Raw genomic sequence first — 57,671 nt, forward strand, 5'->3', positions numbered from 1 at the left:
TATATCAATAGCAACTACGTTCCCTTGAGCATTTCTGCGTAACATGCCTAAAGTAGACCCTTTTTCAGAAACTGTAAGTGTATTTACGACATCGATACTCTCTAATTGAAACAACTTATCGTAATACTCAATCTCATAGGTTTTACATAACTCAAAAAACTCGTTAAGTAATGGTTGCAAACGACCATCTATACTCACACTTTGAGCAGACATAGAAAAAAATGAACTTACTAAAATTCCCAACAACAATAACTTCTTCATACCTCATACAATTAAGAGAATACTATTCTTGTACATTCTTAACTGTAAGACACAATAAATAGCATTATATTATTATAGATTAAAGAGTACCTTTAATCCATTTGATGGGTCGTTTGTAAGAAGTCACAGTTTGACTTCACTAGTAAATAGATTAGACGTATATCACTGCTAATCATTACTCTTGCAATATAACTCAAATTTTAAGTCAATATTGTATCACTCCTAGTTACTTAGTGAAGCTACTGAATTCTATAATCATGTATATGTTGAAAGCACGTTTTAAAACTCGCTTACTATTTTCAAATAGTCTTCACGATTTTTTACAAAATCCAGATCAGAAATATCAATGATCTTCACATTGAGTTGGTGTTGGGATTTTATAAAATCAAGATATCCTTGGTTTATTTTTTCAAGATACTCGGCTTTTATTTCTTTTTCATAACTACGCCCTCGTTTCTTGATATTCTTTAAAAGTCGTTCTGTGTTTTGGTATAGATATACATATAAATCTGGCTGTGGCATATCACGATACATCATCTCGTGTAAGCGCTTATATAACACATATTCTTCTTCTTGTAGGGTAACCTGCGAAAAGATGAGTGATTTATAACGATCATAGTCTGCGATCATAAAATCTTTAAAGAGATCATATTGTCCTATATCGTCTAGTAATTGCTGGTAACGGTCTGCCAGAAAAGACATTTCTAGTGGGAATGCATACCGATCTGGTTCTTTATAAAATTTAGGCAAAAATGGATTGTCTTTAAAGCGCTCTAAAATAGGTTTTGCATTAAATTCCTGCGAGATCATCTCTACAAGACTTGTTTTTCCTGCGCCTATATTTCCTTCTATAACAATATAATTATGAGATCCAAGAGACATACTATCCTTTGGATTTTTGAGCCATTTAGGTTGTTTTGCAACAATACTTTGATCTGGACATACTTCTAGTAATTCTGAGTACGCTTTCGCGAAAGCGGGATCAATAAGCTCTCCAGCGATATCGGCCAGCGGTTGTAGCACAAATCTACGTTCACACATACGCGGATGTGGAATTGTCAATTCAGGACTCTCTACAATAACATCATCGTACAATAAGATATCAATATCAATTGGGCGAGATTGATACCCTCCTTCTTCTCGCACACGTCCCATAGCCATTTCTATAGCCAGTGTACTCTTTAGCAATTTCTTTGGAGTCAGGTTGGTTTGCATCCGAATCACACAATTATGAAAATCGGGTCCTTCAAAACCTAATGCTGGGCTTTGATACACAGGCGAAATTTTAATCACGGTTCCGACCTGAGCAAATAGTAATTGTATTGCTTTATTCAGGCTCTCATACGTGTTTCCCTGATTACTTCCTAATGATAAATAAATGGTATGCAAGATGGCTAGTGCGTTAAAACATTTATGAACAAATTAAGTAAAAGAATATCATAATGCTTTAATTTTGGAGTCGAAGTTATTAAGAAATATAAATCACTCTATGTCAAAACGCTCATTAAAGGACTTACAGCTTGCATATAGAATTTATTTTATACTTGGCGCTCTTTTTATTTGTGCTCTTGTTGTTTCCAATCTCATTTTTCAAAAATTCTTTACTTGGAACCCCTTCGGGTGGTTTAATTTTGAAATCTCTGTAGGAATACTTCCCTATCCTATTACGTTTCTTATCACCGACCTTGTCAGTGAGATTTATGGAAGAAAGAAAGCAAATCAAATGGTTACTGCTGGGATTTTTGCTTCCTTATTTTCATTACTTATTGTATATGTAGCGCAAGCCGTACCAGCCACAGATTGGTCTCCTGTAAACAACGAATTATTTACAAAAGTATTTGGAGCAACTGCTCTTGCTGTACTTGCAAGTATGATTGCTTACTTACTCGCACAATATGTAGATATATACATTTACCATTTCTGGAAAAAATTGACCAAAGGAAAACATTTATGGCTTCGTAATAATTTCTCAACATTTATTTCTCAGTTTGTAGATACTCTTTCGGTATTGTTATTGTTATGTTCTTTTGGAATTTTGTCTTGGGACATTTTTGGAGGATTACTATTTGCTGGCGTACTCTTTAAAGTAGTGATCGCTGCCTTAGACACTCCCTTATTGTATCTAGGTGTATATCTATTTAGAAAAAGATTTGACCTTGCCGAAGGCGAAGAGCTCCGACTTGACGTATAATAGTAAAATGACCTCATGAAACGTATTTTAAAAATTATAGGAATCTTCCTTTTAGTCGTTGTTATACTTCTGGTTGCTTCCCCCTTTCTCTTTAAAGGAAAGTTAGAAGACTTATTAAAGAAATCGATTAATGACAATGTCAATGCGCAAGTCACTTGGGAGTCGCTAGACATTAGTCTTCTTAAAAGTTTTCCAGATGCAACCGTAACACTTAACAGTTTTAGTATCATAAATAATGCTCCTTTCCAAGGAGATACTCTTGCTTATGGAAAAGAACTTCGTATTGATATGGGAGTTACCCAGCTCTTTAAAGATGTAGGTGATGACCCAATACAAATAGATGCATTGCGACTAGACGATCCTATTATTAATATCAAGGTAGACTCTTTAGGCAATGCAAATTATGACATTGCAAAAAACACAGGTGATGATAATGCCGCTGTCGCGAAAGAAGATACAGACTCAAAACCATTTACTTTTGATTTACAACATTATGAACTCAATAATGCGACCATAAATTACCTAGACGAAAGTTCAAAGACGTTCTTGCGATTATCTGAAATGGACCATGAAGGAAATGGTGATTTTAGTACAAATCAAAGCACCTTAAAAACCAAGACCAATGCCTTGGTTTCTTTTGATCTAGGTGACACCAATTATTTAGATAAAAACAGCATAGATTTACAAGCCGACATTCAATTAGATTTAGAAAATCAGAAATATACTTTTCTAGAAAATAAAGCTATCATCAATGCACTTCCATTAGAGTTTGATGGATATATACAGCTAGAAGACGATGGCACAGCAATGGATCTTTCTTTTGAAACGCCTTCTTCAGATTTTAAAAACTTTTTGGCAGTCATTCCTAAAGCATATGCAGGGAGTTTAGATGGGGTTCAAACCGGAGGCGATTTTCGCGTAAGCGGAAAAATACAAGGAAAGTCTACAGAAACTACGATTCCAAAACTCGATATTGCCATTGTATCTAATAATGCTTCGTTTAAATATCCTGACTTACCAAAGCAGATGAATAACATTAATATCGATGCAAAGATCAAAAATGATTCTGGATTTGTAAACGACACATATGTAAGCATTGATGCGCTTAACTTTAAGATAGACGATGACTTGTTCTCAGCTAACGGGAAACTACGCAATCTCACAACAAATATTCTTGTAAACCTTGCGATTAAAGGAACACTTGATCTTGCTAATATTGGGAAGGTATATCCTGTGGATCTAGGAGCTCCATTAGAAGGAAAACTAATTGCCGACATGACGACTTCTTTTGATATGGATGCTGTAGACAAACAACAGTATGAACGCATTAAAAGTAATGGGCAAGCACAATTATCAGATTTTAGATATGAAGGAGAAGAACTTCCTAAGCCTATTACGATACAAGAGGCATCACTTACGTTTAATCCTAGTACGATACAGCTTACAAATTTTGAAGGAAAGAGTGGAGATACCGATCTTAAAGCACGAGGAACGATAGAAAATTTAATTCCTTTTGTAATGTCTAAAGAAGATTTAAAAGGACGATTTAATGTCGAGTCTCAAGTGTTTAATATGAATGACTTTGCGATTACAGAACCTGTGGCAACAACGCCTGGCGAGAAGTCGTCTAGTGAGTCTACAACTACCGAAGATATGGGGATACAAATTCCTGATTTCCTAGATGCGTCTCTTACCTTTAATGCTCGTAAAGTTATCTATGACGATTTGGAGCTTTCTGATGTACAGGGAACTGTTGCTATTAACGATGAAATGGCAATATTAAACAATGTAAACTCTTCTATTTTTGGGGGGAAAGCGGGGGTAACTGGGAATGTATCTACAAAAACAGGCATTCCTATTTTTGATATGGTACTTGATCTGAGTGAGATAAATATCGATCAATCTTTTCAGAATATTCAACTTCTTAAGCAACTAGCTCCTATTGCAAAAGCATTACAAGGAGCGCTAAATACGAAGATCAATCTTAAAGGACAACTAGACGAAAATTTTGCACCTATATTAAGTACAATAGACGGAAATGCATTTGCAGAGATTCTTACGGCAGATGTACAAACATCCAATACGCCTTTACTTGCTGAGCTTGACAACCAGTTAGGTTTTATAGATCTAGACAAGATCAATCTAGATGATTTAAAAGCGTCGCTTACATTTAAAGATGGAAAGGTTATTATAAACCCTTTTTCCATCAAAGCAGATGATATTGACATAGGTGTGAGTGGTGGTCATAGTTTTGATAATGCCATAGGATATGACCTCAACGTAGATATTCCTGCAAAATATCTAGGAAGTGATGTAGGCAAGTTACTAGCAACACTCACCGATGAGGAAAAAGAAAGCCTCTCGGCTCATGTGCCTGTTACCCTTTCGGGAAATTTTACAAAACCTATCATAAAGCTAAATCTTAAAAATGCGATTACAGATCTTACGAGTCAAATCATTGAGATTCAAAAAAACCGCCTTATAGAAGAAGGAACAGAACAACTCACAGATATCATAGGTGATATATTTGGGGGTAATGATAAAGACAAACCAAAAGGAGACGCTACAGATTCAACAACTACCGATACGCCAAAACCAAAGGTAGATGAAGTTGTAAAAGACATTACCGAAGATATCTTCGGTGGATTATTTGGCGGGAAGAAGAAAAAGAAAGCAAAGAAGGATAGTATTGGGAATTAGTTTTTTTTAGAAGAGAGAAATATAGAATACGCTATTTTGAGGTTTCAGATCAATTCCAATTTAACTTGTAAAGTCAATATACTATCCAATAATCTAATTAGATGAAAACTAAACTTTGGACAATACAAGATGAAAAAGGGTGGGGAAAATTGCAAACTAAAGGAATCTTACTACCAAAAGAAGAATTTATACCGACAGGTTTTAAGGAAGGATATGACTGGATGCGGACTCAAATGAACAAGCGAATTGGAGATCCAAATAACACCACTCAATATCCAGTATGGACTTGGTATCAGTCCTCAGATGCGACTAAGAAAAAACCAGATTTAAGAGGGTCTGGTCACTTACCTAGAGGAGATGTTGGCTACAGAATAGAAATCGAAAAAGATCAAAAAGATATTTTATTATCTGATTTTGTGTTATGGCATACACCTTTATCTTATAGAAATTATATTGCCGATTCTGAAGAGGAAGCTATTGATTTTGAAGAAAAATTGGGTACTATCGAGTTTGAAAAATTGCCTCCTTCAACAAGAAATAAAATTGAGAAAAGTTGGGAAAAAGTTTTTGATATGAGTTTTGATTTGGAATACTACACGCTTCCATTTGAGGAAAAGGCAATTCAAGCTACGTTCTGGGAGTTAAAAACGGATGATATTATAAAAGTAGACAGATTTATAGCAAGATAATGTTACAGATATACGCTTTCGCGAAAGCGGAAAAAACTTTAATCCCGTATTTCGTTAAGTTCTCTATTTTTACTAGCGGCATATTGGAAACCGCTTTTCCACCATTTTGTCATGTTCTTTTTATTGAAGACCAACGAGTTTGTCGTAAGCACAATCGGTGTATAATATAGGTTTATAATCACATTTTTATGGCTCGCAGCAAACTTCCCTATGGTAATGTTTTGTTTTTCTACGCGATCAATCATAAAGGAATGCAAATTGGTGATGAGTGAAAATACATTTTTTGAAGGTAGGCTATTGTAATGCGTCACTTCTGTTTCTAGAATAATCACGTCTATTTCTGTGGCGCCGCGGTCTACGGCTTCTTTTATAGGCACCATGCTCCCAAAGCCTCCATCTGCATACTCACATCCTTCTTTTTGTACAAGACTCATAAAAGGGACGTAGTTACAGGAAATCCATATCCAGTCACAAAAGTCTTCATAACTCACATCATTGATAGATTTATATTCTGTCTCATGTAGTGAGAGATTGGATACTGTGACGACAATATCTTTATGACTTTCTTTAAGGGTTTCAAATTCTTCTGGAGTTAAGAGTTCTCCTATAAGGTTTCTTAGGCTTTGGCTTTCGCCAAAGGTTTTTCTGCCTTTTAAAAAGCTACGAAGTACACTCCAGTGATTAATTCCTATTTGCTCTTGTCCCCACTTATCTTTCTTAATATTGAAAGGGCAATTACTAAAGATAGAAGCTTGCGTAACCGAGGTATAGGCTTCTTTTATTTTTTGAATCTTTCCTAAAGCTAGGTGCGAAATCAATAGGCTCCCTGTAGATGTACCGATGAATAAATCATAGGTATATCCCATTTCTTCCATAAGGTACTGCGCCACGCCTCCGCCAAAAGCGCCTTTACTACCTCCTCCAGAAATTACCAAAGCCCTCATATATTATTTTTAGAAAATCTTAGACGGTCGAAGATAGGACTCCTTTCGTAGTTTACGAAATCTTATACCTTAATAGTTTAGTTGATTTTATGCTATCAATTTATCAGGTATAGGAACATTATTTTTTTTAGAATAAAAAACAATTTCATCCTTATAAGTAGTCCCATAATCTTCTAATAAACCATCTAGTAATTCTTCTAAAGTACCCTTAAATAAATCTGCGGGGTAGACCTTAAGATATTCAAAAAGCACATTAAAAGCCTTGTCATATTCTTCTGTATCAGCATAACTAATATAGAGAGATATACATATCAATTCATTACTTGGGCTTAAGGCTTTTGTCTTTTCTAAAAAGGGGATCGCCTTTACGCGTTGTTTTGTTTTAGCTAAAACCAATCCTAAAAGTCCTAACACTTTCCCGTTTTCTGAGTTTTTTTCATACAAATCCCATAAAATAGATAGTGCCTCTTCATCACGATCGCTTTTTTGTAGTTCTATGGCGGTTTTCAATTTGGTGATTTCCTCCGGATTTAGCTTTTTCATAATGTCAACATCAAACAATTATAGAATAAAAGGTATATGATTCAACTCAATTTATAGAGACATGTTTAAGAAACTTTTAATTGATATCCTGAAGTTAGATTCCCTGTGATAATTACGGTTTGACCTGGTAGCATTTTGGAAAGTGCACTCAATTTATTTTTTACTTCATACAACTCTCCATTGAGAGGACAGTATTGACTATAACCATCAACGACAGCTACAGACATAGGCCATTCAAATTTATAGTTTGCCGTAGCAGAAGGAATAACTGCTATTGGAGGTACGTATTCATTAGATCCAAATTTAGGGTGAATATATATCATAGATCTGCTATTATTTTCTATGCTTATATCTGCTCCACTTTGATTTTCTCCTTCAAGTTTCATATCTACTTTATTGGTAGTTTCATTCCAATCTGCTTTATAGGCTGTTGGTGTTCTTTTCATATTATCCCACCAGACAGAATCGGTTTGTTTACCGCCATATGGGTCTTTACCAGATACTCCTTGTGGATAGTAGTTTGTGACCAATTCCATTTTATCAGGGAATGGTTCTATATGAGGATGATCTTGAGAAGGGCCGACTACTTTCCACGCATAGGTTTCTAATTGAGTCATACGTGATATAAAAGCGACAAGGATGTTTTCTCCTGTTTGATTTACAATCGTAAAGGCATTTTCTGTAGACATATTTTTGTTTTAGTAGTTGCTACGCAATGTAATAAAACCAAACGGTCTATAGTCTATGATTTTTCTTTGGGGGGTTGTTTTAATATTCAACATCATCTTGAAGGAATTGTTCGGTAGAAGAGATATACTGATGCCCTGCCATATATTGCACCTCACATATGTTGTGAAGCTTTAACCAATGTGTCTATTCACAACATTCATTTTGTCATAGCGTACCATTTCAAAAAAAGGCTTACAAGTTTTCTGTTGTCTTTAAGTAGATGGTAATTATTTCTGTAATATCGTCTTCAGTGAGATCGCCAGCGTTGATTTTTTCTAACAATGCCTCATCTTCAGTGAGATGATAATTAGCTGCTTTTTTAATACCCTTAAGATCTTTTGTTACCGCAAATTGTCTTGCTTTCTTTTGATTTCTTTTTCTAATGTAATGTGAGGTTACTGGAAAGTCTTTACCATACCTAAATCGATATAATAATTCAATTTCACCTTCCTTTTTATTTACTTTGTATACCCCATGAACGATATAAAATGTGGCATAATTATTCTTTGCTTCGACTAATAATAACTGCGTTCCTAAAGAAGAGTTTCCCTTTATCGTCATTACCACTGGTATATTTTCGTATCTATATGCTTTTCCTGTATTTGATGTAACCTGGACGTAGTCAATCTTTTTGCGTTTTACTTTTAAAGTCTCACCTTTTAATGACGTTTTATATACTACTTTTTTTTGCGAAGTATTGTTTGGCACTTGGATGTGGCCTTTGTGAATTGTACCATCTTCCATTTTAATTTCGCCTTCCCAAAACGGATTTGTGTTGATATTAAATTGAGCTTGAAGCGGTAATGTACACGATAATAGTATACTAAATAATATAAGTAGTTTGACTAATTTCATAAAGATTAATTTAATAGATAACGAATATTTAAATGAGCAATTTTTGATGTATTGACATCTTGTTTTTCGATAGAGCACTTTTGAAGTTTAAACACAAAAACACAGGTAATTCTTCAAATTAAATGTATGTAATTAATTGACAGTATGCAAATTATCTACTCTACCTAGGCTCTAGACATTACCTTGTCCCAATCCCTATATAAAAATGTCCTTCCTCTAATAAGTAATCTATTGGTGTTTTCCATTTTCTGGTTTTAATTCCATAATTATATATTTTAATAAATTCTCCTACTCTATTTTAGGCTTTTTGGATGCTGTCTTTCATCTGCTTATAAAATGATGTTTTTTATTGCTTATTATTTGATATAACGACAGTTGCATCGTTGAAATATAAAATGAATTTTCAATGAACGCAGTAGAATATGTCGTGAATGAAGAAAAGTGAGGAAGGAGTGTTTTTCCCTTTTTATTAAATCCAAATCATGCATTATGGTTGTAGGAATGCACTTATTTGAATTATTCTAATGGTTTATAGGTAATGAGATTTGCGTAAGGGATTGAGCAATTTGTTGAAGCTCCTCCCAATGAAATTGGGAGAGCGACTCGCGAAAGCCCGACCTGAGCTTTTGTGAAGGATACGCCCATATTTTAAATAGAATCTAAAAGATTGTGGCGTTTTTGATATTTAGATTAATCCTATGTAACTATTAAAAGAAAAATACGCCTCCATCTCCAGTTTCTCCTTTATTACCTAGAGTATTAAATTTCCAACTAAAGCTTAATAAAAAATACTGTTCAAGAACGGTACTTTGCACATCTTGTATAAAGTTTGCATTTGCTGTACGACGTGCATTTGTATTCTGATTAAGAACATCATATACTTTTAAAGTAACTGTAGCTTTATCTTTTAAGAAGCTATAGGCTACAGTAGTATTCCAAAACCAAGCACTTTGCTGAAATCCTGGGGCAACATTAGGGTTGTAACTATATCTAACCTCGTTACGCCACTCTACATGTTTAGGAACAAAAAGTGCTGTACTTAAACTCAAATTATGTCTTAAAAAATCTTGATCTTCAAAAGTATCTATCCCAAAGGTTGTATTTGAAAAATTCAAACTATAACGTGGTCTTATTTCAAAGAGATCTTTCCATGTAAATGTTGCATTTACATTAGGACCAATAGAAGTTGTTCTACTGGCATATTGCACATCGTTATTAAAATTGATATTTCGATTTGCATTTACATTTACACCTAATCCATATTTTAATGTACGTAATGAGTCTAGCTTTGAAGATTTATTATACCCTCCTCCTGCATATAATTGATAATTACCATCTACATTTTCATAGGTAGTTGAGCGTACTAAATTCTCATCGACAACGGTTTTGGTTATAATAGCATCGTTTACAATATTTCCATTTAGATTCACATAATACCCGCCTCCTTTTTGAAAATCATAATTATTAAATCCTCCATAAAAACTATGATTATTTGAAGGGGCAAGATCTGGATTTCCTTGACGTATATTTAAAGGATCAGAAACATCTACAAAAGGATTTAACTGAGTCACCTCTGGAGGTCTATTACTCAGGTTATATCCAAAATAAGAAGACATCTTTGGCGAAAAAGTATAGTTTACATATGAAGACAATTCTACTGCTTCAAAATCTTGTTCAATATTAAATTCTGGTCTTAAAAAATCTTCGTTTTCTAATGTTCTAAATACATATCCTGCTCCAAAATTCAAATTCAATTTATCGGTCTTATAGGATAGACCTATCTCTGGTGTAGTACGTATATTTCGTCCTTCAAAATCTGTACTTAACAATAGATTAAAATTGTCAAATTGTTGTGAACTTTCATCAAAATCAAATGTATTTCGTTTTCGGGTTCTATTATCGTTACGATACCCAAATTCAAGATCTAAAAATAGCTTCTTAGCAATTAAAGGTTGCCTATAGGTAACTCCAAGATTATAGCCATTTACTCCGGACTCTCCGTCTGTAAACTGATTTCTATTAATTATAGAAGGGTCATCTCCAAAAATTTCTGTTTCGGATCTCACAAAATCTTCAGATTCTTGTCTATTAATTTCATTTTGTAATCTAAACTTTAAAAAAGCTCCCTTACTTCCAAAACGCTTTGTTAAACTCAAGCTATTCTCAAAATTACCACCTGTAGTTTTTGAGCGATTATTCGTGCTAGATTCATTTATACGCTCTCCCTGATCATCTATAGACTCTTCTGTAGAGACAAATCTGTTTTCACTACGATTTAACTTAAAGGCGGGTTTAACATTTATTAAAAAGGTAGAATCAACTTTTATATTAAAATTGAAATTTGCGCTGTGGTTATCAGTATCACCGTCTGATCTTGTGGTGCTATTTGTAAAAAAACGCCTATCTGGAAGTATATTTTCTCGCTCGATACGTGCCTCATCAAAAGAGTTTGCTCCAGAGTAAAAGTAATCGGCAGAGACATCTACTTTTTTGCCAATGACATCGGCATAATTTGCACCAACACTACGGCTGTTTACAATTCCTTGACCACCTCCAAAATTTCGTCCGTCTATCCCAAAAGAACCATTGCTATTAAAAAAGATAGAACCTCCTCCTCCAAAGAACTTTCTGATCTCTCCAAAACTAAATCCTGGAGAGTTAAGGTTATTTCCTCCTCCAAGAATACTAATCCGTCTATCGTTATCAAATACATTAACAATACCTGCAAATTCAAATCGCTCATCGGTTCCTCCTCCTGCAGCAACTCGTCCAAAAACTCCTTTATTATTCTCTTCTGCTATAGTTAGGTTAATGGTCTTGTTCTCTTTATCTCCTTCTTCTCCTGCAAAGGCCTCATCGTCTGTCTTTGTATCTGTTACTTGAATTTTTTCTACAATCTCTTTAGTTAGATTGCGCGTTGCAATCGTAGGGTCATCTCCAAAAAATGGTTTTCCGTTAACGAGTATTTTATTTACCTCTTTCCCATTGACAGTAATCTTCCCATCTTCATCTACTTCTACTCCAGGAAGTTCTTTTAAAAGATCTTCGATATTTGCATCCTTCTTTGTCTTAAATGATTTTACATTAAATTCTAATGTATCTTTCTTAACCGTGATAGGAGCTCGGCTTTTTACGACAACTTCGTCTAGTGTAGCAACATTAAAATCTAGGAGTATATTTCCTAGATCCACCTTAGGTTCTGTTAAGTCAACAATCTTCCTATAATTCTCGTATCCTACAAAAGAGATGTTGACAGAGACTTTCTTGTTATTTGTTTTTCCTTCTAGAGAGAAAGCTCCTTTTGCATTGGTAATTGTATAGGTAACTAAAGTGGTGTCTTTTACTGTTTCTACAAAAACAGTGGCAGCTTCTAGAGGTTGCTGCGTTGTTTTATCTTTAAGTGTTCCTGTGATTTCAAAGTTTTGAGATTGAGCATAAAAACTTAAAAACAAAAATGATAGAAAGAAGACGGCACGTAATTGTGTCATATAAGCAAATGGTTAATTGATTGATGATGATGATGATGATGATGATGATTGTCTAATTACCAAAACATTTGTCAAATAGCATATAGCTTTAACATAGTTTAGCAAACAATTAACATAACTACAAAACACCCAATTTATTGAGTGTCTTGTTTGTCATTATCAAAAAAACATATAAGAATTTGTAATACAATTATGTAAGCACTCTTTTAAATACTAGTATGCTTATCGTACTATTTCTTTCTAAAGTAAATAGAAATAGGAACTCCAGAAAAGTCATATGCTTCTCTAAGTTTATTTTCTAGAAATCTACGGTAAGGCTCTTTAAGGTATTGAGGCAAATTACAGAACAATGCAAACTGTGGTTGCGGTGTAGGTAATTGCATACAGTATTTTATCTTGATGTATTTTCCTTTATAAGCTGGAGGAGGAAATGCTTCTATCAGAGGCAAAAAGAATTCATTAAGTTCACTTGTTTTCAAACGACGTGTTTTGTTTTGATACACTTGAACAGCCGTTTCTATAGCCTTAAAAATACGTTGTTTATTAAGTACTGATATAAATACGATAGGGACATCTGTAAAAGGTTCGATTTCTTGACGAATTTTCTTTTCAAAAGCTTTCATAGTCTTTGTGTCTTTCTCGACCAAATCCCATTTATTTACCAAAATAACAATCCCTTTCCTGTTGCGTTCTGCAAGCCAGAAAATATTTTGTACTTGTCCGTCAAAATCACGTGTAGCATCTACAACAACCAGACATACATCTGCATGTTCTATAGCTCTTACACTACGCATCACAGAATAAAATTCTAAATCTTCTTTTACTTTTGCCTTACGACGTATTCCAGCAGTATCTACAAGGTTAAATTCAAAACCAAAACGGTTGTACTTTGTATCTATCGAATCTCTAGTCGTTCCTGCAATATCGGTTACGATATACCGATCTTCACCTATCAGTGCATTTATAAAACTTGATTTTCCTGCATTAGGTCGCCCTACAACAGCAAAACGAGGAAGTTCATTTTCTTCTACTTCTTCTTTTTCTGGAAGTGCCTCTACGACAGCATCTAGTAAATCTCCTGTACCACTACCATTTGTAGCAGCAATAGTAAAGAAATCTCCTAATCCAAGGTTATAAAACTCAACAGCATCTTCTGCACGTTTATTATTATCTACCTTGTTTACTGTAAGAAAAATAGGTTTTTTGGATTTACGCAACAAGTTTGCAACATCTTCGTCCATTCCAGTAATACCATTTTCTACATCTACCATAAATATGATAGCGTCTGCTTCATCAATAGCTAGCTCTACTTGCTTATCGATTTCTGCCTCAAAAACATCATCACTCCCAACAACGTAACCCCCTGTATCTATGACAGTAAACTCACGCCCGTTCCAATCTGTTTTTCCGTAATGTCTATCTCTTGTAACACCGCTTACAGCATCTACAATCGCCTCTCGGCGTTGGATCAAACGATTAAAAAAAGTAGACTTACCTACATTAGGACGTCCTACAATAGCTACAATGGTACTCATGGTCTTTATTTAAGGTGCAAAGATACGTTTTAAAGTACGAGTCAAGAAGTAAAATAGGATACTAATCTAATTACAAATCAATAGATTAATTGTATGGAAGTTATCGGCTATATTTATAACTCGTTTTTGATGCCTTAATCATCTCCTGTAGAAACAGGATTTGTAAGCTTTTATTAATCCACACCACTAATAAGACATGACTTTCTTACTTTTTCTTATCGGCATTACTGCAACAATTGTCGGAGCCCTTCCTCCTGGCGCTTCTAATCTTGCTGTTATAAAAACTACTATAAATGAAGACATTAAACAAGGTTTAAAGATAAGTTATGGGGCTGGCTTTGGTGAAGTTATTCTTGCTTTCTTAGCATTGAGTTTTGGACTCCTTATAAAAGAGTATTTTGTAATGCATACTTGGATACAAATTGTCCTCATTATAGTATTATTTATTGTAGGTGTTTATTTGGTCCAAACTAAACCTAAAAAAGTTAAAGACCCTTCTTCTTTTTCGTCAAAATATGTTACTGGTTTTTTACTTAGTATTGTAAACCCTCCTGTATTAATTTATTGGGTTGTTGTTTTTTCTATGCTTCATAAGAATTACAATTTTGATAGCATGTCTACACTACCTGTTTTGATTTTGTTTTTTAGTGGTGTATTCTTAGGTAAGGTTCTTACACTATATGGATATGGTCGTTTAGGGCATTTGATCCAGAACAAAAAAAGCAATTTCAAATGCTTTATAAATCGTCTTATTGGAGTTATACTTATTGTAATTTCTATTATTCAAACAATAAAACTTTCCTTATTCTAATTCGATTAAGTTCGATTTTAAAATTACTATCCAATTTTTCCTATAGGGGCCTTTCTCTGTAAGCTTTCGCGAAAGCGTACCACTAATGGCTTATGATTTTTACAGTTTTTCTTATCGGTTTTATAGTTACCATCATAGGTGCGACTCCTCCTGGAGCATCAAATCTTGCTGTTATTAAAACAACGGTACAAGAAAACATATATCAATCTCTTAAGATCAGTTATGGATCTGGTATAGGAGAAGTTTTGCTTGCGTTTACAGCTTTTTCATCAGGAATGGTTGTACAAGAGTTTTTTGCTATGCATATATGGTTGCAATTCCTAATTGCAGGAGTCTTAGGGACTGCTGGTATTTACTTTGTAAAAACAAAGCAGGTAGAAAAACGAAATTCCAGAAAATATAGTTCTAAGTATTTAACTGGTTTTGCTTTAAGCGTTATTAATCCTCCTGTATTAATTTACTGGGTGATTGTTTTTTCTGTATTACGGAGTTCTTTCAGCTTAGGGTTAGAGAGTTCTACTTTAGGTTTTATTTTATTTTTTATAGGCGTGTTTTTAGGGAAAGTAACTACGTTATATGGTTATGGAAAATTGGGAACTCGTATCCAAAAGAAGAAACCCAATACAAGTTCTTCTTCTCTAAATAGAATGATAGGTGTTGTTCTTATAAGTCTTTCTTTGATTCAGACAGCCAAGTTATTATTATTTTAAACTCTCTTTTGATTTTACATCATTATACAGGTCATTATCCTTTTAGACAAAACGTATAATTTTAAAAAAAGTATCTTAGTAGGAACTAACAATTCCCTGTACCTCTATGGAAACGAACTGCGTCCGTCAAACCATAATTAATAGTGCGTCTACTCTTTTTTACAAAAATGGATACAACAACACTCAAATAAGCGAGATACTCGAGACATCAGGTGTTTCAAAATCAACACTCTACGATCATTTCAATACCAAAGAAGAAATTTGCATTGCACATTTACAACATCGTAATGATGAGTTTTCAAAACAGGTCATGGCGTATACTTCACAAGCTCCTCAAGGAAAAGACAGGATCATGGCAGTATTCCATTATTTAGAACTTTTTTATAAAATGGAGGATTTTAATGGATGTTGGTCTATAAAAGTTTTTTCTGAAGTCCCTATGGCTAATGAATTAATAAAATCTGAAGTTATCTCCCAAAAAAATGGTTTTATAGATTACATAGAAATGCTACTTATAGAAAACATTAAAGTAGATAACCTAGAAGATCATAAAATATTGGCTCAAAAAATTTATATGCTACTTGAGGGTGCTGTTGCTCAAAGCAATCTTCATAAAAAAGAATGGCCTATCACCCTTGCAAAAGAGATGTGTTATACGCTATTTGATTAAACACGTAGCGTCTATACCCTAAACAGATTATAAGACCTCAATACGCACCACATACCCTTCCCAACTACGGACATTAAATACAGTATCGTCTTCAAAAATGAGATACTGTCCTTTAACTCCTTTTAAAACACCTTCGTATGCAGGTGTTTTATCAAGATTAAGGGTTTTTAATTTTTCAGGATATCTCGATACTGGAAAATTAATATGAGTCTCTTTGTTCTCTGTAATAAAATAAGGTAGTACTTCTTCAGGGATATATAATTTCAAGGCTTCTCTTTGCTCTACAAGATTGACGTCTTCTATTTCATTCTTAAGCATTTTACGCCAATTGGTCTTATCAGATACATGTTCTTTAAGAGCTATTTCTGTGATTCCAGCCAAATAGCGATTAGGCACTTCTACAATTTCTAAAGCTTCATGAGCCCCTTGATCAATCCATCGTGTAGGCACTTGGCTTTTGCGAGTTACTCCTACTTTTACATTACTTGAGTTTGCTAAGTATACAATATGCGGTTTTAATTGCATTTCTTTTTCATAAGCTAGATCGCGATCTTCAATATCAAGATGTGCTGTAGACAATTCTGGCTTCATAATCCAATCTGCAGCTTGTGGTACTTTATAAAAATCTTCATAACAATATCCTTGTCTATATATTTTTTTATTTTCTCCACAAGCAAGACATTGATATCCTATAAATTCTATATGTATTTTCTTCTCTATAAGTTGATTCATATTCAAAAAGTCACTCCCCATGATCAAATAATAATTTACAGGACTCGTGATCTCTGTTTGCATTTTTTTTAGGACTCCTTGGTATTGCATGATATTTATAGGGTTTTGATTTTATAAAATTTAGGAAAAAAGGCTAAATTAGCTCTTACTATCTCTATAATAGATCAGAGACGTAAATATACCAACTTTATGCCTATACCATTAGTACATTCTATTGCTTCTTGGTTTTTAAAAAAACGTATTCATCAAATGGAACTTTTTTTAAAATACCCTAATGAAGTACAGCATGAATTACTTCTTAAACTCATAGAAAAAGCAAAGGATACCGAAATAGGTAAGAAATATACATTTAGTGAAGTAAAAAGTTATGCCCAATTTGCAGAACGTGTCCCTATTTCTTCATATGAAGATGTCCAACCTCAAATAGAACGTAGCCGAAAAGGAGAAAACAACATCTTATGGCCTACACCTATAAAATGGTTTGCTCAAAGTAGTGGCACTACAAATGCGCGAAGCAAATATATTCCCGTAAGTACCGAATCTCTAGAAAATTGTCATTATGCAGCTAGTAAAGATTTACTTTGTATGTATCTTAATAATAATGAGAATTCACAATTATTTTCTGGTAAAGGATTACGATTAGGAGGAAGTAAAGAGCTTTATGAAAACAATGGTACCGTATACGGAGATCTCTCGGCTATATTAATAGACAATATGCCCTTTTGGGCAGAAATGAGTAGTACTCCAAATAGTGACGTCTCTTTATTGAGTGATTGGGAAATAAAAATGCAAGCTATTGTGGATGAAACTATCCAAACAAATGTTACTAGTCTAGCTGGTGTTCCTTCTTGGATGCTTGTATTATTAAACAACGTACTTGAAACTACAGAGAAAAAGAATTTATTTGAGATATGGCCTAACCTTGAGGTATATTTTCATGGAGGTGTGAGTTTTGAACCATATGTTGATCAATACAAACATATACTACCTCTAGATTCCTTTAAATACTATGAGATTTATAATGCCTCAGAAGGTTTTTTTGCTATTCAGGATCAAAACAGTAGTAAGGATCTTTTATTAATGTTAGATTATGGTATTTTTTATGAGTTCATTCCTATGGATGCATACGGAACACCTGAACAAAAAATTGTCCCTTTATCTGATGTAGAAATACATAAAAACTATGCTGTTGTAATTACTACAAATGCAGGGCTATGGCGTTATAAGATAGGAGACACCGTACGGTTTACTTCTATAAACCCTTACCGCATACGCGTAAGTGGAAGAACCAAACATCATATTAATGTGTTTGGGGAAGAACTTATTATAGAAAATGCAGATGTGGCTTTGGGCGTTGCTGCAAAAGAAACACATAGCGAAATTAAAGATTATACTGCTGCTCCTATTTTTATGAAAGGGAAAGAAAAAGGAGCTCACGAGTGGATTATAGAATTTAAAAACCCACCTACAAATCTAGAAGATTTCAACACAAAGCTAGATAATGCACTTCGATCTGTAAATAGTGATTATGATGCTAAGCGTTTCAATAACACTACATTAAATGCTCCTGTAGTACATGCTGCAAGACAGCACTTATTTTATGACTGGCTCAAAGAGAACAATAAATTAGGAGGGCAACACAAAATACCAAGACTTTCTAATAGGAGAGACTTTGTAGATGAACTATTAAAGCTAAATATATAGATGTTTTAGACTCAATTACCTTTTGTTTTTCAACACAATACATTTCATTTTCTACAAGTATTATTGCTTTTTTGCTTAAAATCCTCAATTATATTACGGGTTATCATGAATAATCATTGCATTTTAACGATTATAAACATCATCTTATCTAAAAACTACTAAAAAGTTTTTTCACAACTAATACACCGTTTATTTTTACATCATCAAAGACCCCAAGTCAAAATAATTAGATTAAATGAAATTATTAGTTAATACACTTATTGCCTTTATGTTTGTAATTCAATTACAGGCACAAGAGGTTGCAAACGTCAATCAAGATTTTGCGGTTTTAGATCAGGAAGTAATCACTACTTCAAATCCTGACATTGGAGATAATGGTTTTAAATTTGAAACATTTAAAACTGGCATCAATTCTAAATTTTCAGATTATGGTGTAGGATTCTTTAAAAACAAGTTCATCTCTTTTTCTGCAAGAAAAGTGGGAGCTTTAGCAAAAATAGATCCTAATACTAAAGAACCATATACAAAGCTTTATTGTTCTGATATTACATATGAATGGGATTTACAACGCCCTTTATTATTTTCTCATATATTGAATAAAGGAGAAAACTTAGGTACTATTTCTTTTTCTAAAGAAGGAGATAGAATATATTTTTCAAAAAGTTTAAAAGAAAATTCTCAAACTTTTCAAGTATATACTGCTACTATGAATCCCAATAGAGAGGGAGAGTGGATTAATATTACTGAGTTACCATTTAATGATACATCATACTCTATAGAAAATCCACACTTAAGTAAAGATGGCAAAACACTTTACTTTTCTTCTAATATGCCAGAAGCTATAGGAGGATATGATATTTTTAAAGTAGCGATCAAGAGTGATGGTTCTTATGGACCTGTAGAGCGTATAGAAGGATCTGTAAACACCGTTCTTGACGAGAAGTTTCCGCAAACATCACTAAACAACGATTATTTATACTTTTCTTCTAATGGGCATAATAGCTTGGGAGGATTTGACATCTTTAGATCTCGTAGTGCGACATTAGGATATGTTGCAACTCGTAATCTTGGAAATACAATAAACTCATCAAAAGATGAAATCGCATATATCCCAGCTACAGAGACAATAGGGTACTTTACCTCTGATAGGGAAGGCGGTGAAGGTCGTTACGACATTTATAAGATTCGTGAGTATGTTATTGATCAAAATGTATCAGGAATTGTACGTGACACAGAAACAGAAATACCATTAGCAGACGCAACAATTGTACTACTAGATGCAGATGGAGAAGAAGTAGCTACTGTAAACTCTGATGAAGATGGAACCTATAGTTTTCCTGTAGATTCATTTTTAGATTATACAATACTAGCTTATAAAGAAGGATTTGATCGTAACTCTACTTCATTTGACACCAATACAAACTTAGTTGCAACTTTTGAGGCTGATATTACATTAAATGCAAAGCCTGCTGAAATTGTAGAAACTGAAGAAAAATCATTTATAAAAATCAATAATATTTTATTTGATTTTAATAGTGACAAAATCAAGAACATCTCTACTATTACTTTAAATACCGTAGTTGCAACTCTAGAAGAGAATCCTGAAATTAAAATTGATATAAAAGCACACACAGATATACAAGGAAGTAACGGTTATAATTTAAAGTTATCAAAAAAGAGAGCTGCTTCTGCTATGACATATATATTAAGTAAGGGAATTTCAAAAGATCGTCTTACTTCAGAAGGATATGGCGAATCACAGCCTTTAATAAATTGCACAACGTGCAGTGATGCCCAACACGAAAAAAATCGTCGTGTAGAGTTTATCATTGTAAGAGAATAAAAACATAATACTTCAAACCCAAAAAAGGCCATTACACTATTTTGTAACGGCCTTTTTGTATTATAAGAAATTTTTCTTTTTAAGATACTGCTTTAAGCTTTTTAAGCGTTGACTTATTCAGTTTCCCTTCTGCATACTCTCTAGTAACAGTAAGTTCTTTTTCTGAAGAGCTAGGCATCTCAAACATCGCGTCTGTTAAAATTGCTTCACATAATGATCTTAAACCACGAGCTCCAAGCTTATATTCTATTGCTTTTTCTACAAGATAATCCAGAGCTCCATCGGTAATACTAAACTCGATCTCATCCATTATAAAAAGCTTCTTGTATTGTTTTACAATAGCATTTTTAGGCTCTGTAAGTATGGCTCTTAATGTTCCTTTATCAAGTGGATCCATATGTGTCAAAACCGGTAGACGTCCTATGATTTCTGGAATAAGTCCAAAATCTTTTAAATCTTTAGGAATAATATACTTAAGCATATTGTCTAGATCTACCGCATCTTCATTTTTACTTGCGCTAAACCCCATAGCTTGCATATTAAGACGTTTTGTGATATGACGTTCTATACCATCAAAAGCGCCTCCTGCGATAAACAATATGTGCTCTGTATTTACTTCTATAAATTTTTGATCAGGATGTTTACGTCCTCCTTTAGGTGGTACATTTACAACAGTCCCTTCAAGAAGCTTTAGTAATGCCTGTTGGACCCCTTCTCCACTTACATCTCTTGTTATAGAAGGATTATCACTCTTACGTGCTATTTTATCAATCTCATCTATAAAAACGATACCTCTCTGTGCTTTCTCAAGATTATAATCGGCAGCTTGTAGTAAACGAGTCAATATACTCTCTACATCTTCTCCTACATATCCTGCTTCGGTAAGTACAGTAGCATCTACAATAGCAAGAGGGACATTGAGCATTTTTGCAACTGTCTTTGCTATAAGTGTTTTACCCGTACCAGTTTGTCCAACCATAACGATATTACTCTTTTGAATTTCAATATCATCATCATCTTTAGGCTGTAATAAACGTTTGTAATGGTTATAAACAGCAACGGCCATTACTTTTTTTGTATACTCCTGTCCTATCACATATTCATCTAAAAAAGCTTTGATTTCTTGTGGCTTTTTAAGCATGAGGTCACCGTCCAGTTCATTGGTGTCTACTTCTTTTGACTCCTCTACAACAATTCCGTGTGCTTGCTCAATACATCGATCACAAATATGTGCATCTAATCCAGCTACTAATAAATTTGTTTCTGGTTTTTTCCTACCACAAAACGAACATTCTAAGTCTTCTTTCGCCATGTAAACTAACTATTATAATGATGTATACGCTTTCGCGAAAGCGCATATACCAAAATTAATCTCTTTTTAATATCTCATCGATCATACCGTATTCAAGCGCTTTATCTGCTTTCATCCAGTAATCACGATCACTATCTGCATATACCTTATCATACTCTTGTCCAGAATGCTTTGCAATTATTTTGTAAAGCTCTTCTTTTAAGATTAAAATCTCTCTGGCAGTAATCTCGATATCGGTTGCTTGTCCTTGAGCTCCTCCCATAGGCTGGTGTATCATCACTCTAGAATGTGGTAAACCACTACGTTTCCCTTTTGCTCCTGCACATAACAACACGGCTCCCATAGAAGCTGCCATTCCCGTACATATTGTAGCAACGTCTGGCTTTATAAACTGCATAGTATCATAAATACCTAATCCTGCATATACACTACCTCCTGGAGAGTTTATATATATCTGGATATCTTTAACAGCATCTGTGCTTTCTAAAAACAATAATTGTGCTTGTACAATATTTGCTACTTGATCGTTAATACCTGTTCCTAAAAAGATAATACGATCCATCATTAAACGTGAGAAAACATCAAAAATAGCGATGTTCATTTGACGTTCTTCTATGATATTTGGAGTAAGACCTACTGGTGTCATACTACTTACAATCTTATCATAGTATGTAGAACTTATACCTTGATCCTTTATTGCAAAATTTTTAAACTCTTTTCCGTAGTCCATATATTATTAATACGATTTTTATATTACAAAAAAACGTTTTACTCCTAAAAGTAAAACGCCTTAAAGATACTTATTTATAGACAAGTATTCTAATTGTATACTTCCTTTACAAATTCATCAAAGGTCACCTTCTTAGTCTTAAGACTTACCTTTTCCTTAAAGAAAGAAAGCATTTTTTGATTCATAAGTTGTTCAGAAAGCCTTTTTACCTCTTCTTGGTTCCCTAAAATACGAGCAGCAATCTCCTCTAGCTCCTTATCTTCAGGGTTCATTTGACCATATTGCATCATCTGTCCTTTGATCAAATCTTTTGAATATTCTTTTAATTCTTCAAAAGTAACCTGAAGGTTATTCTCTTGAATAATTTTTCCTTCTATAAGTTGGTAACGCAATCCTTTTTCAGAACGATTATATTCTTCTATCGCTTCTTCTAAAGTCATTGGGTTTTCTCCTGTAGATTGAATCCATCTTTGAAGAAAATCTGCTGGTAAATCAAACTTTGTTTCTTCTATAAGACCTTCAGTAACGGCATTCATTAACTGTTGGTCACTTTGTTGTTGGAATTGCTTTGAAGCATCTTCCTTCATTTTTTCTTTAAGTTCTGTAACTGTTTTTACAGCATCTTTACCATATAATTTATCAAAAAGATCTTGATCAAACTCAGCTAATTCTCTTGAATTTACTTCTGTAATAGTAAAAGCAACCTCTGCATTTAACTCCTTTGCTTCTTCTTCTGTTTTCTTAAATGCATTTTGGTAACTCTGTCCGTCACTAAAAAGGCTTTTTGTTTTAACAGTAATAACATCTCCTGCTTTTGCGCCTAGAAAAGCATCTGTATTTTTCTTTCCTTTAAGTTGTCCTATTTCAAAAGTAGCTGTATTGTCAAGTTCTAATTCTTCATTTACAAAGGCGCCAGTAACTTCACTATCTTTTGCTACTTCAGTTTGAGAAGTTAACTTACCATATTGTTTTTGGATAGTAGTTAATTGATTTTCAATCATTTTATCGTCTGCATAAATTTCATAGCTTACGATTGCTTTTTTAGGGCTAAGATTAATATCAAATTTAGGAGCCATCCCTAGTTCAAATTCAAAACTATAATCATCTACACTCCAATCAAAACTTTCTTGATTTTTAGGTAGAGGATTTCCTAATACGTCTAGTTTTTCTTCTGTAAGGAATTTTCCTAAAGCGTCCTGAAGCATTTTATTTACTTCATCTACACGTACAGCCATTCCATACTGTTTTTCAACAAGTCCCATTGGTACATGTCCTTTTCTAAATCCTGGAATATTTGCTGTTTTGCGATAATCCTTTAAAATAGTTTGCACTTTGTCTTGATAGTCATCCTTTGCGATATCTACCTTTACAATAGCGTTAAGATCGTCGATTTGCTCCTTTGTAATATTCATTATTCTCTTAATTTAAGGGCGCAAAAATACGTTTTTTTTTGCACCTTACAATGTTTTAAACTCTTGTCTTTTATGACTTCTTATCTTCTTTAAGAAACTGAAACAAAATACTTTGAAATACACTTAGCAAAATACTAAAGAGTATAGCAATCCAAATACCATTTACAACAAAACCGCTTACAAAGTAATCTGCTAATAAAATAAGCATTGCATTTATAACAATTAGGAACAACCCAAACGTTATAATTGTAATAGGAAATGTAAGTACAATAAGTATAGGCTTTACAATAAATCGTAATAGCGCTAGCACTACTGCAACAATTACAGATGTTGTAAATCCATCTACAGATACTCCTGGGAGTATTCTTGCTATAATAAGTACAGCAATGGTGGTCAGTATAATTTTAAAGATAGATTTCATATTACAGACAGTAACGCAAATAGGATACCAAAAAAAAATGCACCTAAATAGGTGCATTTTTCAAATACTTTATAGACAATATACTGTCATTTAGTCATTACTTATCGTTACCGTGGCAAAGTTTCCGATATCCACTCCTGGGATATTAGAACCATATTGCGCATTGATTGCATCTAGCAATACATTTGCAGTAAGAGCATATCCTCTAGGTGTTGGATGAACACCATCTAAAGAGAATCCTCCACCTGTAACAAATGTAGATGTCACTGTTCCTCCATTAAATGTCACTCCTCCATTTGCAACTTGTTGTAATGCTCCACGAGCATCTGCAAAAGCAAGTCCATTTGCACTAGCTAATGCTTGTATTGTCGTATTGTATGCAGTTTGAGCAGTAGTTACTCTAGCTTGTTCTGCAGCTGTTAACACAAACTGATCTCCTAAAGGCACAGAAACTCCATTAATCAAGGTTGGGTCATTATTTACAACCGTACCTAATATTCCTGCCGATGTTAACGTTAATATATCTGAGCTATTTGCTTGACGTAATTGACCTAATAAATTTGCTGTAGCAGCATCAAGACTTACAGGAGGTGCCTGAAGAATTGCGCTTACATCAGTAAGATCATCATCTGTCAAAGTTGGAAAGTTTACTCCTTCTGAAAACTGAATTGTACGAGAGGCAGCTTCTTCTGCTGTAATTATTCCAAAACTAACAAGAGTTGGTAATACCACATTGTTGTACAAAGCAAAGTTGTCATTTAAAAATGCTGCTGTTGGAGCATCTAATGGAATAGACTGAGTAGGAACCGTTGTAAAAAACGGGATAGATGTTACATCTGGAATATTAACAAGAACTCCATTTGTCCCATCTGCTACTAATGCATTTACCATTTGAGAGTACGCATTTTCAAAAACATTAGGATCTGTAATATCACTTGTCGAGTATGTAGATGGATCAAAATTACCTGTTTGATCTACACCAGAACCACCAGAAGTAGCATATCCTAAAATATCATTATTACCTATCCATAAAGAAAAGAATGATGGATTTTGAGCTACTGCATCTCCTATTACTGTTGCATCAGGAGAAGAAGCAAATCTTACAAAGTAAGGATTTGCACTTACTGGTGTTGACGTTAGTCCACCTATATTTCCATATCCAGAAAATAATAAGTCAAAACTTCTTGCCCCAGGAACACCTACATTATTAAAAGGTCCAGAAAGAATATTTGAAACTTCTGTTGTAGATGACTGGTTTATAATAGCAGGTCCTGGGTTTCCATTCTCATCTGTAGCTAATACAAAACGAGGATTAAATCCTGGTAATTGAGCTCCTCCTAAAAGTAAACCTCCTACATTATCATTCATAAGAGGTTGTGTAAAAGAACCTCCTCCAGCTAGCGCAAATTGCGTAGCCATAATATTAGGGTATGAATTATCTTGCCCTGTTATATATAAAGTCCCATCTGCAAAACCTGCAGTAAGAGAGTTTCCTATTGATACATAGTTAGAAAAATCTGCTTCTCCACTAGTATAAAAATTATCTTCATCAATTGGGGTGTCAAATTCTGGCTCACAAGCCACAAACCCTAATGCAAGAACTGCTATATATTTTATATATTTCTTCATCGCTGTTTTTTATTTAAAGTTTATAACTTAATCCTAGACCTGCAACAATAGCACTAGACTTATATGTTCCTTCAAAAGGAGCTGTTTGCCCGTTTGTTTCTGTAAAGAAATCGTAAGAAGCATCTACCTCATCAAATCGTAAATACAAGAACGAAGCATCAATTGATAATTTACTATTTACATAATATGTAAATCCGCCTGTAAATCCGTTAGAATCGTTACGTGGTGTTTCTGGCGCAAAGAATCCTGATTGAACTGGAGATTCATCAAAATAATATCCAGCTCTAAGGTCTATCTTTTTTGATAGAGAATATTCTGCTCCAAAACGATAGGTACTTGCGTTTTTATAATTACGTGGATTATTAGATTCTAAAGCTATAGAACCGTCTGTATTAAGAAAATCTATATCAAGAGATTCATAAGCGCTCCACTCTGCATAGTTATAATCAAATGCAAATAGCCATTTTTCGTTAGGTCTATATGACAATCCTACAGTCCACTCTGCAGGTAAAGGCAAAGAAGCTGTAAAGTCAAAGTTACCATTTGGCACTGGTGCCAATGGTGAATTAGGGACATTTGCAAAAGTAGCCTCACCATCTCCTGACTCTACCTCTACATCTATTAATGAGCGGTAATTAAATCCTAACTTCCATTTATCTTGGTTATCTAGGTTTAATAATGCTCCTGCAGACCATCCAAACTCTAGAATTCCGCTAGCGTCTAGTGTTACATTAGATCTATTACCATCTAAGTCTGTAAGGTTTCTACTTAAGTTACGGTTAAAGTTCACAGATCCTATAGCTAGGATAGGCCCTCCACCGATACTAAATCTATCTTTTACTATTTCCCAAGAAAATAATGGTTGTATATAAACAGACTCCAATTCTATATTATTAACAAGATGTGACCCTGCCCAATCTGTAGGATACTCTACACTACTTCCATAAGGAGTATATACAGCAAGCCCAAGAGCAAAGCTATCACTTAATTTGTAACTTGCATATAGGTACACAGGTGTTCCTACACCACTATCTGTTTGAGCAGATTGTCCAAATTCTGCATTTTGATATGATACATCTGCAAAAACACCAAAACCTCCAGCAGAAAGATTGATTTTATTTTCCAAATGAATTAATCCCGCAGGATTAAAAAATGCTAGTTCTGCATTGTTTACTACAGCAACTCCCGTATGACCCATCGCTAGAGACCTGTTACCTTGTAAACTCACACGGTATCCACCTGCATAAGTAACAGCACAAACTAGCATAAGTACAAACACACTTACTACTTTTTTCATAATTTAATTTAGGTTAAGAATTTTATTGTTTTCTCAAAAGAAAGCACGCAAAAATAGGATATTTTTAAGTTTTTACAATTAATTAACACACTTTATTATGCATACATAGTAAAATTTGTGATATTTCACTTACAGAAAATGCATAGTTTCCTCGTAAAAACTCCTAGGATTCTCGGCATGTAACCAGTGACCTGCATTTTGAATAGTTATTAATTTTGCTTTCGCGAAAGCGGACTGAATCAAAGCTTCATCTTCATCAAGAATATAATCTGAAGCTTCACCTCTTAAAAATAATGTGGGTTTATCAAAAAAAGAATTTTCAGGCAGTGCTTCTCCAATACTATTAATCTGAGCTATTAATGCAGGTAAGTTTACTCGAAGTCCTAAAACATCTTTTTCAACCCAGTACAAGTTTTTTAATAAGAACTGACGAATGCCTAATTCTGAAATATAATTAGAGAGAAATGCATCTGCCTCCTTTCTTCCTTGAAGCGCTTCTTTATTAATAGATAGTGATTGCAATCCTTCTAAAATAGTTTGATGATGTTGAGGATAAAATTTAGGACCTATATCTGCTATGATTAATTTTGAAACCACCTCAGGGTACAATGTAGCAAAAAGCATTGCTGTCTTACCTCCCATAGAATGCCCTATCAAAGAAATATTTGAAATTCCTTTTTCTTCACAATAGACTTTTAAATCTTCTGCCATGTATTGATAACTAAAATCATCACTATGAAAGCTACGGCCATGATTACGTTGATCTACAAGGTGTACTTCATATCCGTCTTTTGCAAATTGCTTTGCAAGTGTTTTCCAGTTATCTCCCATCCCTAGGAATCCATGTAGAATGACTAATGGTTTTCCTTCTCCTATTATATTAGCGTGTAATAACATTATTTTAATTTTTCTAGATATTGAGCAACTACGTTTTCAAAACCATAATACAATGCTTCAGAAACTAATGCATGTCCTATAGAGACTTCTAATAATCCTGGAATGCTATTTTTAAAATACTCAATATTATCAAGAGAGAGATCGTGACCTGCATTTATCCCTAGCTCTATTTCATTTGCAATAAATGCACTTTCTATATAAGGACGGATTCCTTCTTCTTTATTTGAAGCATACATCGCTGCATAACTTTCTGTATACAACTCTATGCGATCTGTTCCTGTTTTTTTTGCTCCTTCTATCATTTCTTTGATAGGATTAACAAATATAGATGTACGTATTCCTTCATTTTTAAAAGTTGTGATTACTTCTTGCAGAAAAGATTGATTTTTTATAGTGTCCCAACCAGCATCACTTGTGATTGCATCTACTGCATCTGGAACCAATGTCACTTGAGTTGGTTTTACCTCAAGTACAAGATCTATAAATTTCTGAACAGGATTCCCCTCTATATTAAACTCTGTTGCCACTATTTGCTTAAGGTCATGAGCATCTTGATACCTTATATGTCTTTCATCTGGTCTTGGATGTATTGTAATACCTTGCGCTCCAAACCTCTCAAGATCTGTAGCTACTTTTACAACATTAGGCACATCACCTCCTCGTGCATTACGGAGTGTTGCTATTTTATTTACGTTTACACTTAATTTTGTCATTATAAAAATGGTATAAAATTTGACACAAAAATACAAAGACCCTATCGCTAGCCGAGTAATTTTTCATTATTTTGCATTATGAGTATTACAGATTTTATAATTAATGACATTAATCCTATCTCTGACACAAAGTCTATAGGTGAGGTTCAAGCTATTTTTAGCCAGACTACGCATTCTCATGTTCCCATTCATAAGGATGACATATATGTAGGTTGTCTTGCCGAAAATGACACTCATTGTTATGATGCAAATTGCATCATATCTGACTACGCCCATGCATATGTGCATTTTTTTGTGCGGTATGAAACCAACTGGTTAGACGTTCTTGAGACATTTGCTCAGCACAGTACAAACATTATGCCTGTACTAGACGAAAACAATAGTTATATAGGCTACTATGAACTTGAGGATGTGATGAACTTTTTTAACAATACACCTTTTATAAGAGAGCCTGGAAGCGTTGTTATTATAGAAAAAGGAGTGTTGGATTATTCTTTTAGTGAGATAAGTCAAATTGTAGAGTCTAATGACGGAAAGATATGGGGAGGGTTCATTTCTAAAATAGAAAATGATGTTGCCCAAATTTCTATTAAAATAGGGCGTGCAAATTTTAATGATATCTTAGCAGCCTTTAGAAGATATAGTTATAATATAATTTCAAGTCACCAAGAAGATACTTTTCTTAAGGATTTAAGAGAACGATCTCAATACTTAGAAAAATATCTCAACATATAATTTCATGAAAATAGGTATTTATGGTCAGTTTTATCATAAAGAAGCGGCACTTTATGTGCAACAGCTTCTAGATATCTTAGACAAAAAAAAGATTGAGGTTATTATAGAAAAAAACTTTCTAGACCTTATTCATGAGCATGACTCTATTGACAAAAACTATAGACATTTTAGCACTTTTGAAGAGTTAGATACTAGTTATGATTTGTTTTTTAGCATAGGAGGCGATGGTACTATTCTAAAAACTGTGACTTACATAAGAGATCTTTCTATTCCTATTGTAGGTATAAATACAGGAAGATTAGGTTTTCTAGCGACTATAAAAAAACAAGAAATTCAAGATTCTATAGAAAAGATTCTTGCTGGCAAATACACCTTATCAGAACGAAGCTTACTACAAGTCTTGATAGATGACAAGGAGGTTTTTAAAGATATTAATTTTGCTCTTAATGAGATTGTTGTTAGCCGTAAGAATACAACGTCTATGATTTCTATAGCAACACAGCTCAACGGTGAATCTCTTACAAATTACTGGGCTGACGGCCTTATTGTTTCTACTCCTACAGGTTCTACTGGCTATTCACTAAGTTGCGGAGGTCCCGTAATTACGCCACACACATCTAGTTTGATTCTTACACCAATAGCGCCACACAACTTAAATGCAAGACCACTTGTTATTCCCGATGACACTGTAATTACTTTAAAAGTATCTGGTAGAGAGAAACAACATTTAATATCATTAGATTCAAGAATAGCAACATTAGACAATGAGACAACCATTACTTTAAAAAAAGCTCCATTTACGATAAGTCTAATTAATTTAGAAGGAGAAAGTTTTTTAAAAACCTTACGAGAAAAGCTACTTTGGGGAGAAGATAAACGTAACTAGGCAATAATTTAAGAGAAAGATTGTTAACTCTGTGTGTGATAAAGACATATTTTTTTTATGCTTATTTTAAATAAATAAGCACATCTCAAAAAATCATTATTATATAGTATGGTCTTGACCCGCACATTATTGTTATATTTGCAAACTTTTACAGCTATATGAGGTATTTGACGATTGTAGTAATCGCCATTTTTTTAGGCTTTAGTTCTCAAGCACAAACTTACGAAGTAGGTTTGTATGCTGGAGGATCAAATTTTATAGGAGATGTTGGATCAACAAGTTACATTGCTCCAAACTCGCCTGTTGTAGGTGGTATTTTTAAATGGAATCGCAGTAAGCGACATTCTTTTAGATTTAGTGCACTTTTTACAGAATTAGAAAGTGCAGACTCGCAAAGTCATGAATCTGGAAGGCAAGATCGCAGGTATTCTTTTAAAAATAGTGTAAAAGAAGTTTCATTAGGTCTAGAATACACATTCTGGGATTTTGATATGTTTAATGATAGAAATCCTTCTACGCCCTATTTATATACAGGGTTTACATATTTTAATCACGATGAGTTAGCTCTAGATGGCAACAATGTTCAAAAAACAGGTACTTCTTGGGATGTTGCAATCCCAATGGTTCTAGGTTACAAAGTCGTTATAGGCTCTAAATTCATTCTCGCGTTTGAAATAGGAGCTAGATATACACTTACAGACAATCTAGATGGAAGTGCCCCTGAAGAGGATGCCAATGGAACATTAAGTTTTGGAAATTTAAATAATGATGATTGGTATATGTTTACAGGATTCACCTTAACCTATACCTTCGGGCGTAAACCATGTTTTTGCGCATTCTAATAATGAGATGAGCGTTTTAGATCAAATCAATCACGATAAGTTGCCACGACATATTGCTATCATTATGGACGGTAATGGTCGTTGGGCAAAAAAACAAGGACTCCTTAGAGCTGCGGGACATAAACGTGGTACTAAAGCGGTAAGGGAAGTTGTTGAAGGTTGTGCCGAAATTGGGATTGAACATCTTACCCTTTATGCATTTTCTACAGAAAATTGGAATCGTCCTAAAAAAGAAGTAGACATCTTAATGAATCTTCTTGTGTCTTCTCTAAAGAATGAGATAAAGACACTTCAAAAAAATGATGTTGCCTTACACGCTATAGGAAACCTCGAAACATTGCCTACAAAAGCTCAAAAAGAGCTTAATGAGGTTATACAGCAAACTAAAGATAACAAAAGATTAAGAGTTACACTTGCTTTAAGTTACGGAGCTCGTGAAGAAATTCTTAAAACTATAAAGGAAATAAGCTTTAAAGTTAAAAATAACATAATTTCGCCAGATGAGATTGATGAGTCTTATATTAATAAGCATCTTTACACCCATGACATGCCAGATGTGGATTTACTCATAAGAACAAGCGGAGAGCAACGTGTTAGTAATTTTTTACTTTGGCAAATAGCATATGCAGAATTTTATTTTACAAATGTATTATGGCCAGATTTTAAGAAAAAGGATTTACATGACGCTATTTACAATTATCAGAAAAGAGAACGAAGATTTGGAAAGACAAGTGAACAAATTCAATAACCTAATAAATCATAGCTTGATATTGAAAAAAATTACTTTTGTACTATTATTACTTACAACAGTAGTCTCACAGGCTCAAAGGGAATTACCTATAAATCCTGAGATTAAATACGAGATAGGTGATATCAAGGTAACAGGAACGTCTACCTACAACGAAAACACTGTAATTACATTTACAGGATTACGAGTAGGGGAACGCATATATCTTCCTGGAGAAAAAATCAGTAGTGTTATTAAAAAGCTCTGGGAATTAGAGTTGTTTTCTGACATTAACCTTTTTGTAACTGACGTTAGAGGGAATGTAGTAGATCTTCAATTAGACATTAAAGAAGTTCCTGAGCTAAACGAGATAAAATTCAAAGGCATTAAGGAAAAGAAAGGTACCACTTTTGTAAAAGACAATGGTCTTAATAAAGGAGCAAAAATTACCGAGAATTTAATTACTACTACAAAAAATTACATCGATAATACTTACAAAAAGAAAGGATATTTTAATGCGAAGACATTTATCAATGTAATACCTAAAGAAGACTCTACATCAAAGAACAAAGTAAATATGCTTGTTAATGTTGACAAAGGTTCTAGAGTAAAAGTAGACGATATTATATTTGAAGGCAATGAAAAGCTTAAAGACAGTAAGCTTAAACGTGCTATGAAAAATACGAAGAAAAAGAATCGTCTTCGTGTTTACAAACGCTCTAAATACATCAAGTCTGATTATGAAGATGACAAAGTTGCCATCATAAACAAGTATAAAGAAAATGGTTACCGTGATGCGCGAATCACCTCTGATACTATTATCAACAATAGTAATAAAGGTATCACACTAAAAATTAATGTTGAAGAAGGTAAAAAGTATTACATTGGAGATATTGATTTTATTGGAAACACCGTGTATTCTGATGCACAACTTTTATCAGTACTTGGATTGAAGAAAGGTGACACATATAACGGAGTTTTATTAAAAGAGCGTATTCAAAAAGAAGGAGATCCAGATGCAGATGATCTTGCAAACTTATATCAAAATACAGGATATTTATTTTCAAATATTAATCCCGTAGAGACAGGTGTTGAAAATGATACTATTAATTTTGAAATTCGTATCTCTGAAGGAAAACTAGCTTATTTTAATAGAGTTGAAGTAAAAGGTAACGATAAGACAAAAGACAAAGTAATCTATAGAGAACTCTTAACGAAACCAGGTCAACAATATAGCAAACAAGCTGTAGTTACAACCATACGTAAATTAGGGCAACTTGGTTTCTTTGATCCACAGCAACTTACTCCAGAATTTAAGAATTTTGATCAGATAGGCGGTACTGTAGATTTAGAATATAATGTTGTTGAGCAAGGTGCTAGTCAAATCGAACTGCAAGGTGGTTTTGGTGGAGGAGGTTTTGTAGGAACATTAGGATTATCCTTTAATAATTTTTCTATACAAAACATTTTCAAAAAAGATGCTTATAAACCATTACCTATGGGTGATGGACAACGTTTTTCTTTAAGAGCCCAAGCTAGTCAGTTTTTCCAAACGTATAGTATATCTCTTACAGATCCTTGGTTTGGAGGCAAAAAACCTGTACAACTATCTGTATCATTATCACACACTATACAATTTCAATTTAACAATCAAGCAACTAGCGCAAGAGATCGAGTAAATAGAGACAGTCGTAATATTATTACAGGAGGATCTATTGGGCTTGCAAAACGCTTAACATGGCCAGATCGTGATTTTACACTATCACATGCTATAAGTTATCAAAACTTTAATTTAAAAAACTTTAACACTGGTTTATTTACATTTGGTAACGGTTCTTCTAAAAACTTAGGATACACTATAGGGCTTAGTAGAAACAACACAGCCAATAATCCTATATTTCCAGTATCTGGATCAGAATGGAGTATCACAGCAAAACTTACTCCTCCATACTCTTTGTTTAATGGCGTAGATTACAAAGCACTTGCTGCAGAAAGAGAGATTGCTATAGAAAATCAAGATGCCGACGCAATAGGAGCAATTGACCAAGAGCGATTTAAATTTTTAGAATTTTATAAAGTAAAATTTAATGGAAAGTGGTACACAAGCCTTCCTGGAAAATTTGTATTACAATCTAACCTCGAGTTTGGATGGTTAGGTGCTTATAATAATGATAGAGGAATTCCACCTTTTGAACGTTTTTTCTTAGGAGGAGATGGACTTGGAGGATTTGCACTTGACGGTCGTGAGATTATACGTTTAAGAGGATATCCTAATCAATCTGTAACACCTCTAGATAGAGGAGCAGCTACTACTGCAAACAATAATGACGGTGCAACAATCTATAATAAATTTAGTTTAGAGCTACGTTATCCAGTAACATTTAGCCAAGCAGCAACCATTTATGCACTAGCTTTTGCAGAAGGAGGATCTACCTATGACAATTTTAGAGATTATAATCCGTTTCAATTGAGTAGATCTGCTGGTGCAGGAATTCGTATATTTATGCCTGCCTTTGGATTACTAGGGCTGGATTTTGGATATGGATTTGATCCTATACCTGGGCTTATACAGCCTAACGGTTGGGAGACGCACTTTATCATTGGACAGCAGTTTTAATTTTTGGCACGATTATTTCTAACGCTATTATAACCAATATGAAAACAAAAGTTTTTTTCTTTTTTGCATCATTCTTATTAGTAAGCTTTGTTGCTAATGCACAACGAGGTATCCGTGTAGGCTATATCGACATGGACTATATCCTTGAAAATGTTCCCGAATATCAAGAAGCATCTTCTCAACTAGATGCTAAAGTCAAAAAGTGGAAAGGTGAGATAGAAAAGAAAATTGGGGAAATTGAAGAAATGAAAAAGCAATTACAAAATGAACGTGTATTGCTTACGAAGGAGCTTATAGAAGAACGTCAAGAAGAAATTACTTATGAAGAAGAGCAAATTTTTGAGTACCAACAAAAACGCTTTGGTCCTGGAGGAGATCTAGCCATACAAAAACGACAGCTTATAGAGCCTGTACAAGATCAAGTTTTTAATGCTGTCCAGGAGATTTCTACAAACAAAAAATATGATGTTGTTTTAAGAAAGTCTGAAGCAGGAGTCCTTTATGTAGCAGATCGTCTTGACTTAAGTGATCAAGTATTAAGAAGTATTACAAGATCTGCAAAACGTAAGCAGATCAATAATCGTAAAGAAGAAGATTCTTTTGAAAGAGATGAAGCAAAAACGGTAGAGCAAGATAAAGCAACTCAAGATCGTCAAAAAGCAATCGATAAAAAGAAAGCAGATCGCGAAGCATTAATAGAACAAAAGAATGCAGATCGCCAAGCGCAAAAGGATGCTCGTAACAAAGAATTTGAGGAAAGAAGACAACGTATTCTTGCAGAACGTCAAAAAAGAAAAGATTCTATAACTGCAGCAAAAGCAGCAAAAGCAAAAGCCTCAGGAAGAAAATCTGGAGCAGAAACAACAGAAGAAAGAAAAGCGAGACAACAACAACTTATAGAAGCTAGACAACAAAGAAAAGATTCTATAAATCGTGCACGTCAAGAAAAAAGAGATGCTATACTAGCAGAACGTAAAAGAAAAAAAGATTCTATTTTAGAATCACGTAAGAAAAAAACAGATAGCCTTCCAAGACCTCCAAAAAGAAGATGATCATAGAGGGGGAGGTATTTTATAACCCTATATTTTATAACACACTTAACTTAATTAGATTACAATGAAACACATGAAAAAAGTATTAGTAGCCATAGCTCTAGTAATAGGAATGACAGGTGTAATGCAAGCTCAAGACTCAAAGGTTGCTCACATTAACACTCAAGCGTTGGTAGAAGCAATGCCTAGTTATGTAGCCGCAAATGCTGAGCTTGAAAAAGCCCAAAAATCGTATCAAGCACAGTTAACAGAAATGAAGACTGAACTTCAGAAAACATCAGAAAGATACGGTCGTGAAGTAAACACTCAAACTGACGAAACAAACATTTCTCGTCAAAAAGAAGTTCAAGAGACTTTACAACAGATCAATGCATATGAGCAAGGTGCCTACCAAAAATTACGTGAGCAAGAACAAGAATTACTAAAACCTATTCTTGAAAAGGCGCGTGTAGCAATACAAAAGGTTGGTAGAGCAAAAGGATATCAATATATTCTTGATTCTACTCCAGGTGCTGGTGGAGTTATCATGGCTGATGGATATGACCTTATGCCAGATGTAAAAGCAGACTTAGGCATCTAAAAAAATTACTATAAATCCGCTTAAAGCGAAAGTTTATAAAAACTGCCTTCATTTTGAGGGCAGTTTTTTATTTTAGAGGTATGCAAAACAATCATCCCATAGGTGTATTTGATAGCGGAATAGGAGGTATTTCTATATGGAAAGAAATTATACAACTACTCCCTTTTGAATCAACAATCTATCTTGCAGACAGCAAACATGCTCCCTATGGGGCAAAATCTCAAGAAGAGATTATACAGTTATCCATAAAAAACACAGAAGCATTGCTCCAATTAGGCGCAAAAATCATTGTTGTTGCTTGTAATACAGCAACCACAAATGCTATTAAATATTTACGAGCACATTATGATGTTCCTTTTATAGGCATTGAACCCGCTATTAAACCGGCGGCTTTACAGTCTAAAAATAAAAGCATAGGTATACTAGCCACCAAAGGAACATTAAACAGCAGTTTATTTTCTAATACTTCTGAGCGATATACACAAGAGATACAAACCATAGAAGTAATAGGGACTGGCCTGGTTCCTTTAATAGAACAAGGTCATATAGATGGTGTAGAAACAAAAGAACTGCTTGTAAAATACCTTAAACCTATGATCCAAGCAGGTATTGATTACCTAGTGCTAGGATGTAGTCACTATCCATTTTTACTCCCTATACTTAAAGATATACTTCCTGACAATGTGACTATCATCGATTCTGGAGAAGCGGTTGCAAGGCAAACTAAAGCGGTATTACTACAAAATGGAGGTATTATAAAGAAAAAAGAATTGCAACCTACCCATCAATTATATTCTAATAAAAATACAGAAACGCTTGATGGTATTATTATACGCTTTCGCGAAAGCGGACAAATATCTAAAAACACAGTTATACGTACTATCTATAAAGAATTTTAGTTTCTATTTAAAATAGGCTAATAGGTTTGCTTTTTGAGAAGCAGATACCATAACTTCTTTACCACTACTGAGTACAACAGTTCCACCTTTGCCTTTTCTATATCCTGTAACTTCATTAATATTTACCAGATATGATTTATGTACCCTTGCAAATCCAAAATCTGTAAGTGCATCTTCAAAATATTTAAGTGTTTTACTCACTAATTTCTTCCCTCCTGTCGCAAGGAAAATTTGAGTATAATTATCGTCTGCCTGACAATATAAAATAGATGCAGCTTCCAAAACTTCAAAACCATCTTGTACAGGGATTGTGATTTTCCCTTGCTTTTCCGAGCTAAAGGCAGTGAGTACTTTGTCCTCTAATGCGCTTTCTTTTTCTTTAATTTGCGCCACATAATCTACTGCTTTAATAAGTTCATCTATAGACACTGGTTTAAGTAAGTAATAAGAGGCATGAGTGTTTAAGGCTTCTATAGCATATTGATTATAGGCCGTTACAAATACCGTCTCAAAACTACGATCTCCAACTTGTTCCAAAAGGTCAAAAGCATTTCCTTTGGGCATTTCTACATCTAGGAATACAAGGTCTAAAGTCTCATTACGTATTAAACTAAGAGCCTCTTCTATATTAGACGCTTCTCCTACTAGTTCAACTTTAGGGCAATACTTTTTAAGATAATTACGTAATATTTCTCTACTGGTCTCTTCGTCTTCTACGATGATTGTTTTAAGCTGTACCATCCTTGTTAATTCTTTTTTAGTGTTAGTGTTACCTTTGTTCCTTCTCCGCCTTCAAAAACATCTGTAATTGAGACATCTACACGTCCTCCATACATTTCATTAAGTATCGCAATACGTTTTTTAATATTACTCATCCCTTTTGACTTTTGTTTCTTCTGATTCTCTGTTTTCATAGCTTTACTACGCTCACGCCCTACACCATCATCAGTTACAGTAATTACGGCTGTATCTTCATCTTTTTGTCCAAAATGGATATGTAAAAGCCCTTTCTCTTCTTTATATCGCATCCCATGCCAAACAGCATTTTCTACATAGGGTTGTAATAACATAGGTGGAATTTGAAACTCATCTACAGACAATGTTTCATCTACAGTAAGTGTATAATCAAATTTATCTTTAAACCTAAAATGCTCAAGCATTGTATATTTTTTTATGAGTTCAATTTCGCTAGAAAGCGGAATAAAATCTTCTTCACTATTTTCCAACACAGATCGCATTAAACTAGAAAAATCAGATAGATATTTATTTGCTGTACGCTCATCATTTGTAGCAATAAAACTATTTACAGAATTAAGTGCATTAAAAATAAAATGAGGATTCATTTGAGACCTAAGTCCTTTGAGTGCTAATAAATTATTTGCGTATTTCTGTTGTTTTGAGCTGCGATACATGGCAAATGCTGCTATTAATAATAGTACGGCCACAACAATTAATGACCAAACTATTAATTGTTGCACATTCTCTTTGGCATCAATTAATGCTTGTTCTCGTTTTGTAGATGTATACTTCTCTTCATTAAGTTCCTTATCTTTTTCTAAACTTGTAAGTCTACTTTGCAGGTTCCCATATTCATTTCTAAGGCGTTCTGCTCTATGCAATTCTTGTTCTTTCTTTTGATAATCTTTATCAACGAGAGCCATATAACGCTCATAACTTTCGACCGCTTTATCATAGTCTTTTTCATCTCTATGTAATTCTGAAAGACTTCGGGCTGCATCTTTTTCTACAACAATATCATTTTTATTGGCAGCTTCGGTAATACTTTTTTCAAAAAAAGAAATGGCCTCATCATTTTTTTGTTGTGCTACATAGGCTCTCGCTATCTTATAATTTTGTTTTTGAGATGTTAACACATCATCATTTGATATAGAGTCTGTATTTACATTATTTAACCCTTCTAAAGCTTCTTTACGTAGTGTTATCTCTTCATCATACAATTGTGATTTATTGTAATAATCGGCTACTTTTACCTTAGAACGTGCAGCACTCTCCGAGTTTTCTTGATTTGATAATATTAATGTTTTTTCATAAAAAAGTATTGCCTTTTCCTTATCACCATTTAGATCATAGCACTCTGCAATTTTTCTATTAAGCCTACTTGTTAGGTCTATAATAAATGAAGAAGAAGCTATTGTTTCTGCCTTAGTATATTCCTGTATTGCCTTACTATACTCTGTAATTGACTTATAAGCATCTCCTAGTCCTTCTAAGGATTCTAAATTTTGCTCAAAAGACAATTTTTTATTTAAAATTGTTTGATATAAAGCAATACTTTCTTGATAGTTTTTACTATCAAAATATGCTTTAGCTAGTTTTATTTCAACAGTTAGATTAATTCTATTCTTAAGGCTTGTTTCATAATTCTCTACCGCTAAATCATGTTGTTTTTGATAAACGTATATATCTCCTAATAGTTCATAAGCACTTGCTTTCTCTATATTTGTTATAGTACTTATTTTTAAAGCGAGTTCTATGTTATCAACTCCTTGGGAGAAATCATCTTTATAAACGTCTTTAGAGTTTTGTATATAATCTCCAAAACTAAGTGCTCTTTTTTTCTTTTTTTCTACTCGTTCAACTGTTATCTCTTCAGACAATGGATGTACTTCAATACGGATGCGTTGATTATCTTTTATTGTATAGTATTTTGTTTCAAAACCGGCACTACGAATTACTAAATCATCTCCTATTCTTGCTTGAATCCTAAACTCTCCTGCACTACTTGTTGTTGTATAATTTCCTCCAGTCACTTCAATATTCACCTTAGAGACTGGTTCTAATGTTTCTATATCTATTACACTACCACGTACTGTAATATAAAGCTCTTCATCTTCTACCGCAGAAGACGAATTACTATTCTGTGCATATGTTGGAACGGTGTAAACGAACAAGAACAATAGCATGTTGATTGTAATACTCGTTAAAAATAACTTCTTCATAAGGGTCAAACTTAGTGCAAAAATGCTACATCAAAAAATGGTCATCTCTTATATATAGTTAAAAAGAGGGGTTTTCTATTTATAATTATCTCGTTTACTCATTCATCTGGCTTATTCCCTAATCAAAACAAACTTTTCGCTCAATTTAGATTTCACCCCAATTATGTTGTTCTTAATTTTATATCATATTCATCAAAATAAAACAAACAATATGAAGACTGTAACACTATTAATGGCTGGACTTACACTAGTTATTAATTCATTTAAAACACCAGATAATGAGATGTATCTATCTGAAGAAGATGTTTCATCTATTATCACAACAACAGAGCCAGATACAAATATTATTAAAGTTGCATTACTCTTAGATACCTCAAATAGTATGGATGGACTTATTGATCAAGCAAAGGCACAACTTTGGGAACTTGTTAATGAACTTTCTTATGCCAAATGTGGTCATAAAGCAAGACCTTCTCTTCAAATCGCATTATATGAATATGGGAATGATGGACTTAATGCAAAAGAAGGATTTATAAGACAAGTAAGTACATTTAGTAATGATCTAGATGAAATCTCCAAACATTTATTTGGACTTACTACAAACGGAGGTAATGAGTATTGTGGTAAAGTAATTCAGGCATCTTTAGACCAATTAGATTGGGGTAAAAAAGAAAATGATTTAAATCTTATTTTCATAGCAGGAAATGAACCTTTTGATCAAGGTCCTGTACGCTATCAAGATGCCTCATTAAATGCCTGCGAAAAAGATATTACCATTAACACTATTTTTTGCGGTAATTATAATACTGGAGTACAAACACATTGGAAAGATGGCGCAGAATCTGCAAAAGGTTCTTATATCGCTATTAATCATGATAAACGCACTGTTCATATTCCATCACCTTATGATCAGGCTATTTTAGAAAAAAATAAGGCACTTAATAATACGTATGTAAGTTATGGTAGACTAGGTGAAGTCAAAAAAACTTCACAAGGCATGCAAGACACAAATGCAAGTGAATATGGAGATGTTAATGCTGTGAAAAGAACTGTAAGTAAGAGCTCTCATTTTTATAAAAATAGCAGTTGGGATTTGGTAGACGCAGAGGAAGAAGAAGATTTTAAATATGAAGATCTGGATGAATCCTACCTTCCAACAGAACTTAAAGGAAAATCTAAATCAGAAATTCAATCTTATATAAAAACAAAACGTAAAGAAAGAGAGCAAGTACAAAAAGAAATAGCACAACTTAATAGACAACGATTAGAATATGTTGCAAAACAAACTAAAAAAGATGACAATCAATTACGCAATGCGATGGTTGAAGCAATAAAAAATCAAGCAAGCAAGAAAAATTATACGTGGGAGTAATATAACGTCAAACTCCAATACTAGTACAAATCAAAAGGTGTATATCTAAAAATATACGCCTTTTGTTATTTTAATGTGGTATGCAAACAACCATTTCTTAACGTTTGAACGTATATAGTTTAGTATAAATTTAAAAGCTACTATCATCTAGTAGCACAACACATTAAAACCCAAATTAAAATGAAAAAAACTTTCATGATTTTAATAGGAGTTTCTCTTATTGTTACTTCTTGCGTTTCAAAAAAAAAATATGTAGAACTTCAATCTCAATATGATAACACAAGAGTGACTCTTACAAAGACTCAAGTAGAAAAAGAGGAGTTAGCCTCTAAATATGGCGCTATCCAAACTCGAGTTACAGAATACAACTCAAAGATAAATTCATTAAAAGATATAAATGAACAGCTCATTATATCAAATGATCAAAAATTAGATAGAACCAATAATGGAGCTGTAATATCAAATGAGGTTAAGGAACGTATGATAAAAACTTTAAAAGAAGTAGATCAGAGTGAACTTGCCAAAGCTCGTACACTAGAAGACTCTATGAATCTCGTGATCTCTTATAACCTAAAACGGAATCTGGATCGTGACATTACAGAACAAGAACAAAACAATGATATTTCTATTGACATAAATGAAACTGTTGTTATGATTTCTATTTCAGATAAGTTATTATTTAAATCGGGAAGCTATAGAGTAAATAAAGAGGCCGATAAATTATTAAAACGAATTGCAGATGTTGTAAATTCTGAACCTGCTATAGAAGTTATGGTAGAAGGGCATACAGATAACAGGCCAGTAAAAGAAGGAGCCCATATAAAAGACAACTGGGAACTCAGTGTAGAACGCTCTACAGCCATCATTAGAGAGTTACAAAACATATATAATGTAGATCCTACAAAACTCATCGCAGCCGGAAGAAGCAGTTACATCCCTTTAGTCACCAATGACAGTAAGGAAAATAGATCTATTAATCGTAGAACACGTATTATTATTTTACCAAACTTAGATAAATTCTTAGCCCTTATGGCATCTAATAATTAATCTACATCATCTAGAAAACCAAAAAGGCTCGATTGTTATACAATCGAGCCTTTTTATATATTTTAATTTCTTATTTAATTTACTGCTGGACAATTACAATCATAAGGGTCTTTATTGTCTCCTAAGTTATATCCCAATGTGATTTGATGAAATCCACCACTTGTTAATACAACAGAATTTGTTTGACTAGAGAATGTATATCCAAATAGGAATCTATCATATGATCCGCCAACAAATGGACTTATAAATTGAGTTTTCTGTATATCTACAGTTGCTCCGTTAGAAGTAAATTCTGCTCCATCTAGACTTCTTCTATAAGAAACTCCTCCCCATAATTTACCCCAGTCTAATTTGCGATATGCCTTTACATTTAAATCAACGTTTGCTTCACCAGTACGTTCTGTAGCTTGGAATAAAGCAGAAGGCTCAAAACTCCAATCTGAAAAATTAGGAGAAATAACATATCCTAGTGATACTATATATCTACGTTGGTTATTTTGTTCGAAAAACTCGAAGTCTTCAGAAAAACTTCTATTTCCTGGTAATACATTTTTAACAGTAAAATGTGCAGAAAAATCTAAAAAGTTATAAGATAATCCAAAATCTACATTCACATAAGAATCTGATTGTTCTACACCAAATATTATAGGATCAAAATCTGTAAGGTCAAAGTTGGTTTCATCCAACTTCCCTTGTAAAATTCCAACACTTAAACCAAAAGAAAGTTGATTTAAATCTACATAATTACGAGATAATAATAGATGATAAGCAAATGTAGCATATACTCCTTGTTGAGAGAAAAACCCATTACTATCATTAAATAATATTCCTCCTACTCCTACTTTTTCTCCTAATCTACCATTTAAACTTATGGTTTGCAATGCAGGTGAATCGTCAACCCCAGCCCATTGACTACGAGTTGTCCCCCTAAGTTTTGCTGTTTTTGAAGCACCAGCCATAGAAGGATGTAGCAAGTAAAGATTATCTTGAAGGTAATCAAGAAATACAGGCAATCCTTCCTGAGCAACAACAAATTGCGTGCAAAATAATGCCAGTATTATATAGTATTTTTTTAACTTCATGGGACTATTTTTTTTGTAATATAGGCTTAAGCACAGCTTTATTATATATAAATTGTGATGTATTTATACTAATTAGAGCCGTACGCCAAGTACTATAACGTTCAAATATATAAATTTTTGTATTAAAGCACTGTGATTTAACAGGCATTATATTATTAAAAACTATATGTAGAAAATCATTAGCCATATAATTACATAAGACTATGTGCGCATCTGTTAATGCACGATTAAAATTCTTTACTAATGACAAGAAGCGTAGGATTCTTTTCATGAAATATGTAGTTTTCAAGGGGCGTAAATATAGGGAATTACAACTTATATTGAACACCTGTGAATTGCATAACGACAATTTTATGTATTTATTGAATCATCACCCTTTTTTTTAACACAATGCAACTTCCACTATTAAAGATTCTTTACACTATTTAAAGCTTCACTTCATAGTATTAATAAAGGTCATTATAATTATCTTTGCATAAAAATAATTGTAATGTCTACATATAGTATTACCATTGAAGGTACTTCAAATCCAGCAATAAAAAAATTCCAAGCAAGTCAATTCTTAGTAAATCATAATAGTTATGAGTTTACAAATATTGATGAAGCTACAAATTCTCCTCTTGCACAACAATTATTTTACCTCCCATTTGTCAAAACAGTATATATCGCTCAAAACTTTATAGCTATTGAAAAATATAATATTGTAGAATGGATAGATATTCAAAATGAAGTGTCTCAACAAATAGAAGACTTCCTTAATGATAATGGACTAGTTATCATAGAAGATGTAGCTGCAAAAAAAATCCCAGTAACCGTATATGCAGAGAGCACTCCTAATCCCTCTACACTAAAATTTGTAGCAAATAAAAAATTAGTTACCTCTCCATTTGAGTTTAAAACTATTGATGATACTGCTCATGCTCCACTAGCAAAAGCATTATTTCATTTTCCTTTTGTAAAAGAAGTCTTTTTTGATGAAAACTATGTTAGTGTTCAGAAATATGAAATGACAAATTGGGACGAAGTAGTTACAGAAACCCGTGAGTTTATAAGAAACTTTATACAAGACGGAAAAGAAGTTATAACTGAAGAGCAACTTAAAACACCTCAACAAGTTGATAGCATTGCTGAGGCTCAGTTTGAAAATCTAGATGACACATCAAAAGAAATTGTAAACATTATAGAAGAATATGTAAAACCAGCAGTGGCAAGTGATGGTGGTAATATTGTTTTCAAAAATTATGATGCGAAAACAAAAAACGTATCTGTTATTTTACAAGGTGCTTGTAGTGGATGTCCTTCTTCTACTTTTACACTTAAAAATGGAATAGAAAATATGCTTAAACAAATGCTTCCTGGTCGCATAAACGTCGTTGAAGCGATCAATGGGTAAGATAAAGTGCCTAGTTTCTGAGAATAAAACGCACAATACAATAATTTACTGATTATTTGTAACTTACAAACTCAACCTATTTTTTAACTTAAAAAAAGAAATAATTATGGCAGTAATGAAAGTTATAGAAGTATTATCTAGCTCTAAAAACAGCTGGGAAGATGCAACTCAAAATGCAGTAAAACAAGCATCAAAAACTGTAAAAAACATCAAATCAGTATATGTTGCAGAGCAAAGCGCAGTAGTAGATGGAGATGAAGTTACAGAATATCGTGTAAACCTCAGACTTACTTTTGAGATAAAATAGTCTACACATATACAAACAAAAAAAACCTATCACTAGATAGGTTTTTTTTTGTTTGTATTTTTACTGTTATGAACACATATAAATTCCTCTCACTTATCCTAATGACTCTTATACTTTGGAATTGTAAAAGTCAAGATGATACTGATATGCATAAATACACAAATGACCTCATTAACGAAACAAGCCCTTATCTGTTACAACATGCACACAACCCCGTAAATTGGAAGCCTTGGAATGAGGAAACACTAACTCTTGCAAAAAAAGAAAATAAATTAATACTCGTAAGCATAGGATATTCATCCTGTCACTGGTGTCACGTAATGGAGCATGAGAGCTTTGAAGATTCTCTTGTCGCCGATTTTATGAATGCAAACTTTATTAATATAAAAGTAGATAGAGAAGAAAGACCAGATGTAGATAATGTCTATATGAGTGCTGTCGAACTTATGACTGGTAGAGCAGGCGGATGGCCACTTAATGCAATTACACTTCCAGACGGAAGACCTATTTGGGGAGGCACCTATTTTCCTAAAGAAGATTGGACCCATGCTTTAAAACAAGTTTCTTCTGCATTTATAGAAAATCCTAACTCATTAGTAGAATTTGCAGACAAGCTTGCCTCTGGAATAAAAACAAGAAACATCGTCACTACAAACCCCAACAAACCTACATTTAAGGAAGAGACAATTATTGCTTCTTTAGACACTTGGTCTACATATTGGGACACACATAAAGGAGGAATTAATAGCGCTCCTAAGTTTATGATGCCCAACAACTATCAATTTTTACTACGTTATGCACACCAAGCTCAAAACGAAGAACTATTAGCTTATGTAAATACAACACTCCAACAAATAGCATATGGAGGTGTAAACGATCATGTAGGAGGTGGTTTCTCAAGATATAGTACCGACAAAAATTGGCACATCCCTCATTTTGAAAAAATGTTATACGACAATGCTCAATTAGTAAGCCTCTATAGCGATGCATACCTTGTTACAAAAAATGAACTATACAAAGAAACCGTATACCAAACATTAGAGTATGTCGCCCGTGAAATGACCACACCCGATGGAAGTTTTTACAGTGCCCTTGATGCAGACAGTCTTAATAATGAAGAAGAGCTAGAAGAAGGAGCCTATTACGTCTGGACTAAAGCAGAGCTTAAGACGCTTCTCAAAGAAGACTTTGACTTATTTGCTTCCTATTATAACATAAATAGTTATGGCAAATGGGAGAAAGATAATTATGTCTTAATACGTAAAGATACTGACACTGATTTTATAAAAGAACACGGACTTACGATTGACTCCTTTAAAGAAAAACAAACACAATGGAAAAAGGATTTATTACGCTTTCGCGAAAGCAATAAAGAAAGACCCCGCTTAGATGATAAAATCCTAACAGGCTGGAATGGCCTTATGACTAAAGGATATATCGATGCATATCGTGTTTTTAACGAGCAAAGATTTCTAGACATTGCTCTTAAAAATGCAAACTTCATCGTAGATAATATGCTACGCAAAGATGGAGGCCTTGATCGAAATTATAAAAATGGAAAAAGTGCTATTAATGCATACCTTGAAGATTATGCAAGCACAATAGACGCATTTATTGCCCTATTTGAAGTAACTACAGATGTCGTATGGCTAGAAAGAGCAAAAGCATTAACAGACTACACCTTTACTCACTTCCAAGATAAAACGAACAGTATGTTTTTCTTTACATCTAATGAGGATCTTGATTTGATAAGTCGTAATACAGAATATATAGATAAAGTTATTCCAGCTTCTAATTCTATGATGGCAAAAAATATCTTTACCCTATCTCATTACTACTTAGATAAAGCATACACTCAGACCGTAGTAACCATGCTTAATAATATTCAACCAGAGATTGATAAATCACCTACGGCTTTTAGTAATTGGCTTGATTTACATCTCAATTACACAAAACCGTATTACGAACTTGTCGTTGTAGGATCAAAAGCAAAAGAAGTGCTTACTGAACTTAATTCCCTCTACCTACCTAATAAATTAATTGCAGCTAGCACAGGAGAAAGCACACAGGAGATTTTTGAAGGACGTTATCTTAAAAACGAAACACTTATCTACGTCTGTGTAAATAACGCCTGTAAACTCCCTGTAAAAACAGTAGAAGAAGCTTTAAAACTTATAAAACAATAATGTATAAAGAATCATCACAAATCATAGATGTATAACCTATTCATATCGATGAATATTCTTTTTCAATTATTTATTTATTTTAAAAATAGAATGCATATCAACTCATTGTATTTTTCTTAATTTTATTCTTTTAAAACAGCAACTTAAAACACACATGGAAAAGTATCAAAAATGGATCGACCTTGCCATAGAAAAAGGCTCGGAATACGGACTTAAAATTATTATGGCAATCCTAATATGGGTTATTGGTAAATGGGTCATTAAAAAAATCATGAAGTTCTTCAAGAAAATGCTTCAGAAGAACGAAAACATGGACGAAACTTTAGAGAAGTTCTTGTCTAATCTTGTAAGCACAATATTACTCGTTTTATTAATTATTGCAATATTAGGACAATTAGGCATAGACACTGCTTCATTTGCTGCAATTCTTGCTGCTGCTGGTCTTGCTGTAGGTCTTGCTTTACAAGGATCATTATCCAACTTTGCAGGAGGAGTCCTCATCATGTTATTTAAACCTTTTAAAGTAGGTGATCTAATAGAGGCACAAGGAGAAATAGGTGTTGTATCTGACATTCAGATTTTCACAACAAAAATGGCATCTCCAGGAAACAAATTGGTTATTCTTCCAAACGGATCATTGTCTAATGGCAACATAAAAAATTATACAGAATTAGGGGAATTAAGAGTAGATCTTACTATTGGTGTCTCATACGATGCAGATATTAGAGAAACAAAAGAAGCGCTTATGAGAGCAATGGCTTCTCAAGATAAAGTTTTACAAGAACCAGCTCCATCTGTAAATATGGGTGAACTCGCAGATAGTTCTGTAAACTATGAAGTACGCCCATGGGCTACCCCAGAAAACTACTGGGATGTTTATTTCCAAACGATAGAAAACTGTAAAATAGAATTAGACAAAGCTGGTATTGAAATCCCTTACCCTCACTCTGTCGAAATTCACAAAGAAGAATAGTCACAGACATTCTAAAAATTTAAAAGCTCCCATATTACTTTAGTAATAAGGGAGCTTTTTTAATATAAGATATTCTATAACAAGTAAAACTCCTTATCGTTATTTCTTTTTAGGAACACCAGCTATAAAGTCCTTAAGATAATAAGGTTCAAAATAAGCCACATCTTCGTAGTCGCCAGTTTTATTTTTGATCTCTGCCAGTTGACACATCTCTGTTGCAGATGGCAGTGTCTCTTCTATAAAAATAGCATTTGGATGGTTACATATTTCAGCAAATTTTGCAACTCCATTACCTATAAAATATACCTTCCCCTTCTCTAAATATTCAGAAAAAGAATTTTCTTCAAGAATTTGAGCTTCAGTTTCTCGTATCTGATCGTTGTTTGAATCAAACACTGCACTGTATACTTCCATTCTTCTTGCATCAAGCATGGGGATGATATATGATCCTTCGTCTGCTTCTACTTTATGTGATAATGCTGTTAATGTAGGAATGGAAATAAGAGGTATTCCTAATGCAAAACACAATCCCTTTGCAGCAGAAACCCCTATACGCAAACCTGTATAACTTCCAGGTCCTTTACTTATAGCAATAGCTGTAAGATCTTCTTTTTTTATTTTTGCAACCAAAAGGACTTCTTCTATATATGGATGTAAACGTTCTGCGTGAGAATATTTGGAAGCATTATCTTCTCTTAATACTGCCTCGTCTCCATAAATAGACAAAGCCACCGAACAATTTGTGGTGGCTGTCTCAATACATAATATATTAGATATCATTATTCATCTGTTTCTTCAGGAACATCTTCCTCTTCCTTTTTCACCTCTACCCTATCTCCAGTTTTAAGGGTTTTAGTTACTAAATTATAAGGTCCTGTGATAATTTCATCACCCTCGTCTAATCCTGACAAAATTTCTATATTAGAATCATCTTGAATTCCTGTAGTTACAACTTTAAGTTTTGCCTTACCATCATTCTTAACAAAGACACATTCAAACTTTTTTTCATCTCCCTTAATATCTTTTTTAGGTTTTGATGATTTGGTAGCACTTGTATCCGATTTTATTACAATTGCACTTATAGGTGCTGATATACTTTTTTCTCTCTTATTTGTAATTACATCTACCGTTGCTGTCATACCTGGTCTAAATGGCGAATATGTAGCAGACTTCCCTTCAAGAAGGTCTTTGTAAGATTGTTCAAGAATACGAACTTTTACTTTAAAATTTGTCACCTGATCTGACGTTAATGTAGCTTCGGCAGAGTTTGCAATTTCTGTAACGATACCTTTAAATTCTTTCTTTAAATATGCATCTACCTCAACCATTGTAGAATCTCCTACTTCAATCTTTACGATATCATTCTCATTTACATCTACTTCTACTTCCATATTGGTAAGATTTGCAACACGTACAATCTCTGTTCCTGCTTGTTGAGCAGTTCCCACAACGCGTTCTCCTAGCTCAACACTAAGTTTTGATATGGTACCATCTCTAGGTGCAAATATAGATGTACGTCCTAGATTATCTTGAGCTTGCTTTACTTGAGCTGCAACACTTTGTACATTGTAATAGGCACTTTGCTTGCTTGCTTGTGCAACTTCATAATCTGATTGTGCTCTATCAAAATCTGCTTTTGAAATCACTCCTTTATCAAATAATGGCTTATTACGATCAAAATTAAGTTTTGCTACTTTAAGATTTGCTTCTGCTTGTGCAAGACCTGAACGAGAGTTTTGTAAAGCTGCTTGCACTTGATTAAGAGCTCCTTGAACTAGATCTGGATTTATACGAACCAAAAGATCTCCTTTCTTAACATCTTGCCCTTCTTTAATAGGGAGTTCAATGATCTCTCCAGATACTTCTGAAGATAGTTTAACTTCTACTTCAGGTTGTATTTTTCCAGTTGCTGCAACAGTCTCTATAATAGTGGCGCGTTCAACTTTTTCTACTTCTACCTCTTTAAAATTTCCTTTTTTCCCAAACCATCCTTGCTTACTGCCAAATAATAATAATCCAATTAGTACAACAGCAATAATAAGAACAGTAATTAATGTCTTTTTATTCATTTTGGTTAGAATTTAAGTTCGGTAGCTGGCACTCCAAAATAGAGTTCTAGTACCTTAATACGAAATATATAATCGTACTTTGATCGTGTTAATTCAATTTGTGCATTATCATAACGCAACTTAGACTGACTAAAATCAAATGCATTTGTACGACCTACGTCATATCTAAGTCTTGCATATTCATACGCCAGTTCTTGAGATTCTAAAGCTGCTGCTGCAGCTTCATAACTTTCTTTTGCTGCTCTAGCTCCAGTGTATGCCTGATATATAGTAGACTCTAAATCAAGTTTTGCTTGATCTACTAAGTTTTGATTACGTCTTATATTAATTTTACTACGTTTTACATTATTTCTTGTTGCAAACCCATTAAGGATAGGTATATTGAGAGTTAAACCATAATTTACTCCGTCATTTAAATATAATTGATCTACAAAATCTCTAGGATCAGAATCTGAATATGTAGTGTTGTACCCAAAGAAAGCTCTTAATGTTGGATAATAAGCTCCTTTTGATATTTGTAAATCTTTCTCTGCTAAGCTTAAATTTTGCTCTGCAATTTTGATTTCAAACCTACTATCTTTTGCACTCTCTATAATGGCCTCTACTGGCTTATCTACCATTTCTTCACCAAAAATCCCATACTCACTATCTACAACATCAAAACCTTGATAATCTTGTATCGCTAGTAGTTGTGCAAGACTTACTCTAGATAATATAACTGCATTACGTGCAGCTACAATACGCTGACGTTCACTTGCTGCAGTAGCTTTAATCTCAAGTAAATCTCCTTTAGGTAAAACCCCTCCGTCTACTAATTCTTGTGTACGCTCTATTTGTTCAAGCGTCACTGCATTTTGAGCTTCAATAGTTTTAAGATTTTCTTTATTTAATATAATATCCAAAAATCCATTTGCTACAAATAACGAAATATCATCCTTGATTTTAGCCAAATTATACTCAGAGGCCACTGTAGATAACTTTGCTCTTTGTACTTGTCTTACATTACGTAATCCATCAAAAAGGTTATATCCAAGATTTATTCCTCCATTTGCAGACAAGAATGTTTCTGTGCTTGCATTATTTGTAATCGGATCAAAACTCAAACCTGTACGTTCAGAAATGCTTACAGATCCATTTACTGTAGGCAAAAAAGCACCAGTAGCATCAGATCTATCGATAGCTCTACTTTCAATATCTAATTCAGATTGCTTTATAGAAATATTATTATCTAAAGCGTACTGTACACACTCTTGTAATGTCCATTTCTTTTCTTGAGCAAATCCTGCTACAGAAATTAAGAGTGTAAAACATATAATAATTAATTTTCTCATAATATCGATTGATGTCCAATATGACTATTGAAACGTATTTATGTTACAAAAAATGTTTGTTTATTTTTTATTGCTTTCGCGAAAGCGCAAAAACACTGCATTTAAAGAGATTATCCTCTACCACCAAATCCTTGAGGAGCTTTAATTTGATTCCAAATTTTTATCTTATCGTCTCCAGAAACACCGTTCTTTATTTCAACAAAAATACCATCACTAATCCCTAGTTCTATATCACGACGTTCAAATTGCTGATCTCCAATTTCTATCTCCACATAAGGCGTTTTTGTTTTTGTATCATATTGCACTAAAGCTTCTTTTATCGCAAGTATAGAGTCTGCCTTGGCTAAGATAATACTAGCATTTGCACTAAGACCTGCTCTAATAAATGTAGTAGAATCTATAGTGGCTAAAGTCCCCTTAATCTCAAATTGTATCGCTCCGTTTTCTGCAACACCTTTAGGTGCAATATAATCTAATATTGCATCAAATTTCATGTTTTCGATAGCCCCTACTGTAATTTCTAAAGGTAAATCTTCTTTAATCTTTCCTACTTCACTCTCATCTACCTTCCCTTCAAAAATCATCTTATCTACATCGGCAAGTGTTGCGATGGTAGTTCCATCATTAAAGTTATTTGCTTCGATTACTTGGTTTCCAGTTTTTACAGGGACATCTAGAATCATTCCTGTAATTGTAGATCGCACCTGTGTTGTTGCTGCGACACCAAGACCACTTGTAGTTCCTGTCTTTATAATATCATAATTCTGCAACGCACTATTTAAAGTTACCTGCTCTTGTTTTACACGTTGATCTGCTTGATTATACGCATTTTGAATGCCGTCAAAATCATTTGCAGAAACTACTCCTTTTTCAAAAAGTGCTTTTTGTCTATCATAAATACTTTTCTGATTTTGCAACGCAAGTCTCGCTGTTTCTAATCCTGTACGAGCGCCTGCAATATTATTTTTTGCATTTGTTAATGATGAGGCATTAGGCACTACTTTAATTTTTGCAATAAGATCTCCTGCTTTAATCTGATCTCCCGCTTCTACATAGATCTCATCAATAATTCCAGAAATATTAGGCTTGATAAGCACTTCCTCTTTAGGAACAATACTTCCAGTTGCTACTGTTTTCTTTACAATAGTTTTTGTACTTGCTTGTTCTGTTTTATAGACTACAGGGTCTTGCCTGTCTTTCATCCATAAATACCAAATACCGATTCCAAACACTATTACAATTAATGCTAAGACAATGATGGTTCCTGTTCTCTTCATTTTAGTCTGCTATTTATTTGATAATTTTTATTATTCGATGCGCAATGCATCTATTGGTTTGATTTGTGTTGCTTTTATTGCAGGTATAAGTCCTGCGATAAGTCCGGAAACAACAAGGATTAATAATGCTACAAAAGCTATACTTACGTGTACTGATGGATTTGCAAAATTCTCTACAGACCCTGAAGGTCCCAGAAAATAATTCATAAGCCAAATCCCTCCCGCAGCTACTGCAACTCCAAACATACCAGAGAGCATTGTAAGCACCATTGATTCTTGTAAGATTTGTGCTCTTATATTCCAAGGACTAGCCCCCAAAGCTCTTCGCACTCCTATTTCTTTAGTACGCTCTTTTACGACAATAAGCATGATATTAATAATTCCTATCACTCCCGACAATAAAATAAGCGCACCTACTACATAACCTACCAACGTAAGAATATCAAAAAGACCATTAATCCGTCCAAATGCTTCTGCTCTGTCAAAGTTTCCTATCGCTCTTTTATCATCTGGATGTATCGTACGTTGATTCCTCATGATACTCAAAATACGTGGTTTCAATTCTGTAATACTTACATTATCATGAGCGGTAAGTACCATCCATCCTACATTATCTGCACGATTAAAAGCTTGACCAAATGTCGTAAATGGAATAAATATAGTGTTGGCGTCTTCCTCATCATCACCATTACTATTTGTAGACTTAAAAGTTCCGACTACCATAAAGTTTACACCGTTTACTTTAATATAAGTTCCTATAGGATCTTCTCCATAGTCATACAATGCTTTTACTACGTCTACCCCTATAACTGCTGCCTTTCTTTTTTCATTAATATCAGAATAACTTAAAAAACGACCTGCAGTAATATCCATAGGTTGTTGTTTAATAAACTCTGGATAATCTCCAGATACACTAAACGCTCCTGTTTTTTCTTTGCGCGTTACATTATTTGCCCCTTGATATCCTCCTAATTGATTACGGGGTGAGACATATTTAAGTTCTGGCATTTGTTCTTTAAGCATGGCTACATCTTCAAGCTTAAACTGCACTCTACGACCTTTAGGTAATCCTTTATAAGGCTTTGATGTACCTTGCCCCCACATAAAAATGGAGTTGGTTGCAAAATCTCCAAAATCTGACGTTACACCATTACGCAATCCTGTAGTCATTGCCAGTAGTAATACCAAAATAAGAATACCCCAAAAAACACCAAAAGCAGTAAGCATCGTTCTAAAACGATTTGCATTTAAGGCTTCTAATATTTCGGACCAACGTTCTTTATTAAACATAGTTTACTTTTTTAGTACGCTTTCGCGAAAGCATAAAAAGACAAATCTTATTCATCTCTTAATGCTTCTATAGGTTTGATATTTGCAGCTCGTCTTGCTGGAAAATACCCTGCTAATGCTCCTGCAAATATGATAATTAACACAATAGATATTGAAGTTACAAAATCTACTCTTGGAAATTTAATAAAGGCACTATCTATAAATGGGCTTGCAATATTAAGCGCGATAACACCAAAAAATAAGCCTGTAAATCCTGCTATAGAGGTAATAAAAATCGCTTCTTGTAAAATCATTCCTATAATAGAGCTAGGCAATGCTCCTAAGGCTTTACGGACACCTATTTCTTTGGTGCGCTCTTTTACAACAATAAGCATAATATTACCTACTCCAACGACTCCTGCTATAATAGTACCTAGACCTATAAACCAAAATACACCACTTATGGTGTCTATTAAACTATAAATCTTACGAGCTTCTTCTAATGTATTATTTACTCTAAAAGCACTACGATCATCTGGAGCTACACTATATTTTGCTTTAAGATCGGTTTCAAAATTTTCAGATAGAGATTCTGATAATGCAACAGCTTCCTCAAAGTTTTCAGACATATTTACAGTATATGCTAGAGAGCGTATTCTATCACCCCCATTAAAAACTTTCTGAGCAGTAGGGAGTGGTATAAAAACACGTGTTTCTTCTCGTTCTCCTCCTGGATCTGTATATACACCAACTACCTTAAAGTTAATGTCAAAAATTTTAATAGTTTCACCTATTGCATCTTCATTTTTAAATAGATCTCGCTTTACTTGATTACCAATAACTGCAATTTTTCGAGATTCTTTTAGGTCATCTTGACTTAGGAAACGACCAGCAACCATGCTTGCATTTTCTATAAATTGTTGATCTGGATAAGCCCCTTCTATACGATAGTTTCCAGATTCTTTTCCATATGTAGTCTGACCACCCCAAATATTATAAATACCTGTTTTATATTCTATATCATCTTCATACTTTGTATTTATTTCTTCAAAGTCTGAGTTATGCATTTGAATACGCCTTCCTGGGTTTAAACCTTTAAATTCTTTTGTTGTAATCCCTGGACGCACAGCGATTCTATTTGTCGCATCTTGTTCAAATTCACTTCGCACTCCATTTTGAATTCCTGTACTAAACCCTATAAGAATGATCAGAATAAGTACTCCTGAAAACACAGAAACCATGGTTAAGAACGTCTGAAGTTTGTTCTTACTCAAGGTTTCAAAAATCTCTTGCCAGCGTTCTATATCAAACATGAGCTTTGGCGATTATTTGGTTCACAAGTCTATCATCTATGATTCGTCCATCCTTAAGATTAACTATACGTTTTGTCATCTCAGCAATATCTGGTTCATGAGTAACAACAAGGATTGTTTTCCCTTCGTCATTAATCCCTTGTATAAGCTCCATAACCTCATAAGATGTTTGAGTGTCTAACGCTCCTGTAGGCTCATCGGCCAGTAGCACTTTTGGATCACTAGCTAGTGCCCTTGCTATTGCCACACGCTGTTTTTGCCCTCCTGATAGTTCACTAGGTAAATGTGTTGCCCAATCTGCCAATCCTACTTTTTCTAAATAATGCATGGCCTTATCAGTACGTTCTTTACGCTTTATCCCTTGATAATATAGTGGCATCGACACATTATCAAGTGCATTTTTATAATTAATAAGATTAAAAGATTGAAAGATGAACCCTAAAAATTTATTGCGGTATTGAGCTGCTATTTTCTCGTTAAGGTTTTTTATAGGTACATTATCTAATGTATATGATCCTTGGTCTGCTTCATCCAGCATCCCTAAGATATTAAGTAGTGTAGATTTTCCAGATCCCGAAGACCCCATAATAGACACTAATTCTCCTTCCTTAACAGAGAAATCAATCCCTTTTAAAACGTGGAGTGAGTTACTCCCCATTTGATATGACTTATGTAGATCTTTAATTTGAATCATAATCTATACTTGATTACACAATATTAACAATGAAAAGCTTAAAATGTGTGAAAATGGTGTTAAGACCTATGAATTCTGGCTGGTTACATATAGTCTTATTACATAAGACTATAATTTTGAGGTCTTGTTACAGCAAATACTGTTATGGTTTTGTTAAAGAATCTTGAGATTGCTCCTCTTTATCTTTTTTCTTAGATTTATATATAAAGTAAAAAACCCCACCTACTAATATATAAGGGATAATCATAAGGTATTTAATTCCATTATTAATTCCTTTTGCAGTACTATTATCTTCTTCAGACTCCAATACAGCACGACACATAGCACATTGCGTTGTTGTCATAACTGGCAAAGGTATTATGTCTGCTTTCGCGAAAGCGGAAACCAATACCATAAAAATGACTATGATGTTTTTCTTTATGTTCATTAATGCAGGTAATAGGGTGAGATCATAAAATATACAATGACTCCCGTCACAGCAACATATAACCAAATAGGAAATGTAATTTTTGCTAGTTTTTTATGTTTATCAAAACGTTCTGCTAGCGCTCTTACATAGGTAAAAAGCACCAATGGAATAATAACTATTGATAATACAATATGAGTAATAAGTATAAAAAAGTACACATAACGGATACCTCCTTCACCTCCAAAAGAAGTAGACTCCGATGTCATATGGTATCCAATATACATTAACAAGAAAAGTACTGAAAGCAAAATTGCAAACTTCATAAGACGTTCATGCAGTGTGCGATTTCCTCTTTTTATTGCCATTACAGCTATAATAAGTACCACTGCTGTAAGTCCATTAATAGAAGCGTAAATAGGAGGTAAAAACGTAAGCGGTTGTACATCCACACCCATACGTGGAAGGTTTACACCAAATAATCCTGCTACTGCAAGTGGGATTATAATCGATAATACTACAATCCACTTTTGATACTTCTTTTCTTTTTCTGTAAGATCACTCATTATTTGTTTAATAATTTCTTTATATCTTCTATTAAAATATCTATTTCTGGGGCTTCCTCTCCTTCTCCTACAATAGCATCCATAGGAACAAATCCTCTATAATAAGGTTTAGGGTTTCCATGATCATCTAGTCGGGAACGTATAAAACCATTTTGATCAATGAGTGCAAATAATCCAGAATGATATAATCCGTTTTCTATGTCTTCTTCTGTATTTGTTGCTAAGTAAAAACCTTCATTAGATAGTTTTAATATATCTGATCTATTTCCTGT

Annotated in this window: 52 protein-coding genes (2 of these 52 running past the window's edge); 22 read left to right on the forward strand and 30 right to left on the reverse strand. The window is 33.7% G+C overall.

The annotated features are described in order from the left end of the window. On the reverse strand, nucleotides 1-261 hold the 5' portion of the coding sequence (locus ABJD27_RS12440) for a hypothetical protein (RefSeq protein ID WP_348165125.1). Its footprint begins 231 nt before the window's first position; 261 of the gene's 492 nt are visible here — the first part of the coding sequence; the start codon lies at nucleotides 259-261; its stop codon lies beyond the left edge, outside the window. A 279-nt stretch (nucleotides 262-540) separates the two neighbouring features. Continuing rightward, on the reverse strand, nucleotides 541-1,650 hold the full coding sequence (gene folK / locus ABJD27_RS12445) for a 2-amino-4-hydroxy-6-hydroxymethyldihydropteridine diphosphokinase (protein WP_348165128.1): 1,110 nt from the start codon (nucleotides 1,648-1,650) through the stop codon (nucleotides 541-543). 100 nt (nucleotides 1,651-1,750) lie between these two features. On the opposite strand from folK, the gene ABJD27_RS12450 reads away from it, so the two are divergent. From ABJD27_RS12450 to ABJD27_RS12460, 3 genes are all read left to right on the forward strand, one after another. Next, nucleotides 1,751-2,452, forward strand: coding sequence for a queuosine precursor transporter (locus ABJD27_RS12450; protein ID WP_348165131.1), 702 nt, complete (start codon nucleotides 1,751-1,753; stop codon nucleotides 2,450-2,452). Nucleotides 2,453-2,467: 15 nt separating this feature from the next. After that, nucleotides 2,468-5,152 carry an AsmA-like C-terminal region-containing protein gene (locus ABJD27_RS12455; RefSeq protein WP_348165134.1) on the forward strand — a complete coding sequence of 895 codons (2,685 nt, stop codon included), beginning with the start codon at nucleotides 2,468-2,470 and terminating at the stop codon, nucleotides 5,150-5,152. Between the two features lie 101 nt (nucleotides 5,153-5,253). Next, nucleotides 5,254-5,841: a DUF3841 domain-containing protein gene (locus ABJD27_RS12460; RefSeq protein ID WP_348165137.1), complete on the forward strand. Its 588-nt coding sequence runs from the start codon at nucleotides 5,254-5,256 to the stop codon at nucleotides 5,839-5,841. A gap of 38 nt (nucleotides 5,842-5,879) precedes the next feature. Here the strand turns inward: ABJD27_RS12460 and ABJD27_RS12465 are convergent, their stop codons facing one another. From ABJD27_RS12465 to der, 6 genes are all read right to left on the reverse strand, one after another. Then, entirely contained in the window at nucleotides 5,880-6,785 is a 906-nt protein-coding gene (locus ABJD27_RS12465) for a patatin-like phospholipase family protein (protein ID WP_348165140.1), read from the reverse strand. An 87-nt stretch (nucleotides 6,786-6,872) separates the two neighbouring features. Then, nucleotides 6,873-7,328 (reverse strand): hypothetical protein, encoded by a 456-nt coding sequence (locus tag ABJD27_RS12470; RefSeq protein WP_348165143.1) that lies wholly within the window; start codon nucleotides 7,326-7,328, stop codon nucleotides 6,873-6,875. Nucleotides 7,329-7,393: 65 nt separating this feature from the next. After that, nucleotides 7,394-8,017 (reverse strand): hypothetical protein, encoded by a 624-nt coding sequence (locus ABJD27_RS12475; RefSeq protein ID WP_348165146.1) that lies wholly within the window; start codon nucleotides 8,015-8,017, stop codon nucleotides 7,394-7,396. Between the two features lie 232 nt (nucleotides 8,018-8,249). Then, on the reverse strand, nucleotides 8,250-8,912 hold the full coding sequence (locus ABJD27_RS12480; protein ID WP_348165149.1) for a hypothetical protein: 663 nt from the start codon (nucleotides 8,910-8,912) through the stop codon (nucleotides 8,250-8,252). 707 nt (nucleotides 8,913-9,619) lie between these two features. Further along, nucleotides 9,620-12,400, reverse strand: a complete 2,781-nt coding sequence (locus tag ABJD27_RS12485) for an outer membrane beta-barrel protein (RefSeq protein WP_348165152.1) — start codon at nucleotides 12,398-12,400, stop codon at nucleotides 9,620-9,622. A 230-nt stretch (nucleotides 12,401-12,630) separates the two neighbouring features. After that, the gene (gene der, locus ABJD27_RS12490) at nucleotides 12,631-13,935 is read right to left on the reverse strand and encodes a ribosome biogenesis GTPase Der (RefSeq protein WP_348165155.1); all 1,305 of its coding nucleotides are present in this window, start codon (nucleotides 13,933-13,935) and stop codon (nucleotides 12,631-12,633) included. Nucleotides 13,936-14,131: 196 nt separating this feature from the next. Here der and ABJD27_RS12495 point away from each other — a divergent pair, with 196 nt between their 5' ends. The 3 genes from ABJD27_RS12495 to ABJD27_RS12505 all read left to right on the forward strand — a co-directional run bounded on the left by ABJD27_RS12495 (nucleotide 14,132) and on the right by ABJD27_RS12505 (nucleotide 16,126). Continuing rightward, a complete protein-coding gene (locus tag ABJD27_RS12495) occupies nucleotides 14,132-14,746 on the forward strand; it encodes a LysE family transporter (RefSeq protein ID WP_348165158.1) in 615 nt (204 codons plus the stop codon). Between the two features lie 92 nt (nucleotides 14,747-14,838). Next, the gene (locus tag ABJD27_RS12500) at nucleotides 14,839-15,456 is read left to right on the forward strand and encodes a LysE family transporter (RefSeq protein WP_348165161.1); all 618 of its coding nucleotides are present in this window, start codon (nucleotides 14,839-14,841) and stop codon (nucleotides 15,454-15,456) included. Nucleotides 15,457-15,562: 106 nt separating this feature from the next. Then, complete coding sequence (locus ABJD27_RS12505) at nucleotides 15,563-16,126, forward strand: TetR/AcrR family transcriptional regulator (RefSeq protein ID WP_348165165.1); 564 nt, start codon at nucleotides 15,563-15,565, stop codon at nucleotides 16,124-16,126. A gap of 27 nt (nucleotides 16,127-16,153) precedes the next feature. Here ABJD27_RS12505 and ABJD27_RS12510 read toward each other — a convergent pair whose 3' ends face one another. After that, nucleotides 16,154-16,948, reverse strand: coding sequence for a DUF2797 domain-containing protein (locus ABJD27_RS12510; protein WP_348165168.1), 795 nt, complete (start codon nucleotides 16,946-16,948; stop codon nucleotides 16,154-16,156). A gap of 99 nt (nucleotides 16,949-17,047) precedes the next feature. Here ABJD27_RS12510 and ABJD27_RS12515 point away from each other — a divergent pair, with 99 nt between their 5' ends. Together ABJD27_RS12515 and ABJD27_RS12520 are read left to right on the forward strand one after the other, a co-directional pair. Next, nucleotides 17,048-18,562 (forward strand): GH3 auxin-responsive promoter family protein, encoded by a 1,515-nt coding sequence (locus tag ABJD27_RS12515; RefSeq protein WP_348165171.1) that lies wholly within the window; start codon nucleotides 17,048-17,050, stop codon nucleotides 18,560-18,562. A gap of 235 nt (nucleotides 18,563-18,797) precedes the next feature. After that, nucleotides 18,798-20,405 carry an OmpA family protein gene (locus ABJD27_RS12520; RefSeq protein ID WP_348165174.1) on the forward strand — a complete coding sequence of 536 codons (1,608 nt, stop codon included), beginning with the start codon at nucleotides 18,798-18,800 and terminating at the stop codon, nucleotides 20,403-20,405. A gap of 79 nt (nucleotides 20,406-20,484) precedes the next feature. Here ABJD27_RS12520 and clpX read toward each other — a convergent pair whose 3' ends face one another. The 8 genes from clpX to ABJD27_RS12560 all read right to left on the reverse strand — a co-directional run bounded on the left by clpX (nucleotide 20,485) and on the right by ABJD27_RS12560 (nucleotide 28,816). After that, nucleotides 20,485-21,717 carry an ATP-dependent Clp protease ATP-binding subunit ClpX gene (clpX, locus tag ABJD27_RS12525; protein ID WP_348165177.1) on the reverse strand — a complete coding sequence of 411 codons (1,233 nt, stop codon included), beginning with the start codon at nucleotides 21,715-21,717 and terminating at the stop codon, nucleotides 20,485-20,487. 55 nt (nucleotides 21,718-21,772) lie between these two features. Then, the gene (clpP, locus tag ABJD27_RS12530; protein WP_348165180.1) at nucleotides 21,773-22,447 is read right to left on the reverse strand and encodes an ATP-dependent Clp endopeptidase proteolytic subunit ClpP; all 675 of its coding nucleotides are present in this window, start codon (nucleotides 22,445-22,447) and stop codon (nucleotides 21,773-21,775) included. An 89-nt stretch (nucleotides 22,448-22,536) separates the two neighbouring features. Next, nucleotides 22,537-23,859, reverse strand: coding sequence for a trigger factor (tig, locus tag ABJD27_RS12535; protein WP_348165183.1), 1,323 nt, complete (start codon nucleotides 23,857-23,859; stop codon nucleotides 22,537-22,539). 70 nt (nucleotides 23,860-23,929) lie between these two features. Further along, nucleotides 23,930-24,280: a phage holin family protein gene (locus tag ABJD27_RS12540; protein WP_348165186.1), complete on the reverse strand. Its 351-nt coding sequence runs from the start codon at nucleotides 24,278-24,280 to the stop codon at nucleotides 23,930-23,932. A 90-nt stretch (nucleotides 24,281-24,370) separates the two neighbouring features. Further along, nucleotides 24,371-25,909, reverse strand: a complete 1,539-nt coding sequence (locus ABJD27_RS12545) for a G-D-S-L family lipolytic protein (RefSeq protein ID WP_348165189.1) — start codon at nucleotides 25,907-25,909, stop codon at nucleotides 24,371-24,373. A 13-nt stretch (nucleotides 25,910-25,922) separates the two neighbouring features. Further along, nucleotides 25,923-27,206, reverse strand: coding sequence for an outer membrane protein transport protein (locus ABJD27_RS12550; protein WP_348165192.1), 1,284 nt, complete (start codon nucleotides 27,204-27,206; stop codon nucleotides 25,923-25,925). Between the two features lie 129 nt (nucleotides 27,207-27,335). Continuing rightward, nucleotides 27,336-28,103, reverse strand: a complete 768-nt coding sequence (locus tag ABJD27_RS12555; protein ID WP_348165195.1) for an alpha/beta fold hydrolase — start codon at nucleotides 28,101-28,103, stop codon at nucleotides 27,336-27,338. Continuing rightward, on the reverse strand, nucleotides 28,103-28,816 hold the full coding sequence (locus tag ABJD27_RS12560) for a pyridoxine 5'-phosphate synthase (RefSeq protein ID WP_348165198.1): 714 nt from the start codon (nucleotides 28,814-28,816) through the stop codon (nucleotides 28,103-28,105). Before ABJD27_RS12560 ends, ABJD27_RS12555 begins: the two co-directional genes overlap by 1 nt. 78 nt (nucleotides 28,817-28,894) lie before the next feature. Here ABJD27_RS12560 and ABJD27_RS12565 point away from each other — a divergent pair, with 78 nt between their 5' ends. The 8 genes from ABJD27_RS12565 to murI all read left to right on the forward strand — a co-directional run bounded on the left by ABJD27_RS12565 (nucleotide 28,895) and on the right by murI (nucleotide 37,154). Then, a complete protein-coding gene (locus tag ABJD27_RS12565) occupies nucleotides 28,895-29,551 on the forward strand; it encodes a CBS domain-containing protein (RefSeq protein WP_348165201.1) in 657 nt (218 codons plus the stop codon). Between the two features lie 4 nt (nucleotides 29,552-29,555). Beyond that, a complete protein-coding gene (locus ABJD27_RS12570) occupies nucleotides 29,556-30,437 on the forward strand; it encodes an NAD kinase (protein ID WP_348165204.1) in 882 nt (293 codons plus the stop codon). 158 nt (nucleotides 30,438-30,595) lie between these two features. Next, on the forward strand, nucleotides 30,596-31,279 hold the full coding sequence (locus ABJD27_RS12575; protein WP_348165207.1) for a DUF6089 family protein: 684 nt from the start codon (nucleotides 30,596-30,598) through the stop codon (nucleotides 31,277-31,279). 7 nt (nucleotides 31,280-31,286) lie between these two features. Then, on the forward strand, nucleotides 31,287-32,027 hold the full coding sequence (locus tag ABJD27_RS12580; RefSeq protein WP_348165210.1) for an isoprenyl transferase: 741 nt from the start codon (nucleotides 31,287-31,289) through the stop codon (nucleotides 32,025-32,027). Next, the gene (locus ABJD27_RS12585; RefSeq protein ID WP_348165212.1) at nucleotides 31,960-34,623 is read left to right on the forward strand and encodes a POTRA domain-containing protein; all 2,664 of its coding nucleotides are present in this window, start codon (nucleotides 31,960-31,962) and stop codon (nucleotides 34,621-34,623) included. The genes ABJD27_RS12580 and ABJD27_RS12585 overlap by 68 nt, the downstream gene beginning before the upstream one ends. A gap of 38 nt (nucleotides 34,624-34,661) precedes the next feature. Further along, nucleotides 34,662-35,675, forward strand: a complete 1,014-nt coding sequence (locus ABJD27_RS12590) for an OmpH family outer membrane protein (RefSeq protein ID WP_348165215.1) — start codon at nucleotides 34,662-34,664, stop codon at nucleotides 35,673-35,675. A gap of 73 nt (nucleotides 35,676-35,748) precedes the next feature. Then, nucleotides 35,749-36,255 carry an OmpH family outer membrane protein gene (locus ABJD27_RS12595; protein ID WP_348165218.1) on the forward strand — a complete coding sequence of 169 codons (507 nt, stop codon included), beginning with the start codon at nucleotides 35,749-35,751 and terminating at the stop codon, nucleotides 36,253-36,255. An 80-nt stretch (nucleotides 36,256-36,335) separates the two neighbouring features. Beyond that, nucleotides 36,336-37,154 (forward strand): glutamate racemase, encoded by an 819-nt coding sequence (gene murI / locus ABJD27_RS12600; RefSeq protein ID WP_348165637.1) that lies wholly within the window; start codon nucleotides 36,336-36,338, stop codon nucleotides 37,152-37,154. Nucleotides 37,155-37,157: 3 nt separating this feature from the next. On the opposite strand, the gene ABJD27_RS12605 is transcribed toward murI, so the two are convergent. After that, nucleotides 37,158-37,895 (reverse strand): LytTR family DNA-binding domain-containing protein, encoded by a 738-nt coding sequence (locus tag ABJD27_RS12605; RefSeq protein WP_348165221.1) that lies wholly within the window; start codon nucleotides 37,893-37,895, stop codon nucleotides 37,158-37,160. A gap of 5 nt (nucleotides 37,896-37,900) precedes the next feature. Further along, nucleotides 37,901-40,114, reverse strand: a complete 2,214-nt coding sequence (locus tag ABJD27_RS12610; RefSeq protein ID WP_348165224.1) for a histidine kinase — start codon at nucleotides 40,112-40,114, stop codon at nucleotides 37,901-37,903. A gap of 211 nt (nucleotides 40,115-40,325) precedes the next feature. Here ABJD27_RS12610 and ABJD27_RS12615 point away from each other — a divergent pair, with 211 nt between their 5' ends. Next, on the forward strand, nucleotides 40,326-41,486 hold the full coding sequence (locus ABJD27_RS12615; protein WP_348165227.1) for a vWA domain-containing protein: 1,161 nt from the start codon (nucleotides 40,326-40,328) through the stop codon (nucleotides 41,484-41,486). Between the two features lie 180 nt (nucleotides 41,487-41,666). After that, nucleotides 41,667-42,533: a flagellar motor protein MotB gene (locus ABJD27_RS12620; protein WP_348165230.1), complete on the forward strand. Its 867-nt coding sequence runs from the start codon at nucleotides 41,667-41,669 to the stop codon at nucleotides 42,531-42,533. Between the two features lie 74 nt (nucleotides 42,534-42,607). Here the strand turns inward: ABJD27_RS12620 and ABJD27_RS12625 are convergent, their stop codons facing one another. Continuing rightward, the gene (locus ABJD27_RS12625; protein WP_348165233.1) at nucleotides 42,608-43,615 is read right to left on the reverse strand and encodes a type IX secretion system membrane protein PorP/SprF; all 1,008 of its coding nucleotides are present in this window, start codon (nucleotides 43,613-43,615) and stop codon (nucleotides 42,608-42,610) included. Between the two features lie 490 nt (nucleotides 43,616-44,105). On the opposite strand from ABJD27_RS12625, the gene ABJD27_RS12630 reads away from it, so the two are divergent. The 4 genes from ABJD27_RS12630 to ABJD27_RS12645 all read left to right on the forward strand — a co-directional run bounded on the left by ABJD27_RS12630 (nucleotide 44,106) and on the right by ABJD27_RS12645 (nucleotide 48,474). After that, nucleotides 44,106-45,008, forward strand: a complete 903-nt coding sequence (locus tag ABJD27_RS12630; RefSeq protein ID WP_348165236.1) for a NifU family protein — start codon at nucleotides 44,106-44,108, stop codon at nucleotides 45,006-45,008. Nucleotides 45,009-45,114: 106 nt separating this feature from the next. Beyond that, a complete protein-coding gene (locus tag ABJD27_RS12635; protein WP_348165239.1) occupies nucleotides 45,115-45,315 on the forward strand; it encodes a dodecin family protein in 201 nt (66 codons plus the stop codon). A gap of 68 nt (nucleotides 45,316-45,383) precedes the next feature. Continuing rightward, nucleotides 45,384-47,501 (forward strand): thioredoxin domain-containing protein, encoded by a 2,118-nt coding sequence (locus ABJD27_RS12640; protein ID WP_348165242.1) that lies wholly within the window; start codon nucleotides 45,384-45,386, stop codon nucleotides 47,499-47,501. A gap of 154 nt (nucleotides 47,502-47,655) precedes the next feature. Beyond that, nucleotides 47,656-48,474, forward strand: a complete 819-nt coding sequence (locus ABJD27_RS12645) for a mechanosensitive ion channel domain-containing protein (protein WP_348165245.1) — start codon at nucleotides 47,656-47,658, stop codon at nucleotides 48,472-48,474. A gap of 99 nt (nucleotides 48,475-48,573) precedes the next feature. Here ABJD27_RS12645 and tsaB read toward each other — a convergent pair whose 3' ends face one another. The 10 genes from tsaB to ABJD27_RS12695 all read right to left on the reverse strand — a co-directional run. Beyond that, on the reverse strand, nucleotides 48,574-49,251 hold the full coding sequence (gene tsaB / locus ABJD27_RS12650) for a tRNA (adenosine(37)-N6)-threonylcarbamoyltransferase complex dimerization subunit type 1 TsaB (RefSeq protein WP_348165640.1): 678 nt from the start codon (nucleotides 49,249-49,251) through the stop codon (nucleotides 48,574-48,576). A 2-nt stretch (nucleotides 49,252-49,253) separates the two neighbouring features. Further along, nucleotides 49,254-50,543, reverse strand: coding sequence for an efflux RND transporter periplasmic adaptor subunit (locus ABJD27_RS12655; RefSeq protein WP_348165248.1), 1,290 nt, complete (start codon nucleotides 50,541-50,543; stop codon nucleotides 49,254-49,256). Between the two features lie 5 nt (nucleotides 50,544-50,548). Next, nucleotides 50,549-51,874 (reverse strand): TolC family protein, encoded by a 1,326-nt coding sequence (locus ABJD27_RS12660; RefSeq protein WP_348165251.1) that lies wholly within the window; start codon nucleotides 51,872-51,874, stop codon nucleotides 50,549-50,551. Nucleotides 51,875-51,984: 110 nt separating this feature from the next. Further along, a complete protein-coding gene (locus ABJD27_RS12665) occupies nucleotides 51,985-53,151 on the reverse strand; it encodes an efflux RND transporter periplasmic adaptor subunit (RefSeq protein ID WP_348165254.1) in 1,167 nt (388 codons plus the stop codon). Nucleotides 53,152-53,181: 30 nt separating this feature from the next. After that, entirely contained in the window at nucleotides 53,182-54,441 is a 1,260-nt protein-coding gene (locus ABJD27_RS12670) for an ABC transporter permease (RefSeq protein ID WP_348165257.1), read from the reverse strand. A 47-nt stretch (nucleotides 54,442-54,488) separates the two neighbouring features. Then, entirely contained in the window at nucleotides 54,489-55,733 is a 1,245-nt protein-coding gene (locus tag ABJD27_RS12675; protein WP_348165260.1) for an ABC transporter permease, read from the reverse strand. Beyond that, complete coding sequence (locus ABJD27_RS12680) at nucleotides 55,726-56,427, reverse strand: ABC transporter ATP-binding protein (protein WP_348165263.1); 702 nt, start codon at nucleotides 56,425-56,427, stop codon at nucleotides 55,726-55,728. Before ABJD27_RS12680 ends, ABJD27_RS12675 begins: the two co-directional genes overlap by 8 nt. A gap of 142 nt (nucleotides 56,428-56,569) precedes the next feature. Continuing rightward, nucleotides 56,570-56,770, reverse strand: a complete 201-nt coding sequence (locus tag ABJD27_RS12685; RefSeq protein ID WP_348165643.1) for a hypothetical protein — start codon at nucleotides 56,768-56,770, stop codon at nucleotides 56,570-56,572. Nucleotides 56,771-56,853: 83 nt separating this feature from the next. After that, nucleotides 56,854-57,399 carry a DUF420 domain-containing protein gene (locus tag ABJD27_RS12690; protein WP_348165265.1) on the reverse strand — a complete coding sequence of 182 codons (546 nt, stop codon included), beginning with the start codon at nucleotides 57,397-57,399 and terminating at the stop codon, nucleotides 56,854-56,856. Continuing rightward, nucleotides 57,399-57,671, reverse strand: the 3' end of a protein-coding gene (locus ABJD27_RS12695) for an SCO family protein (protein ID WP_348165268.1). Its footprint extends 465 nt past the window's final position; the window shows 273 of its 738 coding nt (coding positions 466-738); the start codon falls outside the window, past its right edge; its stop codon occupies nucleotides 57,399-57,401. The genes ABJD27_RS12690 and ABJD27_RS12695 overlap by 1 nt, the downstream gene beginning before the upstream one ends.

The organism is Dokdonia sp., assembly GCF_039945015.1.
Classification (GTDB): domain Bacteria; phylum Bacteroidota; class Bacteroidia; order Flavobacteriales; family Flavobacteriaceae; genus Dokdonia.

Bases quoted from the DNA above. Each gene is read 5' to 3' on its own strand.
- tig (WP_348165183.1), bottom strand. From the start codon at position 23,859: ATGAATATTACAAAGGAGCAAATCGACGATCTTAACGCTATTGTAAAG.
- ABJD27_RS12495 (WP_348165158.1), top strand. From the start codon at position 14,132: ATGACTTTCTTACTTTTTCTTATCGGCATTACTGCAACAATTGTCGGA.
- ABJD27_RS12570 (WP_348165204.1), top strand. From the start codon at position 29,556: ATGAAAATAGGTATTTATGGTCAGTTTTATCATAAAGAAGCGGCACTT.
- ABJD27_RS12655 (WP_348165248.1), bottom strand. From the start codon at position 50,543: ATGAATAAAAAGACATTAATTACTGTTCTTATTATTGCTGTTGTACTA.
- ABJD27_RS12545 (WP_348165189.1), bottom strand. From the start codon at position 25,909: ATGAAGAAATATATAAAATATATAGCAGTTCTTGCATTAGGGTTTGTG.
- ABJD27_RS12575 (WP_348165207.1), top strand. From the start codon at position 30,596: ATGAGGTATTTGACGATTGTAGTAATCGCCATTTTTTTAGGCTTTAGT.
- ABJD27_RS12560 (WP_348165198.1), bottom strand. From the start codon at position 28,816: ATGACAAAATTAAGTGTAAACGTAAATAAAATAGCAACACTCCGTAAT.
- ABJD27_RS12645 (WP_348165245.1), top strand. From the start codon at position 47,656: ATGGAAAAGTATCAAAAATGGATCGACCTTGCCATAGAAAAAGGCTCG.
- ABJD27_RS12510 (WP_348165168.1), bottom strand. From the start codon at position 16,948: ATGCAATACCAAGGAGTCCTAAAAAAAATGCAAACAGAGATCACGAGT.
- clpP (WP_348165180.1), bottom strand. From the start codon at position 22,447: ATGGACTACGGAAAAGAGTTTAAAAATTTTGCAATAAAGGATCAAGGT.
- ABJD27_RS12520 (WP_348165174.1), top strand. From the start codon at position 18,798: ATGAAATTATTAGTTAATACACTTATTGCCTTTATGTTTGTAATTCAA.
- ABJD27_RS12470 (WP_348165143.1), bottom strand. From the start codon at position 7,328: ATGAAAAAGCTAAATCCGGAGGAAATCACCAAATTGAAAACCGCCATA.
- ABJD27_RS12660 (WP_348165251.1), bottom strand. From the start codon at position 51,874: ATGAGAAAATTAATTATTATATGTTTTACACTCTTAATTTCTGTAGCA.
- ABJD27_RS12515 (WP_348165171.1), top strand. From the start codon at position 17,048: ATGCCTATACCATTAGTACATTCTATTGCTTCTTGGTTTTTAAAAAAA.
- ABJD27_RS12485 (WP_348165152.1), bottom strand. From the start codon at position 12,400: ATGACACAATTACGTGCCGTCTTCTTTCTATCATTTTTGTTTTTAAGT.
- ABJD27_RS12585 (WP_348165212.1), top strand. From the start codon at position 31,960: ATGACGCTATTTACAATTATCAGAAAAGAGAACGAAGATTTGGAAAGA.
- ABJD27_RS12590 (WP_348165215.1), top strand. From the start codon at position 34,662: ATGAAAACAAAAGTTTTTTTCTTTTTTGCATCATTCTTATTAGTAAGC.
- ABJD27_RS12640 (WP_348165242.1), top strand. From the start codon at position 45,384: ATGAACACATATAAATTCCTCTCACTTATCCTAATGACTCTTATACTT.
- ABJD27_RS12610 (WP_348165224.1), bottom strand. From the start codon at position 40,114: ATGAAGAAGTTATTTTTAACGAGTATTACAATCAACATGCTATTGTTC.
- ABJD27_RS12635 (WP_348165239.1), top strand. From the start codon at position 45,115: ATGGCAGTAATGAAAGTTATAGAAGTATTATCTAGCTCTAAAAACAGC.
- ABJD27_RS12690 (WP_348165265.1), bottom strand. From the start codon at position 57,399: ATGAGTGATCTTACAGAAAAAGAAAAGAAGTATCAAAAGTGGATTGTA.
- ABJD27_RS12670 (WP_348165257.1), bottom strand. From the start codon at position 54,441: ATGTTTAATAAAGAACGTTGGTCCGAAATATTAGAAGCCTTAAATGCA.
- ABJD27_RS12555 (WP_348165195.1), bottom strand. From the start codon at position 28,103: ATGTTATTACACGCTAATATAATAGGAGAAGGAAAACCATTAGTCATT.
- ABJD27_RS12580 (WP_348165210.1), top strand. From the start codon at position 31,287: ATGAGCGTTTTAGATCAAATCAATCACGATAAGTTGCCACGACATATT.
- ABJD27_RS12540 (WP_348165186.1), bottom strand. From the start codon at position 24,280: ATGAAATCTATCTTTAAAATTATACTGACCACCATTGCTGTACTTATT.
- der (WP_348165155.1), bottom strand. From the start codon at position 13,935: ATGAGTACCATTGTAGCTATTGTAGGACGTCCTAATGTAGGTAAGTCT.
- ABJD27_RS12630 (WP_348165236.1), top strand. From the start codon at position 44,106: ATGTCTACATATAGTATTACCATTGAAGGTACTTCAAATCCAGCAATA.
- ABJD27_RS12615 (WP_348165227.1), top strand. From the start codon at position 40,326: ATGAAGACTGTAACACTATTAATGGCTGGACTTACACTAGTTATTAAT.
- ABJD27_RS12665 (WP_348165254.1), bottom strand. From the start codon at position 53,151: ATGAAGAGAACAGGAACCATCATTGTCTTAGCATTAATTGTAATAGTG.
- ABJD27_RS12500 (WP_348165161.1), top strand. From the start codon at position 14,839: ATGATTTTTACAGTTTTTCTTATCGGTTTTATAGTTACCATCATAGGT.
- ABJD27_RS12450 (WP_348165131.1), top strand. From the start codon at position 1,751: ATGTCAAAACGCTCATTAAAGGACTTACAGCTTGCATATAGAATTTAT.
- ABJD27_RS12675 (WP_348165260.1), bottom strand. From the start codon at position 55,733: ATGTTTGATATAGAACGCTGGCAAGAGATTTTTGAAACCTTGAGTAAG.
- ABJD27_RS12460 (WP_348165137.1), top strand. From the start codon at position 5,254: ATGAAAACTAAACTTTGGACAATACAAGATGAAAAAGGGTGGGGAAAA.
- ABJD27_RS12605 (WP_348165221.1), bottom strand. From the start codon at position 37,895: ATGGTACAGCTTAAAACAATCATCGTAGAAGACGAAGAGACCAGTAGA.
- ABJD27_RS12455 (WP_348165134.1), top strand. From the start codon at position 2,468: ATGAAACGTATTTTAAAAATTATAGGAATCTTCCTTTTAGTCGTTGTT.
- ABJD27_RS12565 (WP_348165201.1), top strand. From the start codon at position 28,895: ATGAGTATTACAGATTTTATAATTAATGACATTAATCCTATCTCTGAC.
- ABJD27_RS12475 (WP_348165146.1), bottom strand. From the start codon at position 8,017: ATGTCTACAGAAAATGCCTTTACGATTGTAAATCAAACAGGAGAAAAC.
- ABJD27_RS12680 (WP_348165263.1), bottom strand. From the start codon at position 56,427: ATGATTCAAATTAAAGATCTACATAAGTCATATCAAATGGGGAGTAAC.
- ABJD27_RS12550 (WP_348165192.1), bottom strand. From the start codon at position 27,206: ATGAAAAAAGTAGTAAGTGTGTTTGTACTTATGCTAGTTTGTGCTGTT.
- ABJD27_RS12465 (WP_348165140.1), bottom strand. From the start codon at position 6,785: ATGAGGGCTTTGGTAATTTCTGGAGGAGGTAGTAAAGGCGCTTTTGGC.
- ABJD27_RS12625 (WP_348165233.1), bottom strand. From the start codon at position 43,615: ATGAAGTTAAAAAAATACTATATAATACTGGCATTATTTTGCACGCAA.
- ABJD27_RS12620 (WP_348165230.1), top strand. From the start codon at position 41,667: ATGAAAAAAACTTTCATGATTTTAATAGGAGTTTCTCTTATTGTTACT.
- murI (WP_348165637.1), top strand. From the start codon at position 36,336: ATGCAAAACAATCATCCCATAGGTGTATTTGATAGCGGAATAGGAGGT.
- ABJD27_RS12595 (WP_348165218.1), top strand. From the start codon at position 35,749: ATGAAAAAAGTATTAGTAGCCATAGCTCTAGTAATAGGAATGACAGGT.
- clpX (WP_348165177.1), bottom strand. From the start codon at position 21,717: ATGGCGAAAGAAGACTTAGAATGTTCGTTTTGTGGTAGGAAAAAACCA.
- ABJD27_RS12685 (WP_348165643.1), bottom strand. From the start codon at position 56,770: ATGACAACAACGCAATGTGCTATGTGTCGTGCTGTATTGGAGTCTGAA.
- ABJD27_RS12505 (WP_348165165.1), top strand. From the start codon at position 15,563: ATGGAAACGAACTGCGTCCGTCAAACCATAATTAATAGTGCGTCTACT.
- ABJD27_RS12480 (WP_348165149.1), bottom strand. From the start codon at position 8,912: ATGAAATTAGTCAAACTACTTATATTATTTAGTATACTATTATCGTGT.